Source organism: Aminobacter sp. SR38 (genome assembly GCF_014843375.1).
Taxonomy (GTDB): Bacteria; Pseudomonadota; Alphaproteobacteria; order Rhizobiales; family Rhizobiaceae; genus Aminobacter; species Aminobacter ciceronei.
Map to the genome: position 1 here is coordinate 3,877,786 of NZ_CP062112.1, position 55,148 is coordinate 3,932,933.

Consider the following 55,148-nt stretch of genomic DNA (forward strand, 5'->3'; position numbering starts at 1 on the left):
CCCCGAGGTTATGCCGGGGCAGCAATTCTTGACGAGAAGGCAGAGCAGATGAAGACCGTTTCCACGTCGAAGTCGCATGGCGGCATCCAGGGCGTCTATTCCCACGCCTCCGAGGCCTGCGCCTGCGACATGACCTTTGCCGTCTTCGTACCGCCGCAAGCCAAGAACGGACCCGTGCCGGTGCTGTGGTATCTCTCGGGCCTGACCTGCACCCACGCCAATGTCATGGACAAGGGCGAATACCGCCGCCTGGCCGCTGAGCTCGGCCTGATCATCGTCTGCCCCGACACCAGTCCGCGCGGCGAAGGCGTGGCCGACGAAAAGGACAACTGGCAGTTCGGTTCGGGCGCCGGCTTCTATGTCGATGCGACGCAGCAGCCCTTTGCCGCGAACTACCGGATGTATTCCTATATCACCGAGGAACTGCCGGCGCTGATCGCCGCAAACTTCCCCGCCGATATGTCGCGCCAGGCGATCTTTGGCCACTCGATGGGCGGGCACGGCGCGCTGACCATCGCACTCAAGAACCCGGAGCGCTTCAAGAGCTGCTCGGCCTTCGCACCCATCGCCCAGCCGTCGACCGCCGGCTGGTCGAAGCCGGCGCTGGAGAAGTATCTCGGTGCTGATGAAGCTGCATGGCGCGCCTATGACACGACGCTTCTGATCGAGGACGGCAAGCGGTTTCCGGAGTTCCTTGTCGACCAGGGCTCGGCCGACAGTTTCCTGCAGGAGGGCCTGCGCCCCTGGCTGCTCGACGAGGCCTGCAAGAAGGCAGGCATCGGGCTCACCCTGCGCATGCAGGATGGCTACGACCATTCCTACAACTTCATCTCGACCTTCATGGACGACCATTTGAGGTGGCACGCCGCCCGTCTGGGCTGAACGCCGAAAGTCGCTCTCACGGCCTGGCCGCCAGCAGCTTGGCGAAGACATGGCGCTTCGCCTTGCCGATGCTGATCTCCAGCGTTTCATATTGTGCCAGATGCGCCGCGATTGCGCTTGCAAGCATGCAGCCGGTGCCGCGCATGGAAACCGCGATGCGCGACGCCTCGAAGCGGATCGGCTCACGGTCGGGCAAGAGCAGCATGTCGGTGGCGCTCGCTCCCGTGGCATGCCCGCCCTTGACGAGAATGGCGGGCGCTCCGGTCTCGAAAAGCTTTGCTGCCTGGCTGACGATGTCGCCTTCGCCGGAGGCGAGCGGCAGGCCGGTCAGCAGCGCCAGTTCCGGCAGGTTGGGTGTGACCAACGTGCAGAGCGGAAACAGCTTGCGCTTGAGCGCGTCGACGGCGCCGCCGTCGAGCAGCTGACGTCCCGAGGTCGAAGCAAGCACCGGATCGAGCACGACAGGCACCGGCAGGCTGCTCGCCAGCACCGAGGCGACGGTGTCGATCGTCGCGGCCGTTCCCAGCATGCCGATCTTGACCGCAGCAATCGGATTGGCGGCAATGGCCGCGCGCATCTGCTCGGCAATCAGCTGAGGCGGCATCCGTTCGATGCGCTCGACGCGGGCATGTGTCTGCACCGTGACTGCGGTGACGGCGACGCTGCAACGCAAACCGAAGGCCGATACCGTCTCGACGTCGCGGACGATGCCGGCGCCGCCGCTCGAATCCGAGCCGGCGATGATCAGCACATGCGGGGTCATCGCCACTGAGCCGTCGCTGCCAGCCATTCGCGCGTCCGCGCTTCGGGATCAGCGTTGAGCGTGATGTCGGTGACGACGGCAGCTACGTCGGCGCCTTGCGCGAAGACGCCTGCTATGCGGTCGACATTGAGTCCGCCGATGGCGACCAGCGGTGTCGCGCCCACGCGCCGTTTCCAGAGGGCGATGCGGTCGAGCCCTTGCGGCGCCCATTTCATCGCCTTGAGGATGGTCGGATAGACGGGACCAAGCGCGACATAATCGGGCGCGGCGGCAAGTGCTGTGTCGAGTTCGGCGTCGTCATGGGTGCTGAGGCCGAGCTTCATGCCGGCGTGGCGGATCGCCTTCACATCGGCCTCGGCCAGATCCTCCTGGCCGAGATGGACGAAGTCGCAGCCCGCGTCGATGGCGAGGCGCCAGTAGTCATTGACGATGAGCTGGCAGCGGTGGCGTTCGCAGACGGCCTTCGCCGCGCGGATTTCGCGGCGCAGGCCGGCTTCGTCCATGTCCTTGATGCGCAGTTGCACCAGCTTGACGCCCAACGGCACCAGCCGCTCGATCCACGCTGCGGAATCGACGATCAGGTAAAACGGGTCGAGCTTCATGAAAATGCTGCCATGCCGATGACGGGGGTGGAGGGGACGGCCATGTCGCGCGCTTCGAGCGGGCCGGCGCGGAAGGCCTGGCGTCCTGCTGCAACCGCCTTGCCGAAAGCCGAAGCCATGGCGACGGGGTCGCCTGCCTTGGCAACCGCCGTGTTGAGCAGCACGGCGTCGTAGCCGAGCTCCAGGACGGTGGCCGCATGCGACGGGCGGCCGATGCCGGCATCGACGATGAGCGGCACATCGGGGAAATGACCGCGCAGGCTGCGCAGGGCATCGAGGTTCTGCGGCCCGCGCGCGGACCCGATCGGCGCACACCAGGGCATCAGCAGCTTGCAGCCGACATCGAGCAAGCGCCCGGCGACGACCAGATCGTCGGTCGTGTAGGGGAAGACGTCGAAGCCTTCGGCAGCCAGGATCTTGGCCGCCTCGACCAGGCCGAACACGTCGGGCTGTAGCGTGTCGTGGTTGCCGATGACCTCAAGTTTGATCCAATCGGTGCCGAACACCTCGCGGGCCATGCGCGCCGTCGTCACCGCCTCCTTGACCGAATGGCAGCCGGCGGTGTTGGGCAACACCCGGACGCCGAGCGACTGGACCAGCGACCAGAATTTTCCACCTGTCTTGCCGCCGGAAGTCTCGCGGCGCAGCGAGACAGTGACGATATCGGCGCCCGACGCTTTGATTGCTTCCGCCATGATCGCGGGCGATGGGTAAAGTGCGGTGCCGAGGAGCAGGCGGGACGAAACCTGTTGTCCGTAGAGTTCGAGCACGGGTCAGCCTCCCTTCATCGGCGCAAGAATCTCAATGCGGTCGCCGTCGGCAAGGGCGCAGTCGTCGCGCTCCCGTGCCGGGACCACCTCGCCGTTCAGCGCGGTGGCCAGCCAACTGCCCTCGTAGTCGAGCTCAGTCAGCAGCGCCGCCAGCGTGCCGGCCGCGACTTCGTGGCTTTCGCCGTTAACGGTGAGCTTCATGGGCGAACTCCTTTTTCGTCTTGTGGCCCAGGATCATGTCGGTGGCCTGCCGCGCCATCTCAGGCGCGAGCAGGAAGCCGTGGCGGTAGAGGCCGTTGATGCGGATCGTGTTGCCGTCGCGCTCGACACGCGGCAAATTGTCGGCAAAGGCTGGCCGCACACCGACACCCGTCTCGATGAGTTCAGCTTCGCCGAAAGCCGGATGCAGTGCATAGGCGGCGTTGAGCAGTTCCATCACAGAACGCGCGGTAGTCGGCCCGGTCACGTCGCTTTCGAGCATCGTCGCGCCGACCATGAACAGGTTGCCGGAGCGCGGCACGACATAGACGGGCACGCGCGGATGCAAGAGCCGTACCGGGCGCGCCAGCGAGATGTCAGACGTTCTGAGGATCAGCATCTCACCGCGCACGCCGCGCAGGCCCGGCCTCGGGTCTGCCAGGCCTGTGCAGTCGGCCTCGATGTCAGGCTCGCCGGGTGCCTGCACGGCGCCGTAGCCGAACTCGAAGCGCACGCCCGATTGCACCAGCTTTTGCTGCAGCCCGAGCATCGCCTTGCGCGGATCGAGATGCGCCTCCTCGGTGAAGAACAGTGCGCGTCCGAAACGTCCTTCGAGGTCAGGCTCGAGTGCTGCGATCGTATCGGCGTCAACCTCGCGAAAGCCGGACGTTCGGCGGCCGAAGCGGTCGAGTTCACCCGTGTCCCGGGCCGGCGCCACGACCAGCGTACCGTTGCGCATGACATGCCCGGGCAGGGCGGCGGACCACCAGTCGGCGGCACCGCGTCCGAGCGAAAGCACCGTCTCTTCGGCACTCTCGCGTTCGCACCAGGGCGCCAGCATGCCGCCGGCCTGCCATGAGGCATTGCCGGCGATCTGCCTTCTGGTGTCGACCACGGTCACGCTTGCGCCGTGTGTCGCCAGCTCATGCGCGAGCGTCAACCCGGCGACGCCCGCACCGCGGATCCGCACCTTCATGGCTGGCCTGCCGTCTCCGCGGGTTCGGCGCTTTCCACCGGCATGTAGAGGTCGCCGCCGTCGCGGTACTTCGCCGCCATCGCTGCCAGCCCTTCCTTCTGCGCCTCGGCGCGGATGTCGTGGGAGATCCGCATCGAGCAGAATTTGGGGCCGCACATGGAGCAGAAATGCGCCACCTTGTGTGCTTCCTTGGGCAAGGTCTGGTCGTGGTAGGAACGCGCCGTCTCCGGGTCGAGCGACAGGTTGAACTGGTCCTCCCAGCGGAACTCGAAGCGTGCCCGCGACAGCGCGTCGTCCCTGACCTTGGCGGCCGGATGACCTTTGGCGAGGTCGGCGGCGTGTGCTGCGATCTTGTAGGTGATAACGCCCACCTTGACGTCGTCGCGGTCGGGCAGGCCAAGATGCTCCTTGGGCGTGACGTAGCAGAGCATGGCCGTGCCGAACCAGCCGATCATTGCAGCGCCGATGCCAGAGGTGATGTGGTCGTAGCCGGGCGCGATGTCGGTGGTCAAAGGCCCAAGCGTGTAGAAGGGCGCTTCGCCGCAGACCTCGAGCTGCTTGTCCATGTTTTCCTTGATCTTGTGCATCGGCACGTGGCCGGGGCCCTCGATCATCACCTGGCAGTCCTTGGCCCAGGCGATCTTGGTAAGTTCGCCCAGCGTCTCCAGTTCGGCGAACTGGGCGGCATCGTTGGCGTCTGCAATCGAACCTGGGCGCAGGCCGTCGCCGAGCGAAAAGGCGACGTCATAGGTTCGGCAGATGTCGCAGATCTCCTCGAAATGCTCGTAGAGGAAGCTCTCCTTGTGGTGATGCAGGCACCATTTGGCCATGATCGAGCCGCCGCGCGAGACGATGCCGGTGACGCGGTCAACTGTCAGGTGGATGTAGGCGAGCCGCACGCCGGCATGGATGGTGAAATAGTCGACGCCCTGCTCGGCCTGCTCGATGAGCGTGTCGCGGAACACCTCCCAGGTCAGGTCCTCGGCGATGCCTCCGACCTTCTCCAGCGCCTGGTAGAGCGGCACCGTGCCGATCGGCACCGGCGCGTTGCGGATGATCCAGTCACGGATGTTGTGGATGTTGCGGCCGGTCGACAAGTCCATCACCGTGTCGCCGCCCCAGCGTGTCGCCCACACCATCTTCTCGACCTCCTCGGCCATCGACGAGGTGACGGCGGAATTGCCGATATTGGCGTTGATCTTGACCAGGAAATTGCGGCCGATGATCATCGGCTCGCTCTCGGGGTGGTTGATGTTGGAGGGGATGATGGCGCGGCCGCGGGCGACCTCGTCGCGGACGAATTCCGGGGTGACGAAATCGGGAATGACGGCGCCGAAGCTCTCGCCGTCGCGTTGAAGCTTGGCCCGGATCTGCTCGCGGCCGAGGTTCTCGCGGATGGCGACGAATTCCATTTCGGGCGTGACGATGCCGGCGCGGGCATAAGCAAGCTGGGTGACGGCGCGGCCGCCGGTGGCGCGCAGCGGGGCGTTGCGAACCGGGAATTCCGGCGTCAGCCTTTCGCCGGAGACGAAGCCATTGTCCTCAGCCTTGACCGCGCGGCCTTCATAACGCTCGACGTCGCCGCGGGCGATGATCCAGTCTTCGCGCAGCCGCGGCAAGCCGCGCTCGATGTCTGTTGTCACCGACGTGTCGGTGTAGGGGCCTGACGAATCATAGACGGTGACCGGCGGCTCGCCGGCGCTCGGATGAACCGAGATCTCGCGCATCGGCACACGGATGTCGGGATGGAGCTTGCCTGGCTTGTAGACCTTCCGCGACGCCGGAAGTTCGCCAACGGTGACTGATGGGGTGTGGGCATTCATGAGTGAGCCTCCTGGTTGGAGACCCAGTCCATGCGATGAGAAGGAGGAGAGGTTTTGCCTGGGGACTTCGGGCAAGAATGAGCCCGAATGCCTGAGCCGGATATCCGGCCTGCTGCGCCTCGCACCGTCCCTACGCCAGTATGAACTGGATCAGGTTCAACGGGTCACTGCGCTGCGCGAGCCAGCAGAATCTCAGCCCCTTGTCGGGACCCCCCTGGTGAGCCCTAAGCATGGAGGCGGAACCGGCGTCGTGTCAACGGCCTTTCGCCGAGGCCGAGAGAATGCCAAAGTCGGGGGCATCGAGACCCATTGCGGTTTCGAAGACGATCGGATAATAGGTCAGCGTTACTGACATAAATTGTCTGCCGCGCAGGGAGGACCAATTGGCCTGCGCACGCGACAGGAGGAGCATCCGTGACGGACAATCCCGCGCCGCTGAAGTTCCATGTGCCCGAGCCGGAAGTGCGCCCGGGCGGCACCCCCGACTTCTCCAATGTGCCGATCCCCAAGGCGGGTTCGGTCGACAGGCCGCCGGTCGACGTCGATCCCAGGACGATCCGCGACCTGGCTTATTCGATCATCCGCGTGCTCAATCGCGAGGGCGATGCCGTAGGTCCATGGGCCGGTACGCTGACCGACGAGGAGCAGCTCGAAGGGCTGCGCCACATGATGACGCTGCGCTCCTTCGACGCGCGCATGCAGATGGCGCAGCGCCAGGGCAAGACCTCTTTCTACATGCAGCATATGGGCGAGGAGGCGGTTAGCTGCGCCTTCCGCAAGGCGCTCGTTCAGGGTGACATGAACTTCCCGACCTATCGCCAGGCCGGCCTGCTGATCGCCGGCGGCTATCCGATGGTCGACATGATGAACCAGATCTATTCCAACGAGATGGATCCGCTGAAGGGCCGCCAGCTGCCGATCATGTATTCGGCCAAGGATCACGGTTTCTTCTCGATTTCCGGCAACCTGACCACCCAGTATATCCAGGCGGTGGGCTGGGCGATGGCATCCGCCATCAAGGGGGACACCAAGATCGCTGTCGGCTGGGTCGGTGACGGCGCCACCGCCGAGAGCGACTTCCACGCCGCACTTGTCTTCGCCTCGACCTACAAGGCGCCCGTCGTCCTCAACATCGTCAACAACCAGTGGGCGATCTCGACCTTCCAGGGCATCGCCCGCGGCGGCTCCGGCACCTTTGCCGCGCGCGGCCTCGGCTTCGGCATCGCAGCCTTGCGTGTCGACGGCAACGACTATCTCGCTGTCCATGCGGTGGCGAAATGGGCGACGGAGCGGGCCAGGCTCAATCTCGGGCCGACGCTGGTCGAATATGTCACCTACCGTGTCGGCGCACATTCCACGTCAGACGATCCATCCGCTTACCGGCCCAAGACAGAGTCCGATGCCTGGCCGCTGGGTGACCCGGTGATCCGGCTGAAGAACCACCTGATCAAGCGCGGCCTGTGGTCGGACGAGCGCCACAAGCAGACCGAGGCGGAAATCCTCGAGGCAGTGATCACGGCGCAGAAGGAAGCCGAGAGCCACGGCACGCTGCATGCCGGCGGCAAGCCGTCGACGCGTGACATGTTCGAGGGCGTCTATGCCGAGATGCCGCCGCATCTCCGTCGCCAGCGCCAGAAGGCGGGAGTGTAGCCGATGCCGCGCATGACAATGATCGAGGCCATCCGCAGCGCCATGGATGTCGCCATGGGCCGCGATGACAACGTCGTCGTTTTCGGCGAGGACGTCGGCTATTTCGGTGGCGTCTTCCGCTGCACCCAGGGTCTTCAGCAGAAATACGGTCGGGAGCGCTGTTTCGACGCGCCGATCAGCGAACTTGGCATCGTCGGCGCCGCCGTCGGCATGGCTGCCTATGGCCTCAAGCCATGTATCGAAATCCAGTTCGCCGACTACGTCTATCCCGCATATGACCAGATCGTTTCGGAAGCGGCACGGTTGCGATACCGCTCCAATGGCGAGTTCACCTGTCCGATCGTCATTCGCATGCCCACTGGCGGCGGCATCTTCGGCGGCCAGACCCACAGCCAGAGCCCTGAAGCGCTGTTCACCCATGTTTCCGGCCTTAAGGTGGTCGTGCCGTCCAATCCGCTCGACGCCAAGGGCCTGCTGATCGCCTCGATCGAAGACCCGGATCCGGTGATCTTTCTGGAGCCGAAACGATTGTACAACGGCCCCTTCGATGGCCATCACGACCGTCCCGTCACGGCATGGTCGAAGCATGAGTTGGGCGAGGTGCCCGATGGGCACTACACCACCCCGCTCGGCAAGGCAGAGATCCGTCGGCCGGGTTCCGCCGTCACCGTTCTCGCTTATGGCACTATGGTCTATGTCGCCCAGGCGGCGGCTGAGGAGACCGGCATCGACGCCGAAATCATCGACCTCAGGACACTGCTGCCGCTCGACCTCGAAACCATCATCGCCTCGGTCAAGAAAACCGGCCGCTGTGTCGTCGTGCATGAGGCGACGCTGACCTCGGGCTTCGGTGCCGAGCTGGCAGCCCTGGTGCAGGAGCACTGCTTCTACCATCTCGAAGCACCGGTCGCCCGCGTCACCGGTTGGGACACGCCTTATCCGCATGCCCAGGAATGGGATTATTTCCCCGGCCCCAAGCGGGTCGGCGAAGCTTTGATCGAAACGATGGGGGCCTGAACATGGGCGAACATGTCATCAAGCTTCCCGACGTCGGCGAAGGCGTGGCCGAGGCCGAACTGGTCGAATGGCACGTCAAGATCGGCGACCTCGTGCGCGAGGACGCGGTGATCGCCGCCGTCATGACCGACAAGGCAACGGTCGAAATCCCCTCGCCGGTCGATGGCGAGATCATCTGGCTCGGCGCCGAGATCGGCGAAACCGTCGCCGTCGGTTCGCCGATCGTGCGCATCAAAATTGCCGGCGACGGACCGGCGGAAACTGTGGCTGAGGTCGCTGCGGCCGAGCCGAAAAGCGAGGCCAGGCAGCCAGCCCCGGCAGCTGTGGAAGCGGCTCCTGCGCCGGCTAAGAAAGCCGAACCTGCGGCAAAGCCACTAGCGCCCACGGCAGCGCTCAAGCCTGTGCCAAGTGCGACAACGGTCGGCCTGCCCAGGCCGGAAGGCGAACGCCCGCTGGCGTCGCCCGCCGTGCGCTTGCGCGCCAAGGAAGCCGGCATCGACCTGCGCCAGATCCCCGGCACCGGTCCGGCCGGCCGCGTCACCCATGAAGATCTCGACGGTTTTGCCGCGCGCGGTGCGGCGGTCCCAGTGGCCGGCTTGCAGGCCAAGTCAGGTGTCGAGGAGATAAAGGTCATCGGCCTGCGCCGGCGCATCGCCGAAAAGATGGCGCTTGCCAAGTCGCGCATCCCCCACATCACCTATGTCGAGGAGATCGACGTCACCGGACTCGAGGAGCTGCGCGCCAAGCTCAACGCCGCAAAGAAGCCGGACCGGCCGAAGCTGACCTTGCTGCCGTTCCTGATGCGGGCGCTGGTCAAGGCCGTCGGCGAGCAGCCGCAGCTCAACGCCGTTTATGACGACGACGCCGGCATCATCCATCGCCATGCCGGCGTGCATATCGGCATGGCCGCCCAGACGCCGGGTGGCCTGATGGTGCCTGTGGTCAAGCACGCCGAGGCGCGCGACCTCTGGGATTGTGCCGCCGAGGTCAACCGTCTTGCCGAGGCCGCCAAGGCCGGCACGGCAACGCGCGAGGAGCTGACCGGCTCGACCATCACCATCACCTCGCTCGGTGCGATGGGCGGCGTCGCCACCACGCCCGTTATCAACTACCCGGAAGTGGCGGTCGTCGGCGTCAACAAGATCATGATCCGGCCGATGTGGGACGGCACCCAGTTCGTGCCGCGCAAGATGATGAACCTGTCCTCCAGCTTCGACCATCGCGTCATCGACGGCTGGGACGCGGCGGTCTTCGTCCAGCGCATCAAGGCGCTGCTCGAAGCGCCGGCAATGATCTTCGTGGAGGGCTGAGCTGTGAAGGAAATCTCCTGCAAGCTTCTGATCATCGGTGCCGGACCCGGCGGCTATATCTGCGCCATCCGCGCTGGCCAGCTCGGCATCGACACCGTCATCGTCGAAGCGGTCAAGCCCGGTGGCACCTGCCTCAATGTCGGCTGCATCCCCTCCAAGGCGATGATCCATGCCGCCGACGAATATCTGAAGGTCTCGGAGATGGCGGCGGGCACAAGCCCGCTCGGCATCTCCCTGTCGGCACCGGCACTCGATCTCGCCAGGACGGTTGCCTGGAAAGACCGCATCGTCGGCCGCCTGACCACAGGCGTTGCCGGCCTGCTCAAGAAGGCCCGGGTCAAGTCGGTGCAGGGCTGGGCGCGCTTCCGCGACGGCAAGACCGTCGAGGTCGACACCGAAACCGGCCTGCAGGTGATCCGCGCCGAAACCATCGTCATCGCCACCGGTTCGGTGCCTGTCGAGCTGCCGTTCCTGCCCTTCGGCGGATCGGTGATCTCGTCGACCGGGGCGCTGGCGCTGAAGCAGGTGCCGCAAGCACTCGCCGTCGTCGGCGGCGGTTATATCGGCCTTGAGCTTGGCACAGCCTTTGCCAAGCTCGGCGCCAAGGTGACGGTCGTTGAAGCCTTGCCGCGCATCCTGCCGCAATATGATGCCGAGCTGACCCGGCCCGTCGCCAAAAGGCTCGAAGCGCTCGGCGTCAAGGTGCTGACCGGTGCCAAGGCCAAGGGGCTTTCAGCCAAGGGCGATGCGCTGCTGGTCGAGGCCGCCGACGGCAGCGAGCAGAAGATTGCGGCCGACAAGGTGCTGGTGACTGTCGGGCGCAAGCCGCTGGTCGAAGGCTGGGGCCTCGAGGAGATCGACCTCGACCGCGACGGCCGCTTCATCCGCATCGACGACCAGTGCCGCACCTCGATGCGCGGCATCTATGCCATCGGCGACGTCACCGGCGAGCCGATGCTGGCGCACCGCGCCATGGCCCAGGGCGAAATGGTCGCCGAGATCGTCGCCGGCCACAAGCGCAGCTGGGACAAGCGTTCGATCCCCGCCGTCTGCTTCACCGATCCGGAGGTCGTCACCGCGGGTCTTTCGCCCGACGAAGCCAAGGCGCTCGGCACCGAGATCAAGTCGTCGTCATTCCCGTTCTCGGCCAATGGCCGGGCGATGACCTTGCTCGGCGAAGACGGTTTCGTGCGCATCGTTGCCCGTGCCGACAACCATCTGGTGCTCGGCATCCAGGCCGTCGGCACCGGTGTCGCCGAGCTTTCCTCTGCCTTCAGCCTGGCGATCGAGATGGGCGCCAGGCTGGAAGACATTGCCGGCACCATCCATGCTCACCCGACCCAGGGCGAAGCCTTCCTCGAGGCAGCACTACGCACGCTCGGCCACGCGCTGCACATCTGATGCCCTATCCCGATTTGGACACGGCCTTGCGCCGCGTCCCTTCCTGCCTTGCCCAATCAGCTGAGCTGGGCTAACAAGCGCACGCACTGGACGACCAGTGCCTAGTACGTTCGGGGACGGCCCCATCCAAGAGATGGCGCCGCAGACTTGTCACCCGAACCTGTTCACACCTTGAAACCGCGAAAACATGCAGCCGCCGCGCGGCGGACTGCGCTGTGCGCTCGACCCTGTCAGGCTTCCGGATCGGGTTCCGGGGCGCGCGCTTTCGCATTCGCATCACCCAGACCGGAGAGGCGCCATGGCCGGACCGATAGAACAATTTGAAATCAAGCCGATCGTCACCCTGTTCGAGTTTGCCGGCCAGGAGATCGCCTTCACCAACTCCGCCGCCTACATGGTCGGCGTCGCCGTATTCGGCGGGCTGTTCCTGCTTTTGTCGACAAGTGCGCGTGCGCTTGTGCCGACCCGACTGCAGTCGATCACCGAGCTGATCTACGAGTTCGTGTCGAAAACACTGCGCGAAAATGCCGGCGAGGGCGGCATGACATTTTTCCCGCTGGTGTTTTCGCTGTTCGTCTTCATCCTGATCGCCAACCTCGCCGGCATGTTTCCTTATGCCTTCACTGTCACCAGCCACATCATCGTCACCTTCGCCTTCGCGATGATCGTGTTCGGCACTGTCACGCTCTACGGCATCTGGAAAAACGGGCTCGGCTTCTTCCGGCTGTTTTTGCCATCCGGCGTGCCGCTGGCGTTGGCGCCGATCATCGTGCCGATCGAGATCGTCTCCTACATCTCGCGGCCGATCAGCCATTCGGTGCGCCTGTTTGCCGTCATGCTGGCCGGCCACATCACGCTCAAGGTCTTTGCCGGTTTTGTCGCAAGCCTCGGCGGCATGGGCACGCTCGGCGTCTTCGCCGCCGTGTTGCCGCTTGCCATGACGGTTGCGCTGACCGCGCTCGAACTTCTGATGGCGGTGATCCAGGCCTACATCTTCACCATGCTGACCTGCATGTATCTCAACGACGCGCTGCACCCCGGGCACTGAACGGGCGCGCTTGCGCGACAAAACACAAACCCCGGCATAAAGCCGGGGTTTGAACGCCGAAGCAGATCGATCGGCTCAGTCGCGCGGCGGCCAGACCTGGTCGCTCATCCCCATCTTGGGTTCGCCCAGCAGCGGCGTCTTCAGCGCATGCACGCCGCCGACCGAAAACAGCCAGATGATGTTGCGGTCATATTCGGTGAACACCGCGAAGCTGGCATTGTCGAAGGTGTAGTCGGGCATTTCAGATGTCGTGGGGAAACGCGGCACGAAATAGCCTGATATCTTCGGCTGGGCCGGGTCCTTGACGTCGAAGATCTGCAGCCCGGCATTGTAGAAGGCGTAAGGCACGATGCCGTCGCGGCCATGGCCGGGCTGGTGCGTGGTGCCGGAGCGCTTGGGCCCGAAGCTGCCCTTGCGCTGGCAGAAATCGCTGAACTTGGCTTCCTTCGGCGGGACAGGCCGCGGCAAGGTCGCCACCACCTTGGGTGCCGCCACATCCTTGGCGTCGATCACCAGCACATCCTTGTAGGGCTCGTAGCAGTTCGAGTTCATCGGATAGCCATTGGCGAAGACGTATCCGGTGCGCGCATACTGGCTGGTGTCGACATTGTCGAACTCGGTGCCGGCAAAGCTCGGTGCTGTCTCGACATGCCCCTTGATCTCCGGCCTGGCGGGATTGGAAAGATCGAAGGTGTAGAGGCCGAGCCCGCCCATGGCGCCGAAAGCGACCTTGCCGCCCTTTTCAACCGGGGTCGGCAGGAAGGGCGGCATGCGCGAACCCATCCACGACGTGCGGTTGCCGGCGCGCGGGTTCATCAGATACGCGTCTTCGCTCGCCTTGTCGCCGACCACCTGGCCGGGCACCGTCACCTGGCTGACAAAGACCGGATTGGCCGGGTCCGACATGTCCCAGACCTGATAGCCCGGCGAGTGCAGGTAATCGGGGTATTCGGTCAGCGCGAAGGAATCGTCTGGTGCCGCCGACAGATACATGTATTTGCCGCCGAACCAGGCCGGCGCATCCAGTGAGCCCGAACCCTGTTGCTGGCCGATCGGCGCATCAGGGTTCTTCCTGTCGGTGGTGCGTGTGGCGATCAGCTTCCAGTCGTCGGGCAGCGGCCCGTTCATCTCATAGACCTTGAAGCCCTTGAGCGAATTGTAGTTGCGCAGGCTCGCGACGATGTCGGGCTGGGTGCGCTTGTTGTCGAGGATGCCGAAGCGGCCGATCTCGTAGGAGGCGACGACGACGTTCTTCTGGAGTTTTTCGCTCCAGGCGATGGTGATGCCGCCGAAATAGTCCTGGACTGTCTTGGCGTCCCAGTCCTCGCTCGAACCCTCCGGCCCCCACACGCCGCCCTTGGAATAGACGACCTTGGCCTTGGCCGGATCGGTGATGTCGAGCACCCGCATGTAGTCGCGGTCGTGCACATACATGTAGCGCTTGCCGTTGAAATCGGCGACGTCGGGCCAGGCATGCCAGGGCGAGCTGATGTGCGGGTAAAATGCGATCTCCTCGACATTCTGGCTGTAGCTCTTGTCGTCCCAGGCCTCCAGCTGTCCCGGGAAGGCCGGGCTGCCGCCCAGCGGCGTGGCGCGTGGCGCGCGAAACGTGCCGTCCTCCGCCATGCCATAATCCTTGCCCGGCTCCAGCGCCGGCGGCGCCTTGTCATAGGTCAAGGCGTTCCACTGCTTGAGGTAGGGGTCGGTGATGTTGATCTCCGTCGGCACCTTGCTGCCCCAGTCGGCGGCCCGAGCCACGCCGGCGGTCAGCGCCAGCACCGAACAGCCGATCGCGATAATCCTTGGTGTCATGACGTCCCTCCTGACGGTTGGCCGCCAGCCCGCGTTCCTCGCTTGGGGCCTGTGGCGGAGTGGTCAGTTGAGGAAAGTTCGGTCAGTCAGAAAAGTGAATTTTCAGCACACAGCTATGAGCAGTTGGCATAGATGAGTATTGAGGTGAATGAATTTGGATACACAGATCGCCGAGGGCATGCAAAATGCGATTGCGCCGCATTCAAACACATCTGCGAGAGAATGGAGTGGTGATCCCGACAGGAATCGAACCTGTGACCTACAGATTAGGAATCTGCCGCTCTATCCTACTGAGCTACGGGACCACTCGGCTGCACACATAGCGGCTTCGAGCGGATTCGCCAACGGTTTTTGGTGGGCTTTGCCTGAAACGTTTCGGCCGCTGCCGGCCCTGCCAAATGCTGTGTCCGCGTCCAGGGCCGGCAGGCGGCCATGGACGCGTTGGGGCGGCGAAGGTCAGGCCGCGAGGGCCGTTTCGGCGAGGCGGACCCAGTAGCTGACGCCGTGCGGGATGGCTTCGTCGTTGAAGTCGTAGGCGGGGTGGTGGAGGTTGGCGGTGTCGCCATTGCCGATGAAGATGAAGGCGCCGGGGCGGGCTTCCAGCATGTAGGAAAAGTCCTCGCCGCCCATCAGCGGCTGGATCGCCCGGTGCACCTGCGGCTCGCCGGCGACGGAGGCAGCGACATCGCCGGCAAACACGGTCTCGTTCTCGTGGTTGAAGGTGACGGGGTAGTTGGCGTCGTAGTCGAGCTCGATCGCCGTGCCGGTGGCTTCCGCCATGCCGCGGCAGATGGCGCCCATGCGCTCCTCGGCGAGCTTGGCGATTTCCTTCTTCAGCGTGCGCACCGTGCCGGCAATGACAGCCTGCTCGGGAATGATGTTGTAGGCGGTGCCGGCGAGGAACTTGGTCACCGAAACGACGATCGCCTCGGCCGGATCGGTGTTGCGCGAGGCGATCGCCTGCAGAGCCGTCACCAGCTGGCTGCCGGCGACGATCGGGTCGATGGCGCGGTGCGGCATGGCGGCATGGCCGCCCTTGCCCTTGACGGTGATGGTGAACTCGGCGGTCGCCGCCATGATCGCGCCCGGGCGGATGGCAAACTGGCCAACCGGCAGGCTCGGCATGTTGTGCATGCCGAACACCTTCTGGATGCCGAAGCGCTCCATCATGCCGTCCTTGACCATCTCGTTGCCGCCGCCGCCGCCTTCTTCGGCCGGCTGGAAGATGACGGCCACCTGGCCGGCGAAATTGCGCGTCTCGGCGAGATATTTGGCGGCACCCAGAAGCATCGCCGTGTGGCCGTCATGGCCGCAGGCATGCATCTTGCCAGGTACTGTCGAAGCATAAGGCTTGCCGGTGATCTCCTCGATCGGCAGCGCGTCCATGTCGGCGCGCAGGCCAACGACGCCGCCTGCACCGAGGCTGCCCTTGATGATGCCGACGACGCCCGTCTTGCCGAGGCCGGTGACGATCTCGTCGCAGCCGAACTCCTCGAGCTTGGCTTTGACGAAGGCGGCGGTCTCGAAGACGTCGAAATTGAGTTCCGGCTTCTGGTGCAGTTGACGGCGCCAGCCGGCGATCTCGTCCTGCATTTCGGCGGCTCGGTTCAGGATCGGCATGTTGGTCTCGACTTCCTGTTTGTTGGACCGTCTGTTTGTTGAGCCAGGGGTCCGGATTCGCAATTGTGATCGCCCAAGCTCTGCCATCTTGGCGTCACATAGGTTATTTAGCAGCGGCGGCGACGCCGTGGCCATGGGTCTTTCGTACCGGCCAGCGCGTCGCCATCTCGGTTTACGGAAATCTTATGGACGGCCGGCTATGATCGGCAAGAGGCGATTTCGGATTTGATGATGAAGATTAGGTTCGTCAGAAGCATGCTCCTCGGCCTAACGGTCGCAACCGTGCTGGGCGCTGTCCCCGCGTCGGCCAATCCGGCGATGCTTTTCGACGTCAATTCGGGCGCCGTCATCGAGCACCAGGAAGCGTTCAAGCGCTGGCATCCGGCCTCGCTGACCAAGCTGATGACCGCCTATACCGCCTTCCGCGCCGTCCAGGCCGGCGAGCTGGCGCTCAATTCGCCGATCAAGATCTCCAAGAAGGCGGCGGCCTTCCCGCCGGCCAAGATGGGCTACAAGCCGGGTTCCGTGCTGACGCTCGACAACGCGCTGAAGATCATCATGGTCAAGTCGGCCAACGACGTGGCGGCTGCGATCGGCGAAAATGTCGGCGGCACGCCAGAGGCCTTCGCCGCACGGATGAACGCCGAGGCGCAGCGCCTCGGCATGGTCGGCAGCCACTGGGTCAATGCCAACGGCCTCCACGATCCCGAGCAGTATACGACGGCGCGCGACCTTGCGATCCTGGTCAGGGCGATCCGCCTCGAATATCCTGAATATGCCGCCTATTTCGACATCGAAGGCATCATTGCCGGCAAGGCCAAACTCAAGAACTTCAATCCGCTGGTCGGCCGCTTCCCCGGCACCGACGGCATGAAAACCGGTTTCGTCTGCGAATCCGGCTTCAACCTGATCGCCACCGCCACCCGCGACGGCAGGACACTTGCGGCGATCGTGCTCGGCGCGGACTCACCAGACAATCGCGCCGAAGAGGCGGCGAAGATGCTGCAGACCGGTTTTGTCCGCAACGGCGCGTCGGTCAGCGTTACAGGGCTTGCGCCCTATGGCGACAACCGCGACGTCGCGACGAGCATGCGCGAGGAAGTCTGCTCGCCCAAGGCCAAGCATGCGGCTTCCGATGGGCCGGCGCCGACCGAGGCAGGGGCTGCGCCCGACAAGGTCTCGATCATTCCTGAAATGACACGCCAGCGTAACTGGGTCACCGTCAGCCTGGGCGGCGCCACCGGGCCGATGCCCAAGGCGCTTGGCGGCCGCGACATCGTCATCGAGACGGGCGTGCCGTTGCCGACCTGGCGTCCCGACAGGCCAGCGCCCGCAGGTGCTGCACCAGTTGCTGGCAAGGTTCAGGCGCGCTCGTGAATTCGCAGGCAGTTTTCCCGATCCCGGTATCGGTGCTGACCGGCTTTCTCGGCGCCGGCAAGACGACGCTGCTCAACCGGCTGCTCAAGGACCCCGAGCTCACCGACACGGCCGTCATCATCAACGAATTCGGCGATGTCGCCATCGACCACCTGCTGGTCGAAAAGGCCTCCGACGGTGTCATCGAGCTGTCCGACGGCTGCCTCTGCTGCACCGTGCGCGGCGAGCTCGTCGACACGCTGGCCGATCTCGTCGACCGCCTGCAGACCGGCCGAATCGAGCGGCTGGCGCGGGTTGTGATCGAGACCACCGGCCTTGCCGATCCGGTGCCGGTGCTGCAGTCGATCATGGGGCATCCCGCACTCATCCACGCCTTCCGGCTCGACGGCGTCATCACAGTCGTCGATGCTGTCAATGGTTCGGCGACACTCGACGCCCATGTCGAGGCGGTCAAGCAGGTGGCGGTGGCCGACCGCATCGTCCTGACCAAGGCCGATCTCGTCGACGATGCCGAATGGCTCGATGCGCTCAAGGCGCGGCTTGCCCGCATCAATCCGGGCGCCGAAATCCGCGACGTCGAAGGTGCAGCGGTGGCAAAGCTGTTGCAGTGCGGGCTCTATGACCCGGCGACCAAGACCGCGGACGTACGCCGCTGGCTGGGCGGGGCGCAAGCGCACGATCTTCACCACCATCACGGTGACCACGGTCACCATCATCACCACGGTGACGATCATCATGATCACGACCATGGCCATCATCACGACAGCCGGGTCGGCTCGTTGTCGCTGACGCACGCCGGTGCGCTGCCTTTCTCGACGGTCGAGATGTTCCTCGACCTGTTGCTGTCGACGCAAGGCGACAAGCTGTTGCGGATCAAGGGCATCGTCGAACTGCTGGAAGACCGGGAGCGGCCGTTGGTCATCCATGGCGTGCAGAAACTGCTGCATCCGCCGGCACGCTTGCCGTCATGGCCGGATGCGGTTCGCGGCACAAGGCTGGTGCTGATCGGCATCGACCTGCCGCGCGACTATGTCGAACGCCTGTTTGCCGCCTTCGTCAACAAACCTGCCATCGACACGCCGGACCGCGAAGCGATGGAAAACAACCCGCTGGCGATCGCCGGGCGGTAGGGTCCTGTCGCTGCCTCCAAGGACACACCGACTCCGAACTCAGCTTCCGCGTTCGACCAGAAAACGGTGGCCGCCTGAAACGGCCGTGGTCTCGATCAGGCGGTGGCCAGCCTCCTGGCAGAAGGCCGGGATGTCGATGACAGCCAGCGGGTCGGTGGTTTCGAGCCACAACAGCTCGCCTGACGACATGTCGGCGAGCCGGCGCTTGGCCTTGAGCACGGGCAGGGGGCAATTGAGCCCCCTGAGATCGTAGATTTCGGTGGTTTCGCCCACGCCGATCAGCTGCCGAACAGGTTGAGCAGCTTCTTCTTGAGCTTGGTGGCAGCTCCTGCCTCTTCGGCGGGGGCCGCCTGGGCGGCCCGCGTCGGCGCTTCGGTCACTGCGGGCTGTGGCTGCGGCACGGCGGCGATCTCGACCTGCTGCTGGGCGGCAAGCTTGGCAGCCTTGGCGGCAGCGATGGCTTGCGCCTTTTCCTCGGCAGCCTTCTTCTTGGCTTCCGCTGCCGCATCGAGCGCTGCCATGCGGCGGCCTTCGGCCGAATCGATACGACCCATGCGGGCGGTGGTCTGGACGATGCTGCCGTCCTGGGCCATCGCCGGCGGCTCCAGGGTCACGCGCTCGCCGCGGGCACGGCGCTTGGTCCAGTCCGAAACGATTGCCGCTTCCTTGATGCCGGCAATCGTCGGCTTGGGCGCGGGAATGTCGCCACCGGTGGCGCTGGCGAAAGCAGCGTCATACTTGCTCTTGTAGGCCTGATAAGCGGTCTGCAGCGCCTGCGGCTGGGTCACTGCAGGGCAGGCGCCCGTCGGGTTGAACGTGCCACCTGCTTCCGGGACCTGGTTGAAGACGTAGCGCTTTTCGCAGACGTCGACTTTCGGCGGCACCTTGGTGATCTCGAAGTGGTCGTAGCCTTCCTTCAGCATCGCCCAGAACTGGTAGTTCGGGTCGTTGCGGTAGCGGGCCATGTTGGCCGCGGTCATGCGGAACGGATAGGACTGGACCTGGAATTCGGTCTGGCCGCCCTTGAAGGCATCGCGCGCGAAGGCGTAGATTTCCTCGATCTGCGCATCGGTCATCGAGAAGCAGCCTGACGACGAGCAGGCGCCGTGAACCATCAGGTTCGAGCCGGTGCGGCCGTTGGCGCGGTCGAAGGCGTTGGGATAGCCGATATTGAAGGCGAGGTGATAGCTGGAGTTCGGGTTCATCTGTCCCGGACGCACGGTGTAGAACCCCTCCGGCGACTGGCGGTCGCCCTCGGTGAACTTGGGGCCGAGCTTGCCCGACATCTTGCAGATGTCGTAGCTGGCAACGATGTCGTAGCGGCCGTTGGTCTTCTGTTTCCAGACTTCCAGCTTGCCTTCTTCCTTGAACACGCGCGCCAGCACGGGCGAGCTCTTGTTCATGCCCTTGGCCTTCATCTCGGCCATGATCTTGGCCGGCAGCTGGCGGTTGGCGTGCTGCGGCACGAAGTCGGTCACGGAGGATTCCGAACAGCCTGCCACCGCAAGGGCAGCGAGAAGCAATCCGGCGCGTGCGATATTGGCGATCATCGGTCTAAATGTCGTTTCTACATTGCAGTCATGGCGCATGCGCCAACAACCGGCCCGTCCTGGTACTGCCTCGACCTTAGGGTCGTTAACCTTGAAAAATCCTTACCGCAAGTTCTTGGCCCGTCCCACGCGCGAAAAATCACGGCAAGTTCATTGAGCCGGGCGAGGCGGCATTTTTGTGGCGAAAACGTGCCGTGGCCCATGGGGCCCACAGTTTGTGCAATCACAGGCTGCGCATTGCGCCTTGCGAAAATCGATTCCGATTTTCGGGCGGATGCTAGAGGCTGCGGCCGATGGAGAGGTACTTCTCGCGGCGCTGCTCGCGGAAATCGATGTTCGAGCCGTTGAATTCGGCGAAAGTCTTGGCGATCAGGTCGCCGGTGGCCGAAATGACCGCCTCGGCGTTGCGGTGAGCGCCGCCCAGCGGCTCGTCGATGATCTTGTCGATGATCTTGAGCGAGAGCAGGTCCTGCGCAGTGATCTTCATGTTGGTCGCCGCGTCCTTGGAACGCGTCGTGTCACGCCACAGGATGGAGGCGGCACCTTCCGGTGAGATCACCGAATAGATCGCATGCTCGAGCATGAACACGCGATTGGCGGTGGCAATGGCGATCGCGCCGCCCGAGCCGCCTTCGCCGATCACAACCGCGATCGACGGCACCTTGAGGCCGAGGCAGGCTGAGGTCGAGCGCGCGATGGCTTCGGCCTGGCCGCGCTCTTCGGCGCCGACGCCCGGATAGGCGCCCGCGGTGTCGACAAGCATGACGACGGGGATGTTGAAGCGGTCGGCCATTTCCATCAGGCGCACGGCCTTGCGGTAGCCCTCGGGGCGGACCGAGCCGAAATTGTGCTTGAGGCGGCTCTTGGTGTCGTTGCCCTTTTCCTGGCCGAGCACAAGCACCGGCTCGCCACGGAAGCGGGCGAAGCCGCCGACCATGGCATTGTCTTCGCCGAAATTGCGGTCGCCGGCCAGAAGCGCGAAATCGGTGAACAGGCCGTTGATGTAGTCGAGGCAGTGCGGGCGGTCGGGGTGGCGCGCCACCTGGACCTTCTGCCAGGGCGTCAGCGCCTTATAGGCGTCACGCAGAGCATCACGCGAGCGCTTCTCCAGCCGCTTGATCTCGTCGCCGACATCGACGGCCTCGCCATTTTCGGCAAGCTTCTTGAGCTCGAGGATCTTGCCTTCGAGATCTTGGACCGGTTTTTCGAAATCGAGGTAATTGTACATTGGCGAGCGGACTACCACGCTGAAAATTTGAGGCACCGGGGGCCGGGGACTGTGGCACCGCGCCAGTGGAACGTGGCACTCACATAGCGATATGGGCCCTAATCGGCAAGCGGATGATGCTCGTTGACCAGTTTCAACAGCCTTTCTTCCAGCACATGGGTGTAGATTTGCGTGGTCGAAATGTCGGAATGGCCAAGCAATTGCTGCACCGCGCGCAAGTCGGCGCCATTCTGCAGCAGGTGGCTGGCAAAGGCATGGCGCAGCACGTGTGGCGAGATTTTCGCCGAAGCGATGCCAGCGCGGGCGGCCAGACCCTTGAGTTCTCGGGCGAAGACCTGGCGCGGCATGTGCCCGCTTTCCGACGAAGCCGGGAACAGGAACGGACTTTCGACCAGCCGTGGGTTGGCATTGCGGTCACCCAGCCAGCGCCGCATCGCCTCGCGCGCCTTGGCTGACAGCGGCACCATACGGTCCTTCTCGCCCTTTCCGCGCACGACGAAGAAGCGCTCGTCGCGCAGCGCCACCGTTAGCGGCAGGCTGACCAACTCCGAAACGCGCAAGCCGGTGGCATAGAGCACCTCGACAAGCGCGTGCAGCCGGGTCGCCGCCAGGCTGTCGCCCTCGGCGGATTCGCTCGCTTCCATCGCCGCGCGGTCAAGCAGCCGGCCTGTTTCGGCCTCGCTCATCGTCTTGGGCAGCGGCCGATCCTTCTTCGGGCTGTCGAGGACGCCGGTGGGGTCGTCGGTTCGCAGGCCTTCGGCATAAAGGAAGCGGAAGAACTGCCGGAGCGCCGACAGCTTGCGTGCCTGTGAGGTCGCTGCGAAGCCGCGGCCGGCAATGTCGTCGAGATAGCCGCGGATGGCTGGGGCGTCGGCGTCGGCGAGGCGGCCGCCGAGAAATTCCGAGGCGTCTTCGAGGTCGCGGCGATAGCTGGCCAGCGTGTTGTCGGCAGCGCCACGCTCGGCACTCATCATTTCGAGGAAGGCCTCGATGCGCGCGCCGCTTTTCATTTTTTGGGCGCGAGCTTTTCCGGTGGAATGCGGATGGTTATCTCAGCCTTCTTCGGCTCGACGAACATCACCAGCGCAAACATGGCGCCGTATGCGATGCCCGCCAGAACAGCGAGCGTGACAAGGAACCGGAAAAGTGTCGGCATCGATGTGTTTGCCCGTCTGTCCTATCCTGTGCCCTTATGGGACGCCGTCACAGGCAATTCAAGGGCGCGTTTGCGGTCATGCGCTTGACGCAACGGGGCTTTTCATGTCGATACGCCGGCGAAAGGGACGCCATGACACCCGACGCGCAGACTCCATTTCCCGAAGGCTCCGTAGCCGCCCTGCTAGAACGGCTCGGCACCCGTTCGATCGTTTTCGTCGGCCTCATGGGCGCCGGCAAGACCGCCATCGGCCGCAAGGTCGCGCAGTCGCTCGGCCTCGGTTTCATCGACAGTGACCACGAGATCGAAAGTGTGTCGCGGATGACAATTCCCGAGCTCTTCGAACGCTATGGTGAGGTCGAGTTCCGCGCGCTTGAACAGCGCGTCATAGGCCGCCTCCTGGAAGGTGGCCCGCAGGTTCTGTCGACCGGCGGCGGCGCCTTCATGAATGCACAGACCCGCGCGGCAATCGCAGGCCACGGCGTTTCGGTCTGGCTCAAGGCCGAGCTCGACCTTCTGATGGAACGCGTTTCCAAGAAGCAGAACCGGCCGCTGTTGCAGAATGCCGATCCGCGTGCCGTGCTGGCCAAGCTGATGGACGAACGCTACCCGGTCTATGGGCTTGCCGACCTCACCGTTGCGACACGCGACGACCGCAAGGAGGCGATCGCCAGCGAGGTCATCGAGGCGCTGTGCAGCCATCTCGGCGTGCCCGGCAGAATTCACGTTTCGGAAGGTTCGGAGGATCACGAATGAGCGTCGTCACCGTCGAAGTCGGACTTGGCGACCGCGCCTATGAGATCCTGATCGGCCCGGGCCTGATCGCGCGCGGCGGCGAGCTGATCCAGCAGCGCCTGCCCAAGGCGCGTTGTGCCATCGTCACCGACGAGAATGTCGCTGCTGCCCATCTCGAACCGCTGGTCGAAAGTCTCACGGCTGTCGGCAATGCGCCTGCTGTCATCACACTGCCAGCCGGTGAAAAGACCAAGAGCTTTTCCTCGCTGGAAACCGTTGTCGACCAGATCATTGCCGCCCGGCTCGAGCGCGGTGATGCGGTGATCGCGCTTGGCGGCGGCGTCATCGGTGATCTCACCGGTTTTGCCGCCGGCATCGTGCGGCGCGGCATGAATTTCGTGCAGATGCCGACCTCGATGCTGGCGCAGGTTGATTCGTCTGTCGGCGGCAAGACCGGCATCAACAGCCCGCGCGGCAAGAACCTCATCGGCGTCTTCCATCAGCCGAAGCTGGTGCTGGCCGACACCGCGGCCCTCGACACGCTGCCGTTGCGCGAATTCCGCGCCGGTTATGCCGAGGTCGCAAAATACGGCCTGATCGACCGCCCGGATTTCTTCGCCTGGCTGGAGCAGAACTGGCAGGAGGTCTTTTCGGGCGGTGCGGCTCGCATCGAGGCTATTGCGCAGTCCTGCCGCGCCAAGGCCGACGTGGTTGCCCGCGACGAGTTCGAAACCGGCGACCGGGCGCTTCTCAATCTCGGCCATACGTTCGGTCACGCGCTTGAAGCTGCCACTGCCTATGACGGTGCACGGCTGGTGCATGGCGAGGGTGTTGCAATCGGCATGGCGCTGGCGCACCGCTTCTCGGCCAGGCTCAATCTGGCAAGCCCCGACGATGCGGCACGCGTCGAGGCGCATCTGCGCGCCGTCGGCCTGCCGTGGCGCATGTCCGACATCCCTGGGGACCTGCCGGACGCCGAGGCGTTGTTCAACTACATTACCCAGGACAAGAAGGTGTCGCGCGGCGCACTGACCTTCATCCTGACGCGCGGCCTCGGCCAGTCCTTCATCGCCAAGGACGTGCCGGCCTCCGAAGTGATTTCCTTCCTCAAGGAGCAGCGTCAGGGATGATCGAGGCCGGCTGGATCGCTGCGGGCGCGCTGTCAGGGCTGGTCCTTGCCGGGCTGGCCTTCCGCGAGCGGCTGCTTGCCTCGCTCGGCTACGAATTGATTGCGCTGACGCCGCAGCGTTCCGGCCACGCCGAACTGCGCGGCGCGGTCGATGAACTCCATCGCGACGGCCAGGTGGTCAAGCAGGACCGCGACCAGGTCGGCGGCCTGCTCGACCTGCATGAGCTCGAGGTGTCGGACGTGATGGTCCACCGAACCAACATCCGCTCGATCAATGCCGACATGGCGCCCGAGACACTGGTGCGCGAGATCCTGCAGAGCCCCTACACCCGCATGCCGTTGTGGCGCGGCTCGCTCGACAACATCGTCGGCGTCGTCCACGCCAAGGACCTGCTCCGCGCGCTCAACGACGTCGAAGGCGACTATTCACGCGTCGACGTGCCGAAAGTCGCCTCCAAACCCTGGTTCGTGCCCGACACGACCTCGCTTCAGGAACAGCTCAACGCCTTTTTGCGGCGCAAGGCGCATTTCGCCATCGTCGTCGATGAATATGGCGAGGTCGAAGGGCTGGTGACGCTGGAAGACATCATCGAGGAGATCGTCGGCGAGATCGCCGACGAGCACGACATCGATATTCAGGGCGTCAAGCAGGAGGCCGACGGCTCCGTGGTCGTCGATGGCACCGTGCCGATCCGCGACCTCAACCGCGCGCTCGACTGGCACCTGCCGGACGACGAGGCGACGACGATCGCCGGCCTCGTCATCCACGAGACCCAGTCGATCCCCGAGGAAAAGCAGGCCTTCACCTTCCACGGCAAGCGCTTCATCGTCATGAAACGCGACAAGAACCGCCTCGCGCGGATCAGGATCAGGCCCGCGGTGGTCGAGCCTCAACCGGCCGCAGCGCGTCCGCCGAAGTAACACCCGGCCACAAGACCCGACCTGCCGCCAGGCCAAGCACCGCTCCGGCCAGTTGGGCCGCGATGAATGCCGGCGTGTCGGCGGGCGCGATGCCCGCGAATGTATCGGTCAGCGCCCGCGCGATGGTCACAGCTGGATTGGCGAAGGACGTCGACGAGATGAACCAGTAGGCCGCAAAGATGTAGAGACCGACGGCGGCGGGCGTCGTTTTGGGTGCCTGGGCAATGCAGCCGAGGATGGTCAACACCAGTCCAAAGGTTGCGACTGCCTCGCCGAGCCATTGGCCCGGGCCGGTTCGGACCGTGGTCGAGACCTGCAGCAGCGGCAGGTCGAACATCGCGTGCGCCAGCAATACGCCCAGTATCGCGCCGCTCGCTTGTGCTGCGACATAGGGCGCGACCAGCGACCATGCCAGGCGCCGGTCGAGCGCCGTCACGAGGCTGACTGCTGGGTTGAAATGCGCGCCGGAGATTGGCGCGAGAATGGTGATGAGCACCACCAGCATGGCCCCGGTGGCCAGGGCATTGCAGAGCAGTGCCAGCGCTACGTTACCCTGCGCAAGCTGCGCCGCCATGATGCCGGAGCCGACCACGGTTGCGAGAAGGAAGGCACTTCCTAGGCATTCGGCAAGCAATCGCCGCGCGAGCAAAGCGCTCATGTGCTGGAATCGCCTGCTTTTGTGCTGGCACCTTCCATCTTGCCGATATCATGCAGATGTGCGGTCAGCGCCATGCGGTCGAGGCTGGTGATGGGCAGCGCGGTGAATGCCCTGATGCGGTTGCGCATGTATTTGAAAGCGGTGACGAAAGCTGCTTCCTTTTCGAGGTCGGTACCTTCGACGTGGCTCGGATCCTCGATGCCCCAATGCGCGTTGGCCGGATGGCCGAGCCAGACCGGGCAGGCTTCGCCGGCAGCGTCGTCGCAGACGGTGAAGATGAAATCCATCTCCGGGGCGCCGGCCGCGGCGAACTCATCCCAGGTCTTCGAGCGGAAGCCGTCGGCCGGATAGCCATAGCTTTCAAGCACCTTGAGCGCGAAGGGATTGACGCTGCCCCTGGGCTGGCTGCCGGCGGAAAAGGCGTTGAAATGCGGTGCCCCATCCTTGCGCAGGATGCCCTCGGCGAGGATCGAGCGGGCGCTGTTGCCGGTACAGAGGAAAAGCACGTTGAAAGGCCGATGGGTCATGGCATTACTCCGATGGCGTGCAGCAGGGAGACAATTCGGCGAGCAGCGGCGCGCAGATCTCCGGCTTGCCGTCGCAGCAATCCTGCAGCAGGAACAACAGCACATTGCGCAGGGCAGGGAGGTTGGCGCGGTAGATGATCGAGCGCCCCTGGCGGTCGCCGGCGGCGAGGCCGGCGCGGGTCAGCACGGCCAGATGCGCGGACATGGTGTTTTGCGGCACGTCGAGTCGGCGTGCCAGGTCGCCGGCGGCAATGCCGTCCGGCTCGGCGGCGGCCATCTGGCGAAAGGCCTCCAGCCGTGTCGGTTGGGCCAGCGCGGCGAGAGCGTCGATCGTGTCGTTTGCATCCATATATCCAGACTAATGGATGTATGTGACAGGCAAATGACGAGGCAGCGTGGGGCTGCGCTCAACAATCGTGCAGAAAGAAAATTACCAGCGTGTCGCTTCGCCGGGGGCTGCCGGCTCGATCGCCAGTGCGTGCAGGCCGGCCTTGAGTTCGGCTGCCAGTGCGTCGTTGACGGCGCGATGGCGGTCGATGCGACTCATGCCGGCAAAGGCGGGGGCGACGATGCGGATGCGGAAATGTGTCTCGCCTGACCCGTCGAAGGTGGCGTGATGGCCGCCGTCGACATGGTGGTGGCCGGCATGCAGGTGGCTTTCATTGAGCACGACGAGCCGCTCCGGCGAAAATGCCTCGTTCAGCTTCGTTTCGATAGTCGCCTGTATGGACATCGGTCTCGCCTTTCACCACATGTGTCGCCGCGACCAATCATGCCCTCGGGCAAAATTGGGCCGCAAATCAGGCGTTAGGGCCAACATCCTCGAAATGTCAATTCTTGTTTCGCCGCGCCAAGAGGCGGTAAATACGACCAGATGAAGCCGTACCCAAAATATTTCGACAAGATCCGCGTCCGGCCCGATCCGGAAGCGGAGGTGAAGTCGCATGCCCCGCTCTGCCAGTGGGACGGCTGCAAGCAGCCGGGAACGCACAAGGCGCCGGTCGGCCGCATGAGGGAAGGCGAGTACTTCCGCTTCTGCTTCGATCACGTGCGCGAGTACAACAAGGGCTTCAACTACTTCTCCGGCCTCGCCGACGGCGATATCGCGCGTTTCCAGAAGGAAGCGCTGACCGGCCACAGGCCGACCTGGACCATGGGATCCAACGGCTCGGCGCGTACGGCGCCTGACTTTGCCCAGCAGCGCTCGGGCCGCGCCGGCTACTACAGCCGCATGCGCGATCCGCATAACCCCTTCGGTGCCCAGGGCGCGCCGCGCCAGCGCAAGGCGAAGCCCTTGGAGGCCAAGGCACTGGAGACGCTGGGACTCGATTCGCGCGCCACCGGCTCCGATATCAAGGCGCGCTACAAGGAACTGGTCAAACGCCACCACCCCGACGCCAATGGCGGCGACCGAGGTTCTGAAGACCGTTTCAGGGATGTGCTCCAGGCATATCGCGTGCTCAAGCAAGCGGGATTGTGTTGAGCCAGCCGCGGTCGCGGCCTTTTTCCAACTTTCATCTGGTCGGAAAAGGCTTTATGACCGCCCCCGAAGAAAATTCGATTGCCGGCGTGGCCTGAAGCCACGCGCGTGGAGACGCTATGAACAAGGTCGATCGCGACATCACCAACCTGCCTGATACCACGGTGTCGGTGAAAGACACCTTCGGCTTCGATTCGAAGATGGTCGTGCCGGCCTATTCGGCCTCGTCGGAGCATGTGCCCGACATCGATCCGGACTATCTGTTCGACAAGGCAACGACCATGGCGATCCTCGCCGGCTTCGCCTACAACCGCCGCGTCATGGTGTCGGGTTACCACGGCACCGGCAAGTCGACCCACATCGAACAGGTCGCCGCCCGTCTCAACTGGCCGATGGTCCGCGTCAACCTCGACAGCCATGTCAGCCGTATCGATCTGGTCGGCAAGGACGCGATCGTCGTCAAGGAAGGCATGCAGGTCACCGAGTTCAAGGACGGCATCCTGCCCTGGGCCTACCAGCACAATGTCGCGCTCTGCTTCGACGAGTATGACGCCGGCCGCCCCGACGTGATGTTCGTCATCCAGCGCGTGCTCGAATCGTCGGGCCGCCTGACCCTGCTCGACCAGAGCCGCGTTATCCGCCCGCACCCGGCCTTCCGTCTGTTTGCCACCGCCAACACCGTCGGCCTCGGCGACACGACCGGCCTTTATCACGGCACCCAGCAGATCAACCAGGCGCAGATGGACCGCTGGTCGATCGTGACCACGCTGAACTACCTGCCGCACGACAACGAAGTGAACATCGTCATTGCCAAGGCCAAGCACTACCGCGACGCCAAAGGCAAGGAGATCGTCAACAAGATGGTCCGCGTCGCCGACATGACGCGCTCGGCCTTCATCAATGGCGACCTGTCGACGGTCATGAGCCCGCGTACCGTCATCACCTGGGCTGAAAACGCCGAGATTTTCGGCGATGTCGGCATGGCCTTCAGGCTCACCTTCCTGAACAAGTGCGACGAACTCGAACGCTCAGTCGTTGCCGAATTCTACCAGCGCGCCTTCGGTGAGGACCTGCCGGAATCCGCCGCCAACGTCGTGCTTGGATAAGAACAGGCTCAAATGGCAGGGCCGGGCGACAACACACGCAACAAGTCGAAGACGGGCTCTGAAGCCGACAGCTTCAAGCGCGCGATGACCGTCTGCATGCGTGCCATTTCGGGGGACAACGGCCTCGAAGTGGCCTTCGCCAAGGAGCGGCCGGCGCTTGCCGGCAATCGCGCCCGCCTGCCCGAGTTGCCCAAGAAGGCCTCGCCCAGTGACATCGCCGTCACCCGGGGCCTCGGCGATTCCATGGCGCTGAAGCGTGCCTGCCACGACGGCCGCATCCATGCCCGCCTGGCGCCCGAGGGCAAGCAAGCCCGTGCCGTGTTCGACGCGGTCGAGCAGGCTCGTGTCGAGGCAATCGGCAGCCGCGCCATGACAGGCGTTGCCCAAAACATCACCTCGATGCTCGAGGACAAATACGCCAAGGCCAATCTCGCCGACGTCACCGAACAGTCGGAAGCGCCGCTCGAGGAAGCGCTGGCGCTGATGGTGCGCGAGAAGCTGACCGGCCAGCCCGTCCCCAAGAGCGGCGAGCGCATGGTCGCGCTCTGGCGCGACTGGGTCGACCAGAAGGCCGGTGGCGATCTCGACGGCCTGCTCGGCAGCCTCGAGGACCAACAGGCTTTCGCCCGTGTCGTCCGTCATATGCTGGCCTCGCTCGAGATGGCCGAGGAATATGGCGACGACCAGGAGACCGAGGACAACGAGGACCAGGACGACGACCAGCCGCAAGGCGAGGAGCAGAGCGAGGAGGGCGGCGAGGACGATTCCGGCTCCGAGCAGGCACAGTCCGAAGATGCCGAATCCTCCGCCGACGAAGAGCAGTCCGGCGAGATGGAGGCGTCCGATGCCACGTCCGACGAGATGTCCGACGACGATGACGTCGATTCCGAGACGCCGGGCGAGGCGCGCCGCCAGGACAATCCCTTCGCCAACCTGCCGCGGGAAATCGACTACAAGGTCTTCACCACCGCTTTCGACGAGACGGTGGGCGCCGAGGAGCTGTGTGACGAGGACGAACTCGACCGTCTCCGCGCCTTCCTCGACAAGCAGCTCGCCAATCTGTCTGGTGTCGTCGGCCGTCTCGCCAACCGCCTGCAGCGCCGCCTGATGGCGCAGCAGAACCGTTCCTGGGACTTCGACCTGGAAGAGGGCTATCTCGACCCCGCACGCCTCGTGCGCGTCGTCATCGACCCGATGCAGCCGCTGTCGTTCAAGCAGGAGCGCGACACCAAGTTCCGCGACACCGTCGTCACGCTGGTGCTCGACAATTCCGGCTCGATGCGTGGCCGTCCGATCACCGTTGCCGCAACCTGCGCCGACATATTGGCGCGCACGCTGGAGCGCTGCGGCGTCTCTGTCGAGATCCTCGGCTTCACGACGCGCGCCTGGAAAGGCGGACAAGCACGCGAGAAGTGGTTGAAGGACGGCAAGCCGCCGAATCCCGGCCGCCTCAACGACCTCCGCCACATCATCTACAAGTCAGCCGACGCGCCGTGGCGCCGCGCCCGCCGCAATCTCGGCCTGATGATGCGCGAAGGCCTGCTTAAGGAAAACATCGACGGCGAAGCGCTGCTCTGGGCGCACCAGCGCCTGATCGCACGGCCCGAGCAGCGCAAGATCCTGATGATGATCTCGGACGGCGCGCCGGTGGACGATTCGACGCTGTCGGTGAATCCGGGCAACTATCTGGAGCGCCATCTGCGCGCCGTCATCGACCTGATCGAGACGCGCTCGCCGGTCGAGCTTCTGGCGATCGGCATCGGCCACGACGTCACGCGCTACTATCGCCGTGCCGTCACCATCGTCGACGCCGAGGAACTGGCAGGTGCGATGACCGAGCAGCTCGCCTCGCTGTTCGGCGAAGAGAGTGCGCGCGAGACCCGCCGCGGCGGCTTCCGGCGCGCCGGGTGAGCTTGTCCATGGCCCGGCTGCGGCACCTTGCTTGCGCTGCCTTGGCGGCGCTCGCGCTGTCGGCATCGCTCACCGCGTCCTCGCGCGCCGAGCAGCCTGCCATCGAGCGCATCGAGATATCAGCCCGTCCCATCGCCCGCTTCCAGATCGGTCTCGACCAGAAGATCTTTGGTCCGCTCGAATTCGTCGGCGGCCTCGAAATGACCTCGTCGTCGCGCAATCTCGGCGCGCTGTCGGCCTTCCGCTTCCTCAAATCGGGGAGTGACTTCATCGGCGTCGCCGACACCGGCTTCTGGTATTTTGGACGTGTCGCCCGCGATTCCGCGATGCGCCCGACGGGCATCGAGAACTTTCGCATGGTGCAGATGGTGGACAGCTCCGGTGTCGCCGTCGAAAAGAAATGGCAGGCCGATGCAGAGGGCCTTGCGGTGAAGGACGGTATCGCTACCGTCGGCTTCGAGCGCACCCACCGCGTCGCCCAGTACCGCATCGATCCCGACAACATGCAGCCGCCGTTCCGCGAGCTCGAGTTCCTCGTGCCGCGCAACGAGCTCAGGACGAATCGCGGCTTCGAGACCGTCGCCTATTCCACTGAGAAGGGCGGGCTTGTGGTGGTGTCGGAAAAGAGCCTCGACACATCAGGCAACATCTTCGCCGCGATCATCGAGGGGCCCAAGAAGGGCGTCTTCACGGTCAAGCGCAATGGCGAGTTCGACATCACCGACGGCGCCTTCCTGCCCGATGGCGACCTGCTGCTGCTTGAACGTAGCTTCTCGATGGCTTCGGGCGTGAAGATGCGGCTCCGGCGCATTGCCTCCGAGACAATCGCCAGGGGCCAGATCGCCGACGGCCCGGTGCTGCTGGAAGCCAACATGGGCTACCAGATCGACAACATGGAAGGGCTCGACGTCTGGCAGCGCAGCGACGGCGCGCTGATGGTATCGCTGGTCTCCGACGACAACCATTCGATCCTGCAGCGCAACCTCTACCTGGAATTCATCCTGCACGGCGATTGAGCAGCGATTTTCCGCTATTGTCGGCGCCTGCGATGCGGGAGCCAGCCATGTCGTCCGATGTCACCAGCCTCATTGACCGCTACTGCGCGGTCTGGAACGAACCCGACGCCGACAGTCGCAAGGAGCTGCTCGAAGCCGTCTGGGCCGAGCGGGCGACATACACCGACCCGCGGGCCGACATTGTCGGTGCTGATGAGCTTCTGGTGCATATCGCAAGTATCCGGATGAGCCGCCCCGGTGCGACGATCGTCCGCACCACCTCTGTCGATCTTCATCACGGCGTTGCCCGTTTCGGCTGGCGCGTCGTCGAGGCCGACGGCACGCCGCTGCCCGAAGGCCTTGATATTGCCGAGCTTTCGCCCGACGGGAAGCGAATCGCGCGCATCATCGGCTTCTTCGGGCCGATGGTGGCGATCTGATCTGCCTGAACTTGCCCTTGGCCGAGCCAAGCAGGGAGCCGGTCGCAGCTATCCGGACAAAAAGAAAGCGAGGGGTCCCCTAACCCCTCGCTGCAAAAATCATGACCTCCGGGGTATCCTCCCCGTAAGGCGTCCCCCAATCAGGCTGCCAGATGGCTTGACGTGGCCTGGGCGTAGTTGTGGCCGAAGCGGTTGGCGAGGAAGGCGTCGAGTGCGATGTCTTCCTGGCGGATGAAGCCCTGCTGCGGCAGCGTACCGTTGGCCAGCATGTCGAGCACGGCGCAGATGCCGGAAGCCGTGGTGATCTGGATGGCGCTGCGCACCATCTTGCCCATCTGGCGGCTGTAGATCTTGTTGGCGTAGCTTTCCTGGAGCAGGCGCCCGCCCTTGCGACCGCTGACGGTGACGAAGATCACCACCACGTCCTGCATGGTCGCCGGCAGCGAGTTCTCCAGGATGTCCTTGAGCACTTCGCGGCGGTGACGCAGGCCGAGATCGTTGAGCAGCGCCTTCATGATCGCGGCGTGGCCGGGATAGCGAATGGTGCGGTAGTTCAGCGTGCGCACCTTGCCCTTGTAGGTCTCGCACAGCGTGCCGAGACCGCCCGAGGTGTTGAACGCCTCATAGGTGATGCCGTCGAGCGAGAACTCTTCGCGTTCTTCCAGCGGCGGCACCTCGACCAGCGAGCCTTCGACGATCGCCTCGCAGGGCTCGCAATACTCGTTGATGACGCCGTCGGTGCTCCAGGTCAGATTGTAGTTCAACGCATTGGACGGGTACTGCGGCAGTGCGCCGACGCGCATGCGCACGCTCTCCAGCGAATCGAAGCGCTTGGCGAGATCGTTGGCGACGATCGAGATGAAGCCCGGTGCGAGGCCGCACTGCGGGATGAAGGCGCTCTTGGCGGTGGTCGCCAGTTCCTTGACGATGCGGGTCGAAGCGACGTCCTCGGTCAGGTCGAGATAGTGCACGCCGGCCTTGGCGGCTGCCTCGGCAATGCGCGTGGTGAGGTGGAAGGGGGCAGCGGAAAGTACGGCGAACTTGCCTGCCAAAACGGCGTCGAGGGCGCCAGCTTCGGCGATCTCGACCTTAAGTGCCTGCACGGCGTTGCCGGTCTCGAGCGAATCAAGTGCGGCCTGCGAGCGGTCGACCACGGTCACCTGGTAATCGCCACTCTCGGCCAGCATGTCGGCGATGGTCGAGCCGATCTTGCCTGCGCCTACGACAACGATCTGTTTCATGGTCATGTCCCCTTCAAATGGAATTTCGCGCGGAGTCTACGGTCGCACCACGTCAAAAGGCAGTATCGATATTGCCGAAAGGCCGATATGTTTTGGACGAAACGACGTATGGTATCGACGAAATGACGACAGACCCTGACCGCGCCCTGCTTGCCTTGTTGCGCGAGAACGCGCGCGCCTCGACGGCCGAGCTGGCGCGCAAGCTAGGTGTGTCGCGAACGACGGTGCAAAGCCGGATCGAGCGGCTGGAACAGCGTGGGGTGATTGCTGGCTACAGCGTCAGGCTGTCGCCAGACTACGAGAAGAACCTGGTTCGCGCGCATATCCTGGTCACCGCGCTGCCCAAGGTCTCGGCGGCGGTGGAGGCGGTGCTGAAGCGGATTCCCGAGGTGCGCACGCTGCATTCGGTCAGCGGCAATTTCGACATGATCGTCGTCGTCGAGGCGCCGTCGGTGCGCGACCTCGATGCCTTGATCGACCGAATAGGTGCGCTCGAAGGTGTCGAACGCACCTTGTCGTCGATCGTACTGTCGACGCGAATCGACCGCTGATCGGCCTCAGCCGATCGCCGAAAGGTCGTGACGAAAGACGACCTCGCCACCGATAACCTCGCCCGTCGCGCGGAAGCCAACCTCGCGATAGAGCGCCATCGCCATTTCGTTTTCCGGCACGACGCTCAAGGTGACATGGCCGCAGCTGGGCAGCTTCGACATCAGCTTCAGCATCTCCAGCAACGCCTTGCGGCCATAGCCGAGCCGCTGGTAACGCTGGTCGATCATCAGCCGATAGATCCAGTAATTGCCGTCGTCGGGATCGAGCGCATACATGGTGAAGCCGACCGGCAGGTCATCGGCATAGATGGCGAACGGCGCGCAATGGTGGCCCGCATCAGCCTCTTCGATCGAATCCTCGTTGCTGGCGACAAAATTCTGCTGCGCCGGCGCGACTTGCAGTTCAAGCATTCTTGCCCGCTCGGCATCGTTGAGCGGGCGTAGTGTAATGGTCATGTATCCACCGTGTCTGACGTAACTCCCGCGACATTGTCGAGATTGCATTACGCCAGCATGTCCCCGGTGGTCGCGGAAAGTAGCGAATACCGATGCTCATGCGCTCGGCTCGCTTGCCGCCGCCTGTCGCAGCAGCTTGGCAAGCTCCTCGACCGGCTTGACCGCCGAAGTCGGCGCTGTCCCGGCGAGGACCATCACCGGCACGCCCGATATGCCGCGTTCGACGGCGAGGCGGTTGTCGGCGCGCACGGCGGCGGGGAAGTCGTCGCCGGCGAGCAATTCCGCCACCGCACCTGGCGCAAGCCCGGCCTCGCGGCCAAGCCGGTCCAGAACGCCGCGGTCGGCTATGTTTTCGGCCTCGCTCTGATAGGCGCGCAGCAGGCGTTCCATCACCGCGTCGGCCTTGCCGCTCGCTGTAGCAAGGTGAACCAGCCGGTGCGCGTTGAAGCTGTTGACCGGGCGGGCGTTCTCCAGGTCGAGCTTGATGCCCTCGACCGTTGCGAACCCTGTGATCTGGGCGATCCGCGCTTCGGCCGCATCGCCGCGCCATTGCCTGATCATGTCGGCGGCGCTGTCGCCTGATATCAGGGCGCCTTCGGGCGACAACTCGAAGCTGCGCCAAACGATCTTGATCGGCGTGCCGGCAAGCGCCGAGGCGGCTTCGAGGCGGCGCTTGGCGATGTAGCTCCACGGGCACAGCACGTCGGCATGCATCTCGATCTGCATGGTCTCCTCCCGGCTCAGGCGTCGATCGGGCGCGGGCCGGGCGCGATTTCGCGGACGAGGTTGTAGCGCGGTGGGCCGCTCATTCTGGGCTCGGCCTTGCCCTTGAGGCCGTCGATGACGCCCTGGATCGCCGCAATGCGCGCGGCATTGTCCGAAACGCGCTCGAATTCGCGATGCGCGGCTTCGCTTTCCCAGTGGATGATGTTGTAGACGCGTGTGCCGTCGGTGCTGGCAAACAGATGCGCCGACTTGTAGCCGGGATAGAACTGTACCCATTTTTCCTGCAGGCCGGCGAAGGCGTCGATCAGCTCTTGCTGTGTCTGGGCGCCGTCCACGGTGTAGTCGATGATCGAGTAGAATCCCTGTGTGTCCTGCATCTGCATGTCCTTTCGTCGCTTTGATGAGCCGAAGGTAAGGACAGGTACCCGGCCGGATTAGCCGGAGATTTCAGGATGCAGCTTCCGGATCGACGGAAGATCAGGCGACGAACAGCTGGCGCGGAAAATGCGCGACGACATGGTCGATGAAGGAGCGCAGGCGCCTCGAGACGATGCGCTGGCGCAGATAGACGATGTGGATCGGCTGCGCCTCGCCGCTCCACTCGGGCAACAGAATCACCAGCTCGCCACTGGCCAGTTCCCGGGCCAGGAACGCAGCCGGCACCAGCGCGATACCACGACCCGCGACGGCTTGATGCCGCAATGACGAAAGCTGGTTGCCGGTGAAACGACCGGAGATGCTCAGTTTGTAGGGGGCGCCGCCGGCGTGGCGTAGTTGTGCCGAGGCATATCCGGAAAAGGACATCAGCTGGCCGGTGTCGATGTCACCAGGATGGCTGATTGGTGCACGTGCCGCGAGATAGGCAGGTGACGCCACGAGCCTCAGCGCGGCACTGCCAAGCGAACGCGCCACCAGCCCCGAATCGTCGCGCAGCGTGCCGACCCGAATGGCGACGTCGATGCCGTCAGTAAACAGGTCGGCGTTGCGGCCGCTCAGATTGAGCTCCAGCGACATGTTGGGATGAGCCTCGAGGTAGCTGCTCAGCAGCGGCGCCAGCACATCGTCCATGGCGATCGTGCTCGCCACTCTGAGCTTGCCGCTCAGCCCTGCCGCCGTGTCGGTCAGCTCGGCCTCGTAGCCGCGCAGTTCGGCCAGCGCCCGCGACGCGACCTCGTGATAGCTTGCGCCGGTTTCGGTCAAGGCCAGACGTCGCGTGGTGCGCTTGAGCAAGGTGTTGCCGAGGCGGGTTTCGAGTGCGGCGATACGCTGGCTTATCGTTGAGACGGGGATGCCGGTGGCTCTGGCTGCGCCGGAAAAGCTTCCGGTCCGAACGACCTCGAGGAAAAGATCAACCGAATCGAGAGCCATACCCTTGCCGATCATGCCGTGGCGCGAGCCGGTAAGGTATGCGGCGGCGCCCGACATGCAAGAGCAGCCGATCGATCATCGGCTGCTCTTGGCAATGCTGTCGTATTTGTTGGCGGCTATGCCAGCGCCGGCTGTGTCCAGCGCGCGGCGATCAGGCGGTAGGGGATCAGCGCGAAGACGGCGATCAGAAGCTTCACCGTGAGGTCGCCGAGCGCCCACGAGATCCAGCGCGCCGCCTCGAACGGCAGCACGCCGAACAGCGGGGCCGCTTCCAGGGCGAATGCATCCTCGGGGCCGAGGAAAGCGAAGGCTGCCGAAAAGGCGATGCCGAAGAAGATCGCCGTGTCGAACACCGAACCGACGAGCGTGCCGAAGATCGGCGCGCGCCACCAGCTCTGCCGGCGCAGCCAGTTGAACACGGTGATGTCGAGCAACTGGGCGGTCAGGAAGGCAGCACCGGAGGCAACGGCGATTCGCGCCAGTCGATCGGCAGCCGTGTCGAACGGGATCAGGCCATAGCGGAACAGCACCGGCGGAATGACGATCGAGCAGACCACCGCAACCGTGAAGCCGACGAAGACGATACGCCGTGCCAGCTTCGGGCCGTAGCGCCGGTTGGCAAGGTCGGTGACCAGGAATGAGAAGGGATAGGTGAAGGCGCCCCAGGTCAGGACGTCGGCAAGCGCCAAAGGTCCGACCTGTCCCTGCATCGGGAACTGGACGAGAATGTTGGAAGCGACGACGACAAGCGCCATGGCCGCCACGAAAGGCAGGTATCTTGAACCGGAGTTCATTTTTTTATCCTGGGTAATGGAACCAGCGGTACGGGCATAGCCCGGGCGGATTTGGGCGGAGCCTCCATCGTCCTTGCGGCCGTCAGAGGCTCCAGGCGGTCGTCCCCCGCCTCGTCAGACGATTAGGCTGCGGCCTGCTCGGCGTTCTTCTTGGCGATCTGCTTCTTGAGCAGGCGCGCACGCTGCGACAGCTCTTCCGCGTCAGCCTTGATCAGGAAGGCGTCGAGGCCGCCGCGATGCTCGACCGTGCGCAGGGCGTTGGCCGAAATGCGCAGGCGCACGTTCTGGTTCAGCGTCTCGGAGATGAGCGTGACGTTGACCAGGTTCGGCAGGAAGCGACGACGGGTCTTGTTGTTGGCGTGGCTCACATTGTTGCCGGTCATGACGGCTTTGCCGGTGAGTTCGCAAGCGCGGGACATGTTACTTACCTTCAGTTCTGGCGGACCAAGCGACGATGACGCACCGAATAACGATGGCGCGCGGTCTCAGTCAGGCGGCCTCATGGAAAAAGTTGGCGTTCCATAAGTGTATTTCACCGACGCGTCAAGCACCCCGGTTGTTTCCAGGCATTGTCCCCAACTCCACAGAATGGCCGGAATTGGTTCTATAACCATTGCGCAGGGACGTGAACAGCGGCAGGCGCAGCTTGCGCTGTCGATGAGGTGTTAACGAGAATGCGCCGCCCCGCACCGATCCTGCTTTGCCTTTGCCTCGCCGTCCTGCCTTCGCCGCTGCTCGCCGCCGGCAAATCCTTCAGCGGCGATTACTCGCTCTCGTTTCTTGGCATTCCGGTCGCCAAGGCGACCTTCGACAGCACCTATGAGGGCAACTCCTATATCGTCAACGGCAGGGTCTCCAGCGCCGGGCTGGCGGCCTTCTTCGACGACACGCGCGGCACGATCTCGTCGCGCGGCAGTTTTGGCGAGGGCCGCACCAGGCCACGAGCCTTCCGCGCCGACTATGTCTCGGGCAAGGTCAGCTCGCTCGTCGCAGTCGGCTTTTCCGGCGACCGCGTCACCAGCACCGAGGTGGTGCCGCCGCCCAAGAAGCGCGGCAAGACCTGGATTCCGCTCGGCGCCAACGACCTGCGCGGCGTCGCCGATCCGATCGCCGCGACCGTCATCCGCGCGCCCAGCCTCGACAAGGTCTGCGGCCGCACTGTCAGGATCTATGACGGCGAACTGCGTGCCGACCTCAAGCTGACCGAGGTGTCGCGCAAGAAGATGGCGGTCAAGGGGTTCGAAGGCGACACAGTCACCTGCCGCATGGGCTTCCAGCCTGTCTCGGGCTACCGCACCGACAAGAAGGCGCTGACCTTCCTGCGCGACCGCAGCCGCATCATGGTGACGTTTGCGCCGCTCGGCGAAACCGGAGTATATGCGCCTATATATGCGACCGTAAGCACGGAGATCGGAAAGATCACCGTCAAGGCACGGCGCTTCGAAGCGACCAATTGAGCATGACCCGAACGAAGCATGTTCCCGAAAAGTGGACATCGATTTTCGGATAGGCAACGAAAAGGGGGCGCCGGTTTCCGGACGCGGTCATGCTCCACGGTGAAAGGCGCGTTGCGCCGGGAGGGGTAAGTGGGGCGCGCAACCTTGATCGGATTTTCGGCGGTCGCCATGTGGGCGCTGCTGGCCTTGCTTACCGACGCCTCCGGTTCGGTGCCGCCGTTCCTGATGTCGGCGATCACCTTCGCCATCGGCACCTGCGTCGGCCTCGTTGCCCGCCTGTTCATGCCCAAGCCCGTCAAGGCCGAGAAGATCCCGGCGCAGGTCTGGATCATCGGCATCGTCGGCCTGTTCGGCTACCACTTCTTCTACTTCACCGCGCTGCGCAACGCGCCGGCGGTCGAGGCCAGCCTGATCGCCTATCTCTGGCCGCTCTTCATTGTGCTCGGCTCGGCGCTGATGCCGGGCGAGCGCCTGCGCTGGAACCACATCGCCGGTGCGCTGCTCGGCCTGGCCGGCACCTTCCTGATCGTCACCAAGGGCGGCGGGCTGGCCTTCGAGCCGCGCTACGCCTTCGGCTACATCATGGCCTTCGCCTGCGCCTTCCTGTGGTCGGGCTATTCGCTTCTGTCACGCCGCTTTCCCTCGGTGCCGACGACCGTCGTCACCTGGTTCTGCCTGGCGACGTCGGTGCTTTCCCTTGCCTGCCACCTGGCGCTGGAAGAGACCGTGCTGCCGGCCAATGCCGGCCAGTGGCTCGCCGTGCTTGGCCTCGGCCTGATGCCGGTCGGTGCTGCCTTCTATGCCTGGGACATCGGCGTCAAGCGCGGCAACATCCAGGTGCTCGGTGCTGCGAGCTACGCAGCCCCGCTGCTGTCGACCCTGGTGCTGATCGCGGCCGGCTTCGCCGAACCATCGCTGCGCATCCTCGCCGCTTGCGTGCTCATCACCGGCGGTGCGGTGCTGGCGGCGAAATCGCTGATCTTTGGCGAGGGCAAGGGGCCGGCCGCCGACGGGGCAGGGGCCTAGCCGACACTCGGCTCCCAGCCCGGTTCCGCCAACTCGAACTGGGCGAATTCGAAACCCGGTGACACCGTGCAGCCGACAAGCGTCCAGTCACCCAGGCAACGCGCCGTCTGCCACCAGCCGGATGGCACCACGCATTGCGGCCGCTGGCCGGCTGCGATGTCGACGCCAAGCGTGTGGGCGACAAGGACGCCGCCTTCCTGGAACAGTTTCAGTTCGATCGGCGCGCCGGCATGGTAGTGCCAGATTTCGGCAGCGTCCTTGACCCGGTGCCATGCCGACACGTCACCGTGCTCGAGCAGAAAATAGATCGCCGTCTGGTTGCCGCGCGGGCCATGCGGTCCGGCTTCCGGATTGTCGCGAAATGTCTCGACATACCAGCCGCCCTCGGGGTGGCGTTGCATGCCGAGGCTGGCGATGATCTCCTGAGCCGTCATGGTCAGAAATTGTCCTTGCGCTTGCGGACCTCAGCGAAGACGTCGACGTCGGCCGCCTTTTCCATGCCGAGATGCTTGCGGATGGCTGGATCGGCCCAGCGCAGGAACGGGTTGGTCGCCAGCTCCTCGCCGATTGTCGTCGGCAGTGTCGGCCTGCCGTCGCTGCGCAGCGCCTCGATCTTTTCGGTGCGGGCGCGCAGGGCTGCGTTGTCCGGATCGATCGTCAGCGCGAAACGCGCATTGGACAGCGTGTATTCGTGCCCGCAATAGATCACCGTCTCCGGCGGCAGGGCGGCGAGCTTCTTCAGCGATTCGAACATGACGGGTGCGGGACGCTCGAACAGCCGGCCGCAGCCGAGCGCAAACAGCGTGTCGGCGGTGAAGGCCAGCTTCGATTTCGGCAGGTAGTAGCAGACATGGCCGGCCGTATGGCCCGGTGTCTCGATGACCTCGATGGTCTCGCTGCCGAAAGGAATGACCGAGCCTTGCTCGACCGTGTCGTCGATGCCGGGGATCTTGTCGCGCTCGGCTTCGGGGCCGATGATGCGCAGCTTGTAGCGGCTCTTCAAGGCCAGGTTCGCCTCGACATGGTCGGTATGGTGATGCGTCGTCAGGATCGTCGACGGCGTCCAGCCGCTGTGCTCGATCGCCAACTGGATCGGGCCTTCCTCCGGGGCATCGATGATCGCCGTCTCACCGGTTTCGCGGTCGTGCAAAAGCGCGCCGAAATTGTCGGTGCGGCACATGAAAAGCTTGATCTCGGCGGCCATGGCAATACTCCAGTTCGGGAACGACGATAGGGCGCGTCGGCAAGTCTGTCACGCCAAATGGGGCGGGGTCGTTGAAGTCGGTGGGCGGCGCGTCTACCTTCGGCCCATGAATTCCGACATCGTCGATCTTCGCTCCTTCTACTCGACGCCGCTTGGCCGCCTCGCCGAGCAGTCGATATCAATGGCGCTGTCGTCGGTGTGGGCCGGTCTGCCCAATGAGCGGCTTGTCGGTCTCGGTTACACGCTGCCCTGGCTCGACCGATTCGGCAGCGATGCCGAGCGTGTCTTTGCCTTCATGCCGGCTACACAAGGTGCCGTGGTCTGGCCGGCGAATGGGCCGTCCTCGACGGCACTCGTCTTTGACGAGGAGTTGCCGCTCGTCGATTCCTCCGTCGACCGGGTGCTGCTGGTCCATTCGCTCGAACATGCCGAAAACCCGCGCGAGACGCTGAAGGAGATCTGGCGCGTGCTGTCGCCGGCGGGGCGCATCGTCATTGTCGTGCCCAACCGGCGCGGCATGTGGGCGCGTTTCGAGCACACGCCCTTCGGCACCGGGCGGCCATTCTCGTCCGGCCAGCTCAACGAACTGTTGCGCGAGGCCAATTTCACCGTCTCGGCATGGTCGGATGCGCTGCATTTCCCGCCGTCACGGCGCAAATGGATGATGAAGTTCGACCATCTGTTCGAGCGCGCAGGCCGCCGCCTCTGGCCGATCTTTGCCGGCGCCATCGTCGTCGAGGCGCAGAAGCGCGTCTACCAGGGCATTCCGGTGGCGCAGCGCGCCTCGCGGCGCGTCTTCGTGCCGGTGCTGTCGCCCACCGGCGCCTCACGCGGCTTTCCAGCCCTGCGCCGTGGCGACGCGGAGCATGGTGGCTAGGCTGTACCTCACGAAGGGGTGAAGCCGCACCACTTCCATTCCGACGCCATTGCCGCGACACTGATCCATCCGTCGGAGAGCCTGCAAACGATGCTGGGCGTGCTGGCCATAGTCTTGTGTCTGGGCTGCGAGGTGCCGCGCCCGGTGGCTGGTGTTGCGGTCGATGTCGAGCTCGTGCTTGCGGTCGACGTCTCGCGCTCGATGGATCTGGAAGAGTTCACCCTCCAGCGCGCGGGTTATGTCGAGGCGCTGCGCCACCCTGATTTCATTGATGCCGTTCTGTCCGGCCAGCATGGCCGCGTCGCCATCACCTATTTCGAATGGGCGGGCACCGTGCGCGAGGAATCGGTGGTGCCGTGGCAGATCATCGACGGGCCGCAGAGTGCTGCCGCCTTCGCCGCCAGGCTTGAGGCGAGGCCGTTCAGCGGCTTTCGCGGCACCTCGATCTCGGGCGCGGTCACTTATGGCGCCAACCTGTTCGACAGCAACGACGCCGACGGCTTTCGCCGCGTTATCGACATTTCGGGCGACGGGCCGAACAATTTCGGCAACCCGGTGCTTCCCGCGCGTGACGCTGCTCTGGCCCAGGAATCGTCATCAACGGCTTGCCGATCCTGATCCGGCCGTCGCGAACGGCGTCCCGGCTCGACCATTATTACGCCAAATGTGTCACCGGCGGCGCCGGCTCGTTCGTCCTGCCGATCAAGGCGGCGTCGGAATTCGCCACTGCGATCCGGCGCAAGCTGGTGCTCGAGGTCAGCGGCGAAACCCATGCCGTGCCGGTCGTCAGGATCGACACCGAGCCCCGGGTCGACTGCATGGCCGGCGAACGCGACAGGCGGATCTATTCCGATCCCTATTTCCCCGAGCTAGATCGTTAGACTGCGGGTGCGTTCGTTGCCGGGAAGCCCTGCGCGGAATATGCTTGGTTTCTGATGTTTCTGCGGATTACGGCACTCTTGGAGCAGAGGGTACTGCCATGGAGGGGGAACAGATCGGGCGCCTGCTGCGCCAGGCCGCGGACCATGCCATCCGCTACAGGTCGGAACTGCCATCCAGGCCGCAGCGTCCGCTGCATGGCTACGCCGACGCCTTGGCCGCCTTTGACGGCCCTTTGCCCGAGACCGGAGAAGCACCCGGCGTCGTGGTCGACGAACTGGCGGCACGGGCCGAACCGGGCCTCAACGTTACCACCGGCGCACGCTTCTTCGGCTGGGTCATTGGCGGTTCGCACCCGGTCGGCGTCGCTGCGGACTGGATGACCAGCGCATGGGGCCAGAACGCCGGCAACCACCACGCCATGCCGTCGGCCGCCGCGGCCGAGACGGTTGCCGCGCGCTGGCTGCTCGACCTGCTCGATCTGCCGCGCGAAAGCTCGGTCGGCTTTGTCACAGGTGCTACGGTGGCAAATTTCGTTTGCCTGGCCGCAGCGCGCGGTGCGGTGCTGCGACGTGTCGGCTGGGATGTCGAAGCCAACGGCCTGTTCGGCGCGCCGTCGATTTCCGTGCTGATTGGAGACGACGCCCACACCACGGTGTTTTCGGCGCTGCAATTCCTCGGCCTTGGCCACGATCGGCTGATCCGGGTCGCCACCGACAGCCAAGGCCAGATGGTCCCGGACGATTTCGCTCGCCGTGCGGCTGACGTGCGGGGGCCGGCAATCGTCATCCTGCAGGCCGGCCAGATCAACACCGGCGGCTTCGACAGGTTCACCGAACTGGGGCCGATCGCCCGCGGGGTCGGTGCCTGGATCCATGTCGACAGCGCTTTCGGTGCCTGGGCGCGTGCCTGCCCTGCTTTCAGGCATTTCACCGAGGGGCTCGACGCTTGTGATTCCTGGGCAACCGATGGTCACAAATGGCTGCAGACGCCTTATGACTGCGGCTATGCCATCGTCCGCGACAGCGAGGCACATCGCCGCGCCATGACGATTGCGGCGAGCTATCTGCCGACGGCTATGGAGGGCGAGCGCGACCCCAGCCATTTCGTTCCCGAACTGTCGCGGCGGGCGCGTGGTTTTGCCACCTGGGCGATCATCCGCCATCTCGGCCGCGAGGGCATTGCCACGATGGTCGAGCGGCACTGTCGTGTTGCCCGGCTGATCGCCGATGAGCTGCGTGGTGAAAACGCCATCGCAGTGCTCAACGATGTCGTGCTCAACCAGGTGCTGGTGCGTTTCGGCGCCGACGAGCCTGCCGAGCGCGGCGATGAACTGACCCGGGCAACGATCATCCGGCTCCAGCGGGACGGCGTTGCCTTCGCCGGCGGCGCCAAATGGCGCGGACGCGAGGTGATGCGCATTTCGGTGATTTCCTGGCTCATCGACGACGCGGCCGGCAAGGCAACCGCCGCAGCCATCATCTCGGCCTGGCGCGGCGTGCGTGAAACGTCCCAGGACTGACGCGAATATTGCCGGTTACTTGGCTTCGCCGCCGGCATATTCATCCGCCTGCCTTCAAATTTGCCAGATCGATCCCTAGATGACAGCGGGCTTGGCCCACCGTGAAGAATAGGGGTTTCCTCCTGACCGACGTCATCAACCAAAAGCGCGCCGTGCAGCATTCCAGGGGCAAGCGTGCGATGCTGATCGTCAATCCGCGCGCACGCCGTGGTGGTGGCTCGATCGATGTCGTCCGTCAGGTGCTCGTCGATGCCGGTCTCCAGATCGAGGAGATGGCAACAAGCAAGGACGAGAACGCCTCCGAGCTGATCTCGCGCAATGCCGATCATTTCGACATGGCAATCGTTGGTGGCGGCGACGGCACGCTCAACAACGCGGCCGCCGGTCTGTCCTATTCCGGCCTGACGCTCGGCGTATTGCCGCTCGGCACAGCCAATGACTTTGCCCGCACGATGGGCATTCCCGCCGACCCGGTGAAGGCGGCGGAAATCATCGCCGCCGGCCACCAGGCAACCGTCGATCTCGGCGAGGTCAACGGCCATCTGTTCTTCAACGTCGCCAGCATCGGCTTCAGCGCCGAACTGGCGGGCGAGCTCACCGAGCACGCCAAGAAGCGCTGGGGCACGCTGGGCTACGGCATCGTCGCCGCCCGCATCCTGATGCGTTCGCGGCTGTTCACCTGTTATGTCGACCATGACGGCACCACCGAAAAGATCCGCACCATGCAGGTCTCGGTCGGCAACGGTCGCCATTATGGCGGCGGCATGACCGTCGAGGAGACCGCGACCGCCGACGACGGCTGGCTCGATCTCTACAGCCTCGAGGTCGACCATTGGTGGCGGCTGCTCAGGCTTCTGCCCAGCCTGCGCAAGGGCACGCAAGGCCAGTGGGATGACGTCCGCGCCTTCAAGACCACGGAGGTGACGATCCGCACCAAGCAGCCGCGACCGGTCAACACCGACGGCGAGCTGGTTACCTGGACGCCGGCGCATTTCCGCATCCGGCCGAAATCGGTCAACGTGTTCGTGCCGAAGGGCTGAGCCCCGGCCAAAGACTGCGTTTTCAATCACGGTCTGTTCAGCCGACTCGCTGATACGCCATCGCAGTTGAATGGCACACTCCGCCCGCGCCGATTCGCACGAAGCGGCCAGCCGGAGGATGCGCATGCCAGCCCAATCGTTCATCCACACCAATCGTGAGCCTCTGGCAGCAGATGTCGACGGCCGGTTTTTCGACCATCTCAGAATGGCGCGGCAGGCGCTTGCCGGCTCTCCGGTGCGCCGAACACTCGTCTGGCTCGGCCTGTCGATCCTGACCGTCATCCTCGCCACGTCGGCCGGGCAGAGGAGGAGCGCATCGACGTCGCCGAAAGCCACGACGGCAGCCTGGCGTTCGACGATCTCCAGCTGGTCTCGCCAAGCGGTTGCATCCGGCTTTCGGAGCCGCATCTCCGGGTCAGGCCGGGCGAGCGCCTGCAGGTCACGGGCGAGGCAGGTGCCGGCAAGACGCTGCTGTTCCGCGCGCTCGCCGGGCTGTGGCCATGGGGCAATGGCCGCATCGAACTGCCCAAGGACAAGCAGGTCGCCTTCCTGCCGCGCGTTTCCTACCTGCCGCCGGGCACGCTGCGCGAGGTGCTTGCCTATCCGTCCAGCGGCACAGTCCTCGACGACAAGGATTTTGCCGAAGCGCTTGCCGCCGTCGGGCTGGAGCGGCTGGCAACCTCGCTCGACCGTGTCGCGCCATGGAACGACGAACTCACCAGCGACGAATTGCGGCTCGTCGCCTTCGCGCGACTGCGTTTGCACAAGCCAGACTGGGCGATCGTCGACGAGGCCTTCGAGACGCTCGACGCAGCAGCGCATCAGCGGGTCAAAGACATGTTCGAGGGCGAGCTCGCCGGCACCGGCGTCGTCTATCTTGGCCCGAAACGTCACAATGGCGGCCTGTTCGACCGGACAGTCCACCTTGCCAAGGACAAGCGTGGGCCGGTGCTCAAGCCGATCCGCATCAAGGATGTGGCAAAGGCCAAGGCTCCGGCTTGATCGGCCGGGCTGCAGGCCGCTGGAGCAGGCCTGCAGCGGTGCGCTCAGATCGCGTGCGTCTGCGCATCCGAGCAAGGCTTGGCCGACGACTTTCCGGCACCGAACAGCACGAAGCTGAGTGCCGCCAGCACCCATACGCCGAGGCCGCCATAGAGCATCACCCAGTGGAATCCGTTGACCAGCGCGGCATGGACCGAATCGGCCGGCACATCGAGGGCGCCTTGCGCGCCGTCGGTTACGCCACCGGCGGCGATGCGCTCGGCCAGCGAGCGGAGCTGGCCGGCATCGGCGCCCTCGGGCAGCGCCCCCCTAAGTCCTGCAAGGATGCCCTCGACGAGAACGAAGCCCATGACGGCGATGTTGACGGCAAGAGCGATCAGCCTGGCGCTGGCATCGATGCCCGAGGCCATGCCGGCGCGGCTGGCCGGCACCGAACCCGTGGTCATGTTGGTGGCCGGCGTCGTCGTCAGACCGAGACCGATGCCGGCAATCAGCGCCCCGGGCAGCACCGTCAGGCCGCTCGCCCCTTCGACAGGGCTGCCCAGCCACATGGCGATGAAGCCGAGGCCGATGGTGAACAGGCCGAGCGGAATGACGGTGCGTGGGCTGGTGCGCAAGAGCAGATACTGCGCCACCGGCGACATCACCAGGAACGGCACCGTATAGGCGAGCACGGCGAGCCCCGTTTCGGTGCTGTCATAGCCGAGGCCTGCGGTGAAATAGATCGGCAGGTAGACCATGAACGGCCAATAGCTGAAGTTCATGCCGACGCAGCCGACGATGGCGCCGGAGAAGTCACGGATCCGGAACACCGAGAAGTCGAACATCGGGTGCGAATGCCTCCGCTCGACCGCGACGAAGGCGATCAGGCCGATCAGCGTCGCCGCGGCGATAGCGAGAGCCGTCGGGCTGAGGAAGCCGAGATCAGCGCCTTGGGTGATGTAGTAGGTCAGGCCGAAGACAGCAGCACTCAGGATGACGATGCCGGGCAGGTCCAGCCTCGTCGCCTGCGGGTCACGCGATTCCTTGACGCTGCCGAAGGTCAGCACCAGGCACAGCAATGCCAGTGGAGCGTGCACGAGGAAGACCCACTGCCAGGTCGACAGGGCGACGATCACGCCACCGATGATGGGGCCGAAGCCAAGGCCGATGCCTGATATGACGCCCCAGACGGCAAAGGCGTTGCCGCGTGCCTTGGCGTCCTGGAACTGGTGCGAGAGGATGGCGATCGAGCAGATGAACATGGCGCCGCCGGCCATGCCCTGCAGGAAGCGGCTGACGATCAGCACGGTGGTGTTGGGGGCGAGGCCGCACATCAAGGAGGTCACGCCGAAAGCGGCAACCGTAATCGCAAAAACGAGCCGGCGGCCGTAGCGGTCGGCAAGGGTGCCTGTTGCCATCAGCACCGTCGTACAGGCGATGGTGTAGGCGTTCATGATCCACTGCATGCCCTTGAAGTCGGCATGCAGCACATGTTCGAGCGTCGGCAGGATCACCGGCACGCTCGATATCTCAAGACCAAACATCAGCGCCGACAGGCAGATCGCCCCCAGCGCCAGACTGTCTCTCATCGTCCGCTTCATCCCATGTCTCCGGCTGGCGGCGTCGGGGGAGGAAGTCCGGTCGCCGCTGGTTATCTGGAAACATCCGAGATATGCCAAGCTTGATCATGCATAAATGCTATGCAAAAATATATCAGTGATAACAAATCGGTATAGATGACATGCTGTGGCTCGACGCGGAGGCCGTCCGTAACTTCGTCATGGTGGCGGACCTGCAGAGTTTCACCCGTGCCGCCGACGCCATGGGCTCGACCCAGGCTGCGGTCTCGGTCAAGCTCAAGCGGCTGGAGGAGCGGGTCGGACGCAAGCTGATCGAGCGCACCCCGCGCCGTGTCAGGCTGTCGGCCGACGGCGCGCTGTTCATCGAATCGGCACGCGCCTTCCTCGCCGCGCACGACAAAGCGGTTGCCGGCCTGTCATGCTCGGCGCGGCGCTTCACGCTTGGCATTGCCGGCCATGTCGCCGGACCGGAGGTGACGACGCTGCTGGCCCGCCTCAGCCAGCACGACCCGGCCCTGACCATCGAGGTCCAGGTCGACAATTCGACGCTGTTGCTCGATGCCTTCGACCGTGGCGAGCTCGATGCCGCGATCGTTCGGCGTGAGGACGACCGCCGCGACGGCGAGGTGCTGGGACCGGAGCATTTCGGCTGGTATGCGACGCCTGAGTTCGATCATCGTCTTGGCGAGCCGATCCGGCTGGCGACGCTGTCGCGGCTGTGCGGCGTGCGCGATCTGGCGATACGCACGCTCGACGATGCCGGCATTGCCTGGGTCGAGGTGTTCGTCGGCGGCGGCTCGTCGTTGGTGACGGCGGCAGTGTCGGCCGGGCTGGCGACAGCGGTCTTTCCCAGCCGTCTCGCGCCTCCCGGAACCGTCGAAGTCAGCCGCAAGTTCGGTCTGCCCGATGTGCCGGCAACCGAAATCGTGCTGCACTCGTCGCTCACCGACCGCCGCTCGCGCGAAGCCCTGCGCATCCTCGCCTGCGCCTTCCACGAGCACCGGGCAAAGGCGGGGTAGGGCATCTCTTGAGCTGGGCGAGGCGATACGCGAGGGCAGCGAAAGCGGAGCGCCCGAGCCGTCCGGTGTCCGGTCATTGATGAACGAGCTTGGCTGTGGCTCGGGCAAATGTGGCGCGTACACGCCCGCCTAGCGCCGAAAGCCCGATCTGACCCCAGGCGGATCTGCATTGCCAATGACAACATGGCCGCCTGGCGATGAAAGCCTGACGCCTGCCACTCCGCGATGACCGGCAAGATCCGACCTCATTGCCGACGTTCACGGCCAGAATGCGAACTCCTGAAAACTGCCATTTGCCGCCCGATGCCGTCCGGCTTGGTCGGGGCCGTTTGCTGCCTGTCCGGTTTGCAGGTGAACCCATGCGATAGCTGCCTCTCGGCGATCATGCTAGGCAAAATGGGGGATCAGCTGAGTGCTTGCCAGCCACTTACACCGGTCGTTACGACCAAGTCGCTCATTAAACACCAGTCGATAGGAAGGCCAGTCAAGCGCGGTCCAGCATTCGCAGCTCTCTCGGCAGCACTCCGAAATTATCGCGAAACGTCTTTGAGAAATGCGAGGACGAAACAAAGCCGCAGGCCACGGCCACATCCATGATCGGCATGTCGGTCAGTTCGATCAACTGTCGCGCCTTGGCCAATCGCAGGGCCAAATAGTGCTGGAAGGGTGTGCGTGACAGGTGGCGTTCGAAAAGTCTCTCGATTTGTCGGCGCGAAACAGCAACATGGCGCGAGATTTCCTCGAGTGACAGCGGATCCTCCAGATTTGCTTCCATCAGTTTGATGATCGGTAACAACCGCTTTCCGGCACCGCTGTAGCGCAGGCCCGGCGGTACGGACTGGCAGCTGGCGCCGTCCCGCCATCGATCGGCCGCTACATGTTGGCAGATACTGCCTGCGAGGTTGGCACCACCCTGCTTTTGAACCAGATCCATGGCGAGATCGAAGGCGGCAAACTCTCCGGCGCAGGTGACGATCTGTCCGTGGCGGACAAACAATGCATCATCGACCGCAAGGTCTTCGAATTTTTCTGATAGGGCTGCCATCCGACTCCAGTGGATAGTGCAACGCGCGTTGCGCAAGATAGCTGCGTCAGCAAGCAACCATGCCGCGGTGCCGAGCGCGTAGATCGGCACCCTGGCCCGCAATGCCTGACGGAGGTAGCTGCGCAACACGGCACCCCGGAACCTCTCGACATTCTCGCCGGCGCACAGAACCAGGTTAACGTTCGGATGGAAGCTTTTCGCTACGTCCGCCAAGCTTCCGGCCACGCCCATCGTTAGGCCGCTGGCGCATCGGACCGGGTTTCCGTCCACGCTGTGGATTGTCCAATCGAAAAGTGAGGAGCGCGTGAGCGAGTTGGCAAGTCGAAGGGGTTCTATCAGCGAGGCAAGGCAGAGCTGAGAGAAACCGGGCAGCACCAGCACAAGGAACTCTGTCGCCGACCTCGAATCGCGCAGCAGGTCCGAGACATCAGCGTCCGGCAACGACGCAACTGCGGAAAATGCCGCGTGCTTGTTCGGCGCGTTCATACGTTTCTCCTGATGCTTAAAAATCGGGCGCTTCGCCCTTCCTGGCAGGATCCCGTTCACGGCTCGGGCCAGCTGGTGCGGCGATGCCCGCCCGCACCAGCGATGTGGACGAAAGCGGAGCACACGCTCTCGTCCGGGGGAATCGGCTAGAGTGCCAGCCAGTGAGAGATTGCGACGACCGCAACACCGCCGGCGAGCGCCAGATAGGGCAGCATACCAGCCTTGGTGGCTCCCTCCTCATGCCCCAAATGCATGTCTTCCTTCATCGCAGCTGGGAAGTGTCCCTTGTCTTGGACGTAGTGGCGGAACATGAAGACTGGCAGGATGAGCGCGGCGAAGAACAAGCCGGTCACCAGTGTCCCCTCGCCCCAGATGTCGGCGCCCATGCCAAGGAAGACGAGGTTGACATAGCCCAGGAAGGTACCTGCCGCGAGCAGCCAGTTCGGCGCCCGGAACGGGCGCTCCCAGTTCTTGCGGTCGATGCGATGGATCCACCCGGAGTTCAGGTTCATGAAGATGAAGATGATGTAGCCGACATTAGACGCCGCCAAGATGAAAACGATATCCGACAGCAGAAGCAGGATCAGGTTGAAGCCGAGATCGGTCCACATGGCGCGAGTAGGTGCACCGTGTTCGTTTACATGATCGAGGTAGCGCGGCAGCCAGCCGTCGACCGCACCCTGATACAGCGTGCGTGAGGAGCCGGCCATGGCCGTCATGATCGACAGCAGCAAGGTGCAGACGAGCATCACGACGATGACATTGGTCATGATGCCGCCGGCATGGACCATTGCCGCCATCGCCTTGGCCACGCCCATGCCGCTATAGATATCAGGCGCCAGCATGCCAGCGAGGCCGAGCGATCCTTGGAAGGCAAGTGGGACGAGGATGAAGATGACGAGGCAGAAAAGGCCCGAATACAGCAGTGCCTTGAATGTGTCGGCAGCCGGGTTCTTGAACTCTCGGGTGTAGCAGACAGCCGTCTCGAAGCCGTAGGTCGACCACGCCGCCATCAGCATGCTGCCGGCGACAACCACCAGGCCCTGCCAGTTCCAGGCGCCGTTGACGACATTGCCGGCGGTATCGTGGGTGAGCGGGACGAAGGGGGTGAAGTTCGACGACACAATATCGCCGGTGAAGAGCGGAACGACACCGATCAGGACCAACGGCAATAGGGACGAAACGGCAAAGATCTTCTGAAGCTTAGCTGTCGAGAGGATGCCGCGATGCTGGATCGCAAAGACGATCAGCATCAACACAAAGCCAAGGACGAAGGTCGAGTTGATGCGAAGTGTGAGCCCGGTGCGTAGCCAACCGAGATCGATGAGTGTGATCTGCCAGGTGTTGACCACCGAATCGGCAGGAAACAGCACGCCAAGGATGTAGCCGGCGCCGAGGCTAACGCCGATCGCCAACACAGGCGACCAGGCAAACCAGTTGCACCATACCGAGATGGGAGCCAGCAGTTTGCTGTAGCGCACCCAAGCGATTGCACCATAGACGGACGCCCCGCCCGACTTGTGCGGGAAGAGGCTGGCGATCTCGCCGTAAGTGAAAGCCTGGACGAACCCCATCACGATCGAAGCAGTCCAGACCGCCACCGAAATGTTGCCGGCGGTGGCCGCGATCGGTCCGATGGTGAATAGGACCAAGGCAGGCACGCCGCTGGTGACCCAGAAGGCGTCTACCCAAGTCAGTGACCGGATAAGCCGGTGGTCCCGGTTAGCGGGGACCGTCATAGGTATGTCTGTCATTGATTTTCTCCTCCCAGAGCAATGCCGACACTTGTGTTGGGCGCAGGCCGCGCTGCCTTCTCCGACTATCGGCGGCGTTTTATTAGTACCATGGTACGATTAAATCAAGGCGTTCACGCATTTTGATCGCCCAACGCACCTTCAGACGCCCTGGGCGTTGAGTCCCATGGGTTTATTTCACGTTGCGGTCACGCGGCCGAACGGCAAAGGCGAGGTTCTCGTGAAGCTATTGAATTAATTAGCAATAATAACGTGGCTTTGAGCCATTGCGGCATTTCAGGTGTCGGAAATACCCACATCAACCGAGCGTTGGGCCGGCATCAGGAAATGCCCGTAACAAATTTCGGTCTTGATATTATCGTACGCTCATACTAAATACGACGCCACATGACTGACCGAAGGCGAAAAAAGTTCCGCGGTTCGACGTCATGAAGTTAATGGGAGGAAGGGAATGAGATTGTCGGTCACGAGGAGTGATCTCGACGAGGCCATTGGCGCGCTCGTCGGAAACTTCTCCATAGAAGCATTGCCGAAAGACACGCAGAAGTTTGATGATCTTCGCGATCATCTTCCGGTAGGCACCCGTGTCTACGTCGCCTATACGTCAGGTTCAACCGCTGAAATCGTCGACGCCGCCGAAAAGCTCCGACATCAGGGCATGGAGCCGGTGCCGCACATCCCGGCGCGACGCTTCGCAAGCCATGACGAACTCAAGGGGTTCCTCGGCAAGCTCGCCGCGCGCGCTGCGGTCAAGCAGGTCCTGTTGGTTGGCGGCGATGTGGCGCGCCCCGAAGGCCCCTACGCCGCCTCGCTGGATGTGCTGAGGACAGGCATGCTCGAAGGCCATGGCATCGAGGCCATCGGCTTGGCCGGACATCCTGAAGGCCACCCTGGAGTGGCCCGGGAAGCGCTGCGCAACGCCTTGATCGACAAGTGCGAATATGCCGCCAAGGTGGGCCTGGACGTGTCGCTTGTCACACAGTTCCTGTTCGACACCGACAAGCTGTTTGCCTGGCATGCCGACTTCGTCGAAAATGCCGCGCCCGGCATCGCCGTGGATGTCGGCCTGCCCGGCCTCGCCAAAATGACCACCCTCATGCGCTTCGCCAAGGATTGCGGCGTCGGCGCCTCTTTTGGCATGCTGACACGCCACGCCGGCCGCGCCTTCAAGCTGGCCACGTCCTTTTCGCCCGAAGACACGCTGCTCGAACTGGCAGATGGCGTGCGCAAGTCAGGGCGGCCAATTTTCCGGTCTGTCCACTTCTACCCGTTCGGCAGCTTTGAGAAGACGGCCGAATGGCTGCGCGGGCTGCAGTCGCAGAGACCTGCGCGCGGCCAGCCGCACCTGGCCGAGGCGCTCTGAGCGCCTGTCCAATCCCTTCAATTCCTATCCAATCGACAGAAATTCCGTTGTCATAACAGGAGGAACCATCATGACAGCCAACCTCACCCGCCTCGTTGTCTCGGCCCATGAAGAGCCAGGTTGGGACTACGGCACTATCCGCGGACCCTACTCGCAATTCCACGTTGCCAACGGCGCGAAGTACACGGTCTACAACAATCGCCTGATGCCGGTGTCGCAGAAGATCGACCGCCTGGACGGCTATTGGGCGCTGCGCACCAAGGCCGGCCTGTTCGACACCGGCGAACGCCCTGTCCAGATCAAGGGGCCGGATGCCGCAAAGTTCTGCAACCGCGTGTTCACCCGCGATTGCGCAAAGCTGAAGCCCGGTCGCGCCGGTTACGGTTTGCTGTGTTACCCTAACGGTACGATCCTGTGCGACGGCGTGCTGATGCGTCTCGAGGAAGACACCTACTGGTACGTCCAGGCTGACGGTCCTGTTTTCTCCTGGTTCATTGCCCACTCGCAGGATCTCGACGTCGAAATCTCGGACCCGGAATCCTGGGTCACGCAGATCCAGGGCCCGGCCTCGCTCGACATCCTGGCGAAGCTCAGCGACACCGGCGTTCCGGCTGAATTCAAATACTTCTCCGTGGCTAGGACGACCATCGGCGGCCAGCCGGTGATCCTATCGCGCACCGGCTGGACCAACGAGATGGGATTCGAAGTCTACACGCTGCCGAACGGCGGCAAATTCGATGGCGCAGCCATGTGGGAACGCTTCATCGCAGCCGGCAAGCCGCACGGCATGGAGATCTGCGCACTCGACAGCATGGACATCCGCCGCATCGAAGGCGGCATCCTCAACAACGGCTCTGACATGGATGAAACCATGACTCCGTTCGAGGCTGGCCTCGGTGCATTCGTCGACCTTAGCAAGGACGACTTCGTCGGCAAGGCCGCGCTGGCCAAGGCCACCGGTTCGAACCGTGTCGTCGGCCTCAAGTGCCCAGGCGGCGAACCGCTTCGTCTCGGCGCAGTGTCGATCGCCGGCAAGAAGGTCGGTTTCGTCACTGCGGGCGCCTGGTCGCCCTATCTCAAGCAGGGTGTGGCGATCGTCCGCCTCAGCACCTCCATGGCTTCAGGAACTGCGGTAGAGGTGTTCTGCCGGGACGGCAACACGCATGTCGCGATCCTCGACGACATGCCCCTCTATGACAAGGAAAAGAAGATCCCGCGGGGCCTTGAGCCGAGCATTCCGGTCCAACACGCGGCCGAATGATCAAATATCGGCCCGTTGGCCAATCAGGCTGATGCTATCAAATTGCTTCGGACCGCGGACGGCCTCGGCCGCCCGCGGTCCTCTCTATTGTTTGATCCGGTCTTTCCGATAGGCCATCGCAATCGACCTGATCGCCCGTCGCATGCGGAGCGACAGACCTAAGAAAAGCGTCGGCAGGCCGTGTTCGTCACTAGAGCTATTTTCCTAAGCCGGATATTGCCTGATGTAGACGCTATGAGCACAGTCACCTCTGTGCTTTTCGGCGACGTGAGATACTATTGGGCCTGATTGCGCATGAGG

At 64.1% G+C, this 55,148-nt stretch carries 55 protein-coding genes, 1 tRNA gene, 1 pseudogene and 1 riboswitch; of the genes and pseudogenes, 27 read left to right on the plus strand and 30 right to left on the minus strand.

All coding sequences use genetic code 11. From position 1 onward, the window contains the following. Window positions 1-48: 48 nt before the first annotated feature. The gene (fghA, locus tag IG197_RS19025) at window positions 49-882 is read left to right on the plus strand and encodes an S-formylglutathione hydrolase (protein WP_154385628.1); all 834 of its coding nucleotides are present in this window, start codon (window positions 49-51) and stop codon (window positions 880-882) included. Window positions 883-898: 16 nt separating this feature from the next. On the opposite strand, the gene IG197_RS19030 is transcribed toward fghA, so the two are convergent. Genes IG197_RS19030 through thiC form a run of 6 tightly spaced genes read right to left on the minus strand, consistent with a single transcriptional unit; the run spans window position 899 to window position 6,014 of the window. Then, entirely contained in the window at window positions 899-1,672 is a 774-nt protein-coding gene (locus tag IG197_RS19030) for a hydroxymethylpyrimidine/phosphomethylpyrimidine kinase (RefSeq protein WP_067957507.1), read from the minus strand. Continuing rightward, entirely contained in the window at window positions 1,642-2,247 is a 606-nt protein-coding gene (locus IG197_RS19035; RefSeq protein ID WP_192314231.1) for a thiamine phosphate synthase, read from the minus strand. Before IG197_RS19035 ends, IG197_RS19030 begins: the two co-directional genes overlap by 31 nt. After that, entirely contained in the window at window positions 2,244-3,017 is a 774-nt protein-coding gene (locus tag IG197_RS19040) for a thiazole synthase (protein ID WP_192314234.1), read from the minus strand. The genes IG197_RS19035 and IG197_RS19040 overlap by 4 nt, the downstream gene beginning before the upstream one ends. Before the next feature lie 3 nt (window positions 3,018-3,020). Beyond that, the gene (gene thiS, locus IG197_RS19045) at window positions 3,021-3,218 is read right to left on the minus strand and encodes a sulfur carrier protein ThiS (RefSeq protein WP_192314237.1); all 198 of its coding nucleotides are present in this window, start codon (window positions 3,216-3,218) and stop codon (window positions 3,021-3,023) included. Beyond that, window positions 3,202-4,191, minus strand: a complete 990-nt coding sequence (gene thiO / locus IG197_RS19050; protein ID WP_192314240.1) for a glycine oxidase ThiO — start codon at window positions 4,189-4,191, stop codon at window positions 3,202-3,204. Before thiO ends, thiS begins: the two co-directional genes overlap by 17 nt. Next, window positions 4,188-6,014, minus strand: a complete 1,827-nt coding sequence (gene thiC / locus IG197_RS19055; protein ID WP_067957520.1) for a phosphomethylpyrimidine synthase ThiC — start codon at window positions 6,012-6,014, stop codon at window positions 4,188-4,190. The genes thiO and thiC overlap by 4 nt, the downstream gene beginning before the upstream one ends. 109 nt (window positions 6,015-6,123) lie before the next feature. Continuing rightward, window positions 6,124-6,240: riboswitch (TPP riboswitch) on the minus strand. 188 nt (window positions 6,241-6,428) lie between these two features. Here thiC and IG197_RS19060 point away from each other — a divergent pair. The 5 genes from IG197_RS19060 to IG197_RS19080 all read left to right on the plus strand — a co-directional run bounded on the left by IG197_RS19060 (window position 6,429) and on the right by IG197_RS19080 (window position 12,440). Further along, window positions 6,429-7,664 (plus strand): 3-methyl-2-oxobutanoate dehydrogenase (2-methylpropanoyl-transferring) subunit alpha, encoded by a 1,236-nt coding sequence (locus IG197_RS19060; protein ID WP_067957523.1) that lies wholly within the window; start codon window positions 6,429-6,431, stop codon window positions 7,662-7,664. A 3-nt stretch (window positions 7,665-7,667) separates the two neighbouring features. After that, the gene (locus IG197_RS19065) at window positions 7,668-8,681 is read left to right on the plus strand and encodes an alpha-ketoacid dehydrogenase subunit beta (RefSeq protein WP_182575151.1); all 1,014 of its coding nucleotides are present in this window, start codon (window positions 7,668-7,670) and stop codon (window positions 8,679-8,681) included. Between the two features lie 2 nt (window positions 8,682-8,683). Continuing rightward, window positions 8,684-9,991 carry a dihydrolipoamide acetyltransferase family protein gene (locus tag IG197_RS19070; protein ID WP_192314243.1) on the plus strand — a complete coding sequence of 436 codons (1,308 nt, stop codon included), beginning with the start codon at window positions 8,684-8,686 and terminating at the stop codon, window positions 9,989-9,991. Between the two features lie 3 nt (window positions 9,992-9,994). Beyond that, window positions 9,995-11,392 carry a dihydrolipoyl dehydrogenase gene (gene lpdA / locus IG197_RS19075; protein WP_192314246.1) on the plus strand — a complete coding sequence of 466 codons (1,398 nt, stop codon included), beginning with the start codon at window positions 9,995-9,997 and terminating at the stop codon, window positions 11,390-11,392. A gap of 298 nt (window positions 11,393-11,690) precedes the next feature. Then, on the plus strand, window positions 11,691-12,440 hold the full coding sequence (locus IG197_RS19080) for a F0F1 ATP synthase subunit A (RefSeq protein WP_192314249.1): 750 nt from the start codon (window positions 11,691-11,693) through the stop codon (window positions 12,438-12,440). Between the two features lie 75 nt (window positions 12,441-12,515). On the opposite strand, the gene IG197_RS19085 is transcribed toward IG197_RS19080, so the two are convergent. The 3 genes from IG197_RS19085 to IG197_RS19095 form a co-directional block, all read right to left on the minus strand. Further along, window positions 12,516-14,252: a hypothetical protein gene (locus IG197_RS19085; protein WP_192314252.1), complete on the minus strand. Its 1,737-nt coding sequence runs from the start codon at window positions 14,250-14,252 to the stop codon at window positions 12,516-12,518. Between the two features lie 228 nt (window positions 14,253-14,480). Then, window positions 14,481-14,557: transfer RNA gene (locus tag IG197_RS19090), tRNA-Arg, on the minus strand. A gap of 151 nt (window positions 14,558-14,708) precedes the next feature. Beyond that, a complete protein-coding gene (locus IG197_RS19095) occupies window positions 14,709-15,872 on the minus strand; it encodes a M20 aminoacylase family protein (protein ID WP_192314266.1) in 1,164 nt (387 codons plus the stop codon). A gap of 228 nt (window positions 15,873-16,100) precedes the next feature. Here IG197_RS19095 and IG197_RS19100 point away from each other — a divergent pair, with 228 nt between their 5' ends. Both IG197_RS19100 and IG197_RS19105 read left to right on the plus strand, forming a co-directional pair. Further along, a complete protein-coding gene (locus IG197_RS19100) occupies window positions 16,101-17,249 on the plus strand; it encodes a D-alanyl-D-alanine carboxypeptidase family protein (RefSeq protein ID WP_192314269.1) in 1,149 nt (382 codons plus the stop codon). After that, window positions 17,246-18,379 carry a GTP-binding protein gene (locus IG197_RS19105; protein WP_192314272.1) on the plus strand — a complete coding sequence of 378 codons (1,134 nt, stop codon included), beginning with the start codon at window positions 17,246-17,248 and terminating at the stop codon, window positions 18,377-18,379. Before IG197_RS19100 ends, IG197_RS19105 begins: the two co-directional genes overlap by 4 nt. Before the next feature lie 39 nt (window positions 18,380-18,418). Here the strand turns inward: IG197_RS19105 and IG197_RS19110 are convergent, their stop codons facing one another. The 5 genes from IG197_RS19110 to IG197_RS19130 all read right to left on the minus strand — a co-directional run bounded on the left by IG197_RS19110 (window position 18,419) and on the right by IG197_RS19130 (window position 22,313). Next, window positions 18,419-18,652, minus strand: a complete 234-nt coding sequence (locus IG197_RS19110) for a sulfurtransferase TusA family protein (protein ID WP_067957542.1) — start codon at window positions 18,650-18,652, stop codon at window positions 18,419-18,421. A 5-nt stretch (window positions 18,653-18,657) separates the two neighbouring features. Further along, a complete protein-coding gene (locus tag IG197_RS19115; protein ID WP_192314275.1) occupies window positions 18,658-19,929 on the minus strand; it encodes a murein L,D-transpeptidase family protein in 1,272 nt (423 codons plus the stop codon). Between the two features lie 277 nt (window positions 19,930-20,206). Next, window positions 20,207-21,157: an acetyl-CoA carboxylase carboxyltransferase subunit alpha gene (locus IG197_RS19120; RefSeq protein WP_067957550.1), complete on the minus strand. Its 951-nt coding sequence runs from the start codon at window positions 21,155-21,157 to the stop codon at window positions 20,207-20,209. Between the two features lie 98 nt (window positions 21,158-21,255). After that, complete coding sequence (locus IG197_RS19125; protein WP_154386098.1) at window positions 21,256-22,167, minus strand: site-specific tyrosine recombinase XerD; 912 nt, start codon at window positions 22,165-22,167, stop codon at window positions 21,256-21,258. Continuing rightward, complete coding sequence (locus IG197_RS19130; protein ID WP_067957555.1) at window positions 22,164-22,313, minus strand: histidine kinase; 150 nt, start codon at window positions 22,311-22,313, stop codon at window positions 22,164-22,166. The genes IG197_RS19125 and IG197_RS19130 overlap by 4 nt, the downstream gene beginning before the upstream one ends. A 132-nt stretch (window positions 22,314-22,445) precedes the next feature. Here IG197_RS19130 and IG197_RS19135 point away from each other — a divergent pair, with 132 nt between their 5' ends. Genes IG197_RS19135 through IG197_RS19145 form a run of 3 tightly spaced genes read left to right on the plus strand, consistent with a single transcriptional unit; the run spans window position 22,446 to window position 25,098 of the window. Continuing rightward, a complete protein-coding gene (locus IG197_RS19135) occupies window positions 22,446-23,069 on the plus strand; it encodes a shikimate kinase (protein ID WP_067957558.1) in 624 nt (207 codons plus the stop codon). Beyond that, the gene (aroB, locus tag IG197_RS19140) at window positions 23,066-24,178 is read left to right on the plus strand and encodes a 3-dehydroquinate synthase (RefSeq protein WP_192314278.1); all 1,113 of its coding nucleotides are present in this window, start codon (window positions 23,066-23,068) and stop codon (window positions 24,176-24,178) included. The genes IG197_RS19135 and aroB overlap by 4 nt, the downstream gene beginning before the upstream one ends. Further along, window positions 24,175-25,098, plus strand: coding sequence for an HlyC/CorC family transporter (locus IG197_RS19145; RefSeq protein WP_154386100.1), 924 nt, complete (start codon window positions 24,175-24,177; stop codon window positions 25,096-25,098). The genes aroB and IG197_RS19145 overlap by 4 nt, the downstream gene beginning before the upstream one ends. On the opposite strand, the gene IG197_RS19150 is transcribed toward IG197_RS19145, so the two are convergent. The 4 genes from IG197_RS19150 to IG197_RS19165 all read right to left on the minus strand — a co-directional run bounded on the left by IG197_RS19150 (window position 25,046) and on the right by IG197_RS19165 (window position 27,016). Next, complete coding sequence (locus IG197_RS19150; RefSeq protein ID WP_192314280.1) at window positions 25,046-25,756, minus strand: MIP/aquaporin family protein; 711 nt, start codon at window positions 25,754-25,756, stop codon at window positions 25,046-25,048. The two genes, IG197_RS19145 and IG197_RS19150, sit on opposite strands and share 53 nt — an antisense overlap. Continuing rightward, window positions 25,753-26,283, minus strand: a complete 531-nt coding sequence (locus IG197_RS19155; protein WP_154386102.1) for an arsenate reductase ArsC — start codon at window positions 26,281-26,283, stop codon at window positions 25,753-25,755. Before IG197_RS19155 ends, IG197_RS19150 begins: the two co-directional genes overlap by 4 nt. A 4-nt stretch (window positions 26,284-26,287) precedes the next feature. Beyond that, window positions 26,288-26,632, minus strand: a complete 345-nt coding sequence (locus tag IG197_RS19160) for a helix-turn-helix transcriptional regulator (RefSeq protein WP_192314283.1) — start codon at window positions 26,630-26,632, stop codon at window positions 26,288-26,290. 81 nt (window positions 26,633-26,713) lie between these two features. Beyond that, the gene (locus tag IG197_RS19165; RefSeq protein ID WP_192314286.1) at window positions 26,714-27,016 is read right to left on the minus strand and encodes a BolA family transcriptional regulator; all 303 of its coding nucleotides are present in this window, start codon (window positions 27,014-27,016) and stop codon (window positions 26,714-26,716) included. 141 nt (window positions 27,017-27,157) lie between these two features. Here IG197_RS19165 and IG197_RS19170 point away from each other — a divergent pair, with 141 nt between their 5' ends. The 5 genes from IG197_RS19170 (at window position 27,158) to IG197_RS19190 (ending at window position 32,215) form a co-directional block, all read left to right on the plus strand. Further along, the gene (locus IG197_RS19170) at window positions 27,158-27,766 is read left to right on the plus strand and encodes a J domain-containing protein (protein WP_192314288.1); all 609 of its coding nucleotides are present in this window, start codon (window positions 27,158-27,160) and stop codon (window positions 27,764-27,766) included. 116 nt (window positions 27,767-27,882) lie between these two features. Further along, a complete protein-coding gene (gene cobS / locus IG197_RS19175; protein WP_067957584.1) occupies window positions 27,883-28,869 on the plus strand; it encodes a cobaltochelatase subunit CobS in 987 nt (328 codons plus the stop codon). Window positions 28,870-28,881: 12 nt separating this feature from the next. Then, on the plus strand, window positions 28,882-30,780 hold the full coding sequence (gene cobT, locus IG197_RS19180; RefSeq protein WP_154386106.1) for a cobaltochelatase subunit CobT: 1,899 nt from the start codon (window positions 28,882-28,884) through the stop codon (window positions 30,778-30,780). 8 nt (window positions 30,781-30,788) lie between these two features. Continuing rightward, window positions 30,789-31,796, plus strand: a complete 1,008-nt coding sequence (locus IG197_RS19185) for an esterase-like activity of phytase family protein (protein ID WP_192314291.1) — start codon at window positions 30,789-30,791, stop codon at window positions 31,794-31,796. A gap of 47 nt (window positions 31,797-31,843) precedes the next feature. Then, window positions 31,844-32,215 (plus strand): nuclear transport factor 2 family protein, encoded by a 372-nt coding sequence (locus IG197_RS19190; protein ID WP_192314293.1) that lies wholly within the window; start codon window positions 31,844-31,846, stop codon window positions 32,213-32,215. Between the two features lie 140 nt (window positions 32,216-32,355). On the opposite strand, the gene IG197_RS19195 is transcribed toward IG197_RS19190, so the two are convergent. After that, a complete protein-coding gene (locus IG197_RS19195) occupies window positions 32,356-33,456 on the minus strand; it encodes a saccharopine dehydrogenase family protein (protein WP_192314296.1) in 1,101 nt (366 codons plus the stop codon). A gap of 122 nt (window positions 33,457-33,578) precedes the next feature. Here IG197_RS19195 and IG197_RS19200 point away from each other — a divergent pair, with 122 nt between their 5' ends. Further along, entirely contained in the window at window positions 33,579-34,007 is a 429-nt protein-coding gene (locus IG197_RS19200) for an Lrp/AsnC family transcriptional regulator (protein WP_154386110.1), read from the plus strand. 6 nt (window positions 34,008-34,013) lie between these two features. On the opposite strand, the gene IG197_RS19205 is transcribed toward IG197_RS19200, so the two are convergent. From IG197_RS19205 to rpmB, 6 genes are all read right to left on the minus strand, one after another. Continuing rightward, complete coding sequence (locus tag IG197_RS19205) at window positions 34,014-34,463, minus strand: N-acetyltransferase (RefSeq protein WP_192314299.1); 450 nt, start codon at window positions 34,461-34,463, stop codon at window positions 34,014-34,016. A gap of 96 nt (window positions 34,464-34,559) precedes the next feature. Further along, entirely contained in the window at window positions 34,560-35,189 is a 630-nt protein-coding gene (locus IG197_RS19210; protein WP_192314302.1) for a DsbA family protein, read from the minus strand. Window positions 35,190-35,203: 14 nt separating this feature from the next. Continuing rightward, window positions 35,204-35,566, minus strand: coding sequence for an antibiotic biosynthesis monooxygenase (locus IG197_RS19215; protein ID WP_192314305.1), 363 nt, complete (start codon window positions 35,564-35,566; stop codon window positions 35,204-35,206). A gap of 100 nt (window positions 35,567-35,666) precedes the next feature. Further along, the gene (locus IG197_RS19220) at window positions 35,667-36,614 is read right to left on the minus strand and encodes a LysR family transcriptional regulator (RefSeq protein WP_192314308.1); all 948 of its coding nucleotides are present in this window, start codon (window positions 36,612-36,614) and stop codon (window positions 35,667-35,669) included. A gap of 59 nt (window positions 36,615-36,673) precedes the next feature. Continuing rightward, window positions 36,674-37,351: a queuosine precursor transporter gene (locus IG197_RS19225; RefSeq protein ID WP_067957605.1), complete on the minus strand. Its 678-nt coding sequence runs from the start codon at window positions 37,349-37,351 to the stop codon at window positions 36,674-36,676. A 122-nt stretch (window positions 37,352-37,473) separates the two neighbouring features. Further along, window positions 37,474-37,770 carry a 50S ribosomal protein L28 gene (rpmB, locus tag IG197_RS19230; protein ID WP_067957607.1) on the minus strand — a complete coding sequence of 99 codons (297 nt, stop codon included), beginning with the start codon at window positions 37,768-37,770 and terminating at the stop codon, window positions 37,474-37,476. A 255-nt stretch (window positions 37,771-38,025) separates the two neighbouring features. Between rpmB and IG197_RS19235 the strand changes: the two genes are divergently transcribed. Further along, a complete protein-coding gene (locus tag IG197_RS19235) occupies window positions 38,026-38,808 on the plus strand; it encodes a DUF3108 domain-containing protein (RefSeq protein ID WP_192314311.1) in 783 nt (260 codons plus the stop codon). Between the two features lie 129 nt (window positions 38,809-38,937). Beyond that, complete coding sequence (locus IG197_RS19240; RefSeq protein ID WP_192314314.1) at window positions 38,938-39,834, plus strand: DMT family transporter; 897 nt, start codon at window positions 38,938-38,940, stop codon at window positions 39,832-39,834. Here the strand turns inward: IG197_RS19240 and IG197_RS19245 are convergent. Both IG197_RS19245 and gloB read right to left on the minus strand, forming a co-directional pair. Continuing rightward, window positions 39,831-40,268: a cupin domain-containing protein gene (locus IG197_RS19245; RefSeq protein WP_192314318.1), complete on the minus strand. Its 438-nt coding sequence runs from the start codon at window positions 40,266-40,268 to the stop codon at window positions 39,831-39,833. The two genes, IG197_RS19240 and IG197_RS19245, sit on opposite strands and share 4 nt — an antisense overlap. Before the next feature lie 2 nt (window positions 40,269-40,270). Next, on the minus strand, window positions 40,271-41,038 hold the full coding sequence (gene gloB / locus IG197_RS19250) for a hydroxyacylglutathione hydrolase (RefSeq protein WP_192314321.1): 768 nt from the start codon (window positions 41,036-41,038) through the stop codon (window positions 40,271-40,273). Window positions 41,039-41,144: 106 nt separating this feature from the next. On the opposite strand from gloB, the gene IG197_RS19255 reads away from it, so the two are divergent. The 5 genes and pseudogenes from IG197_RS19255 (at window position 41,145) to IG197_RS19275 (ending at window position 46,358) form a co-directional block, all read left to right on the plus strand. Further along, entirely contained in the window at window positions 41,145-41,915 is a 771-nt protein-coding gene (locus tag IG197_RS19255; protein ID WP_154386119.1) for a class I SAM-dependent methyltransferase, read from the plus strand. A gap of 90 nt (window positions 41,916-42,005) precedes the next feature. Beyond that, window positions 42,006-42,796 (plus strand): annotated as a pseudogene (locus IG197_RS19260) (DUF1194 domain-containing protein). A 98-nt stretch (window positions 42,797-42,894) separates the two neighbouring features. Continuing rightward, window positions 42,895-44,316, plus strand: coding sequence for an aspartate aminotransferase family protein (locus IG197_RS19265; protein WP_192314324.1), 1,422 nt, complete (start codon window positions 42,895-42,897; stop codon window positions 44,314-44,316). A gap of 152 nt (window positions 44,317-44,468) precedes the next feature. Further along, window positions 44,469-45,356 (plus strand): lipid kinase, encoded by an 888-nt coding sequence (locus IG197_RS19270; RefSeq protein ID WP_256441258.1) that lies wholly within the window; start codon window positions 44,469-44,471, stop codon window positions 45,354-45,356. A gap of 387 nt (window positions 45,357-45,743) precedes the next feature. Further along, complete coding sequence (locus IG197_RS19275; RefSeq protein WP_256441259.1) at window positions 45,744-46,358, plus strand: ATP-binding cassette domain-containing protein; 615 nt, start codon at window positions 45,744-45,746, stop codon at window positions 46,356-46,358. 44 nt (window positions 46,359-46,402) lie between these two features. Here IG197_RS19275 and IG197_RS19280 read toward each other — a convergent pair whose 3' ends face one another. Beyond that, window positions 46,403-47,929 (minus strand): MFS transporter, encoded by a 1,527-nt coding sequence (locus IG197_RS19280; RefSeq protein WP_246765189.1) that lies wholly within the window; start codon window positions 47,927-47,929, stop codon window positions 46,403-46,405. A 152-nt stretch (window positions 47,930-48,081) separates the two neighbouring features. Between IG197_RS19280 and IG197_RS19285 the strand changes: the two genes are divergently transcribed. After that, window positions 48,082-48,939, plus strand: a complete 858-nt coding sequence (locus IG197_RS19285; RefSeq protein ID WP_192314330.1) for a LysR family transcriptional regulator — start codon at window positions 48,082-48,084, stop codon at window positions 48,937-48,939. Between the two features lie 484 nt (window positions 48,940-49,423). Here the strand turns inward: IG197_RS19285 and IG197_RS19290 are convergent, their stop codons facing one another. Together IG197_RS19290 and IG197_RS19295 are read right to left on the minus strand one after the other, a co-directional pair. After that, window positions 49,424-50,470, minus strand: coding sequence for a GlxA family transcriptional regulator (locus IG197_RS19290; protein WP_192314333.1), 1,047 nt, complete (start codon window positions 50,468-50,470; stop codon window positions 49,424-49,426). 146 nt (window positions 50,471-50,616) lie between these two features. Further along, window positions 50,617-52,224, minus strand: a complete 1,608-nt coding sequence (locus IG197_RS19295; RefSeq protein ID WP_192314336.1) for an APC family permease — start codon at window positions 52,222-52,224, stop codon at window positions 50,617-50,619. A 451-nt stretch (window positions 52,225-52,675) separates the two neighbouring features. Between IG197_RS19295 and IG197_RS19300 the strand changes: the two genes are divergently transcribed. Together IG197_RS19300 and IG197_RS19305 are read left to right on the plus strand one after the other, a co-directional pair. Beyond that, window positions 52,676-53,587, plus strand: a complete 912-nt coding sequence (locus IG197_RS19300; RefSeq protein ID WP_192314339.1) for a methylenetetrahydrofolate reductase — start codon at window positions 52,676-52,678, stop codon at window positions 53,585-53,587. 70 nt (window positions 53,588-53,657) lie between these two features. Then, window positions 53,658-54,848 (plus strand): aminomethyltransferase family protein, encoded by a 1,191-nt coding sequence (locus IG197_RS19305; RefSeq protein ID WP_192314342.1) that lies wholly within the window; start codon window positions 53,658-53,660, stop codon window positions 54,846-54,848. Window positions 54,849-55,148: the final 300 nt, after the last annotated feature.

What these genes read in the sequence shown, in the direction of transcription:
- fghA (WP_154385628.1), top strand. Translation starts at nt 49, where the DNA reads ATGAAGACCGTTTCCACGTCGAAGTCGCATGGCGGCATCCAGGGCGTC.
- IG197_RS19030 (WP_067957507.1), bottom strand. Translation starts at nt 1,672, where the DNA reads ATGGCTGGCAGCGACGGCTCAGTGGCGATGACCCCGCATGTGCTGATC.
- IG197_RS19035 (WP_192314231.1), bottom strand. Translation starts at nt 2,247, where the DNA reads ATGAAGCTCGACCCGTTTTACCTGATCGTCGATTCCGCAGCGTGGATC.
- thiS (WP_192314237.1), bottom strand. Translation starts at nt 3,218, where the DNA reads ATGAAGCTCACCGTTAACGGCGAAAGCCACGAAGTCGCGGCCGGCACG.
- thiO (WP_192314240.1), bottom strand. Translation starts at nt 4,191, where the DNA reads ATGAAGGTGCGGATCCGCGGTGCGGGCGTCGCCGGGTTGACGCTCGCG.
- thiC (WP_067957520.1), bottom strand. Translation starts at nt 6,014, where the DNA reads ATGAATGCCCACACCCCATCAGTCACCGTTGGCGAACTTCCGGCGTCG.
- IG197_RS19065 (WP_182575151.1), top strand. Translation starts at nt 7,668, where the DNA reads ATGCCGCGCATGACAATGATCGAGGCCATCCGCAGCGCCATGGATGTC.
- IG197_RS19070 (WP_192314243.1), top strand. Translation starts at nt 8,684, where the DNA reads ATGGGCGAACATGTCATCAAGCTTCCCGACGTCGGCGAAGGCGTGGCC.
- IG197_RS19080 (WP_192314249.1), top strand. Translation starts at nt 11,691, where the DNA reads ATGGCCGGACCGATAGAACAATTTGAAATCAAGCCGATCGTCACCCTG.
- IG197_RS19085 (WP_192314252.1), bottom strand. Translation starts at nt 14,252, where the DNA reads ATGACACCAAGGATTATCGCGATCGGCTGTTCGGTGCTGGCGCTGACC.
- IG197_RS19095 (WP_192314266.1), bottom strand. Translation starts at nt 15,872, where the DNA reads ATGCCGATCCTGAACCGAGCCGCCGAAATGCAGGACGAGATCGCCGGC.
- IG197_RS19100 (WP_192314269.1), top strand. Translation starts at nt 16,101, where the DNA reads ATGATGAAGATTAGGTTCGTCAGAAGCATGCTCCTCGGCCTAACGGTC.
- IG197_RS19115 (WP_192314275.1), bottom strand. Translation starts at nt 19,929, where the DNA reads ATGATCGCCAATATCGCACGCGCCGGATTGCTTCTCGCTGCCCTTGCG.
- IG197_RS19120 (WP_067957550.1), bottom strand. Translation starts at nt 21,157, where the DNA reads ATGTACAATTACCTCGATTTCGAAAAACCGGTCCAAGATCTCGAAGGC.
- IG197_RS19125 (WP_154386098.1), bottom strand. Translation starts at nt 22,167, where the DNA reads ATGAAAAGCGGCGCGCGCATCGAGGCCTTCCTCGAAATGATGAGTGCC.
- IG197_RS19130 (WP_067957555.1), bottom strand. Translation starts at nt 22,313, where the DNA reads ATGCCGACACTTTTCCGGTTCCTTGTCACGCTCGCTGTTCTGGCGGGC.
- IG197_RS19135 (WP_067957558.1), top strand. Translation starts at nt 22,446, where the DNA reads ATGACACCCGACGCGCAGACTCCATTTCCCGAAGGCTCCGTAGCCGCC.
- aroB (WP_192314278.1), top strand. Translation starts at nt 23,066, where the DNA reads ATGAGCGTCGTCACCGTCGAAGTCGGACTTGGCGACCGCGCCTATGAG.
- IG197_RS19145 (WP_154386100.1), top strand. Translation starts at nt 24,175, where the DNA reads ATGATCGAGGCCGGCTGGATCGCTGCGGGCGCGCTGTCAGGGCTGGTC.
- IG197_RS19150 (WP_192314280.1), bottom strand. Translation starts at nt 25,756, where the DNA reads ATGAGCGCTTTGCTCGCGCGGCGATTGCTTGCCGAATGCCTAGGAAGT.
- IG197_RS19155 (WP_154386102.1), bottom strand. Translation starts at nt 26,283, where the DNA reads ATGACCCATCGGCCTTTCAACGTGCTTTTCCTCTGTACCGGCAACAGC.
- IG197_RS19160 (WP_192314283.1), bottom strand. Translation starts at nt 26,632, where the DNA reads ATGGATGCAAACGACACGATCGACGCTCTCGCCGCGCTGGCCCAACCG.
- IG197_RS19165 (WP_192314286.1), bottom strand. Translation starts at nt 27,016, where the DNA reads ATGTCCATACAGGCGACTATCGAAACGAAGCTGAACGAGGCATTTTCG.
- IG197_RS19170 (WP_192314288.1), top strand. Translation starts at nt 27,158, where the DNA reads ATGAAGCCGTACCCAAAATATTTCGACAAGATCCGCGTCCGGCCCGAT.
- cobS (WP_067957584.1), top strand. Translation starts at nt 27,883, where the DNA reads ATGAACAAGGTCGATCGCGACATCACCAACCTGCCTGATACCACGGTG.
- cobT (WP_154386106.1), top strand. Translation starts at nt 28,882, where the DNA reads ATGGCAGGGCCGGGCGACAACACACGCAACAAGTCGAAGACGGGCTCT.
- IG197_RS19185 (WP_192314291.1), top strand. Translation starts at nt 30,789, where the DNA reads ATGGCCCGGCTGCGGCACCTTGCTTGCGCTGCCTTGGCGGCGCTCGCG.
- IG197_RS19190 (WP_192314293.1), top strand. Translation starts at nt 31,844, where the DNA reads ATGTCGTCCGATGTCACCAGCCTCATTGACCGCTACTGCGCGGTCTGG.
- IG197_RS19195 (WP_192314296.1), bottom strand. Translation starts at nt 33,456, where the DNA reads ATGAAACAGATCGTTGTCGTAGGCGCAGGCAAGATCGGCTCGACCATC.
- IG197_RS19200 (WP_154386110.1), top strand. Translation starts at nt 33,579, where the DNA reads ATGACGACAGACCCTGACCGCGCCCTGCTTGCCTTGTTGCGCGAGAAC.
- IG197_RS19205 (WP_192314299.1), bottom strand. Translation starts at nt 34,463, where the DNA reads ATGACCATTACACTACGCCCGCTCAACGATGCCGAGCGGGCAAGAATG.
- IG197_RS19210 (WP_192314302.1), bottom strand. Translation starts at nt 35,189, where the DNA reads ATGCAGATCGAGATGCATGCCGACGTGCTGTGCCCGTGGAGCTACATC.
- IG197_RS19215 (WP_192314305.1), bottom strand. Translation starts at nt 35,566, where the DNA reads ATGCAGGACACACAGGGATTCTACTCGATCATCGACTACACCGTGGAC.
- IG197_RS19220 (WP_192314308.1), bottom strand. Translation starts at nt 36,614, where the DNA reads ATGTCGGGCGCCGCCGCATACCTTACCGGCTCGCGCCACGGCATGATC.
- IG197_RS19225 (WP_067957605.1), bottom strand. Translation starts at nt 37,351, where the DNA reads ATGAACTCCGGTTCAAGATACCTGCCTTTCGTGGCGGCCATGGCGCTT.
- rpmB (WP_067957607.1), bottom strand. Translation starts at nt 37,770, where the DNA reads ATGTCCCGCGCTTGCGAACTCACCGGCAAAGCCGTCATGACCGGCAAC.
- IG197_RS19235 (WP_192314311.1), top strand. Translation starts at nt 38,026, where the DNA reads ATGCGCCGCCCCGCACCGATCCTGCTTTGCCTTTGCCTCGCCGTCCTG.
- IG197_RS19245 (WP_192314318.1), bottom strand. Translation starts at nt 40,268, where the DNA reads ATGACGGCTCAGGAGATCATCGCCAGCCTCGGCATGCAACGCCACCCC.
- gloB (WP_192314321.1), bottom strand. Translation starts at nt 41,038, where the DNA reads ATGGCCGCCGAGATCAAGCTTTTCATGTGCCGCACCGACAATTTCGGC.
- IG197_RS19255 (WP_154386119.1), top strand. Translation starts at nt 41,145, where the DNA reads ATGAATTCCGACATCGTCGATCTTCGCTCCTTCTACTCGACGCCGCTT.
- IG197_RS19265 (WP_192314324.1), top strand. Translation starts at nt 42,895, where the DNA reads ATGGAGGGGGAACAGATCGGGCGCCTGCTGCGCCAGGCCGCGGACCAT.
- IG197_RS19280 (WP_246765189.1), bottom strand. Translation starts at nt 47,929, where the DNA reads ATGAGAGACAGTCTGGCGCTGGGGGCGATCTGCCTGTCGGCGCTGATG.
- IG197_RS19285 (WP_192314330.1), top strand. Translation starts at nt 48,082, where the DNA reads ATGCTGTGGCTCGACGCGGAGGCCGTCCGTAACTTCGTCATGGTGGCG.
- IG197_RS19290 (WP_192314333.1), bottom strand. Translation starts at nt 50,470, where the DNA reads ATGAACGCGCCGAACAAGCACGCGGCATTTTCCGCAGTTGCGTCGTTG.
- IG197_RS19295 (WP_192314336.1), bottom strand. Translation starts at nt 52,224, where the DNA reads ATGACAGACATACCTATGACGGTCCCCGCTAACCGGGACCACCGGCTT.
- IG197_RS19300 (WP_192314339.1), top strand. Translation starts at nt 52,676, where the DNA reads ATGAGATTGTCGGTCACGAGGAGTGATCTCGACGAGGCCATTGGCGCG.
- IG197_RS19305 (WP_192314342.1), top strand. Translation starts at nt 53,658, where the DNA reads ATGACAGCCAACCTCACCCGCCTCGTTGTCTCGGCCCATGAAGAGCCA.